Consider the following 44,376-nt stretch of genomic DNA (forward strand, 5'->3'; position numbering starts at 1 on the left):
CCCGGTCGAGCCGCGCGCGCACTTCGACGGTGCCGCGCGCAGGGCCCGGATAGGCGTGTTCAACGGAGTTGTTGACCGCCTCGCTGACCGCGAGAACGAGGTCGCTCGCCTCGTCTTCGCCGAAACCGCTTTCCTGCAGCCATTCGCGCAACTGGTGCCGCACAGGCGCCACCTCGCGTGCGTCTGCCGGGAACCGGAGGGCAAGGAAGTCCTCGTGCACCAGCACAGCGCTCCTCCCCGTCGGTTGCCTCTGCCAGGTGACTTCCCGCGTCACCAGGCCATTACACGTGTGAAATGAGATCGATTCGGGTACGGCAATGACATGCCGGCCCACAGCAGAACGGACTACGAGGTGGGTGTGACGCAATTGTCAGGGGTCGAACTGCGAATGGCCGCGGATCCCATGCAGCTGTCCATCGTGCGCGCGGTCGCAGCGGACATCGCGATGCGGCAGGACTTCGACCTCGACTCCATCGAGGACCTGAAGCTCGCCGTCGACGAAACGTGCTCGACGCTGATCACGCTGGCGGCTCAGGACGCTGTGCTCAGTTGTCATTTCGCCGTGGACGGTGCGGGCGCGGTCCACGTCTCGGCGAAGGCGTCCGCCAAAGTCGCCGCGGGGCCCGACGAGGGCAGCTTCGGCTGGCGCGTGCTGACCGCACTCGTCGACTCGGTGCAGACCAGAGTCGAGGAGACCGAAGGGTTCGTGGTCCACATCGACCTCGTGAAGTCTTCCGCAGGGGCGGTGGATGCGTGACCGGGTCGGAGGAGTCGACCACGACGACCAGGTCCGGCGGTGACTACGACCACCTGGCTCCGCTGTTCGCCGAGCTCGCGGTCACACCCGACGGACCACAACGGGAGTCGTTGCGGGACCGGCTCGTCACCGAGCACCTCCCGGTCGCCCAGCACATCGCACGCCGGTTCGGCCACCGCGGCGAGCCGCACGAGGACCTCGTGCAGGTCGCGACGGTCGGCCTGATCAACGCCGTCGACCGCTTCGACCCCGACCGCGGCAGCGACTTCCTGTCCTTCGCGGTGCCGACGATCATGGGTGAGGTGCGGAAGTACTTCCGCGACTCCAGCTGGTCGGTGCGGATGCCCAGACGGCTCAAAGAGCTGCATCTGGCGATCAACGCGGGCACCTCGCGGCTGTCGCAGTCCCTCGGGCGGGCACCGACACCGTCGGAGCTGGCAGAGCACCTCGGCCTCAGCCGCGACGAGGTCCACGAAGGACTCGCGGCCGGAAACGCTTACCAGAGCGCGTCTTTGGACGACATGCTGATGTCGGAGGACTCGTCGATCTCACTGGGCAGCACCATCGGCGAGGAAGATCCGGAGATCGCGATGATCGAGCAGCGGGAGGCGCTGCACCCGTTGCTGCAGAAGCTGCCGGAGCGGGAGCGCAAGATCGTGATCATGCGGTTCTTCGGCAACATGACGCAGACGCAGATCGCGCAGAAGGTCGGGATCTCGCAGATGCACGTCTCGCGGTTGCTCGCGAAGACGTTGCGGCAACTGCGAGACGTGCTCGAGGAGTAGAGGGCCTGGAGGCCACGCTACGAGGCCACGCGGACACGGCGCCGGGTAGCGGCGATGATCTGGCGCCGTTCGTCCTCGCCCATGCCGCCCCACACGCCGTACGGCTCCTGAGCCTCCAGGGCGTGCTCGCGGCACTGCGCCAGCACCGGACAGTGCGCGCAGATCGCCTTCGCCTTCTCCTCCCGCGCGGCCCTGGCGTAACCGCGCTCGTTGTCCGGGTGGAAGAAGACAGCGCTGTTCTGGCCGCGGCACAGCCCTTCCATCTGCCAGTCCCACACGTCGGTGACCGGCTTGGGAAGACGGGTCGTGCAGGTCATCGCGACTCCCTTGCTGGGCGGAAGAGTTGCGATCACTGCGTACCCGTGGTCTGACCAGGGGTAAACCTGTTACAGCTTTTCAGGTGCGCCGATGCCCAGCAGGGACAGACCCAGCGTGAGCACCCGCGACGTGAGCGTGAGCAGGTGCAGGCGCGAGTCCTGCAGCTCCTGGGTCTCCGCGGTCGCCACCGGGCACTGGTTGTAGAACGTGGAGAACGCCGTGGCCGTCTCGAACAGGTAGGTCGTGAGCTTGTGCGGGGCGAGCTCGTCGATGGCCGCCTGGATCGCCGTGGGCAGTTGGAGCAGCTTCAGCGCGAGATCGCGCTCGGCCTGCTCCTGCAGCACCAGAGGCGCGTCCGCCGGTGCCTCGCGGCCGACCTTGCGGCAGATCGAGAGGATCCGGGCGTTCGCGTACTGGATGTAGACGGACGTGTCGCCGGTGGTGGCGAGCATCTTCTCCCAGGTGAAGACGTAGTCCTTCTCGCGGTCGTTGGAGAGGTCCGCGTACTTCACCGCGCCGAGGCCGATCGTGCGGGCGAGCGCGTCCTTCTCCGCACCCTCCACTTCGGACGTTTCGGGCATCACCTTGTAGGAGTTCTCGACCGCCTCGTTGAGCAGCTCGATGAGCTTGATCGTGCCGCCCGTGCGGGTGCGGATCGTCTTGCCGTCCGCGCCGAGGATCGTGCCGAACCCCGTGTGCACCGCGGTGTGGGCGTCGTCGAGCCAGCCCGCCTGCTTCGCCGTGGCGAAGATCATCTGGAAGTGCTGGGCCTGCGGCGAGCCGACCACGTAGATCAGCTGGTCCACCTTGCGTTCGCGCACCCAGTAGCGGGCGGTGGCGAAGTCCGTGGTGGCGTAGCCGTAGCCGCCGTCGCTCTTGCGGATGATCAGCGGCAGCCGGTCGCCCTCGCGGTTGGTGAAGCCGGGCGGGAACACGCAGAGCGCACCGTCGCTGGTCTCGACGAGGCCCTTCTGCTGCAGCTCGATGATCGTGTCGGCGAGGTAGGGGTTGTAGAAGCTCTCGCCGTAGTTGTCCTCCGCGGACAGACCGATACCGAGCAGCTCGTAGACCTGGTTGAAGTGCCGCTGCGACTCGGCCACCAGCTCGTGCCACAACGCCAGCGTGTGCTCGTCGCCACCCTGCAGCAGCACGACCCGCCGGCGCGCGCGGTCGGCGAAACCCGGTTCGTTGTCGAACTTCTGCCTGGCCTGCTGGTAGAAGGCGTTGAGGTCGCTGATCTCGTGGTCGGCGCCGTGGCCCTCGTCGGTCAGGTGCTCGATGAGCATGCCGAACGGCGTGCCCCAGTCACCGAGGTGGTTGTGCGGGATGACCTCGTGGCCCGCGAACGTCAGCAGGCGGCAGAACGCGTCCCCGATGATCGTCGAGCGCAGGTGCCCGACGTGCATCTCCTTGGCGACGTTCGGGCTGCTGTAGTCGATCGCGATGCGCCGCGGCTCGTCCGTCGTCGGCACACCGAGGCGATCGTCGCCGAGCAGGCCGGCGGTCTGCGCTTCGAGCCACTCGCGGCGCAGCCTGAGGTTGATGAAGCCGGGACCCGCGATCTCCGGCGTCTCGATCGCGTCGGCCGCGTCGAGGTGCTCGACGATCAGCGTGGCGACCTCGCGCGGGTTCTTGCCGACCTTCTTGGCGAGGCTCATCGCCACGTTGCACTGGTAGTCGGCACCGTCTCGGTTGGACGGTCGGATCAGCGCTTCCTCGGCGGTGATGTCCACGTCCAGTGCGGCGCGCAACGCCCGCGCGACCCGCTGGCCCAGTTCGAGCCCGACATCCCCACGCAGCACTGAACCCACCTCTCGACCACGGCTTGTTCAGTTCAGTATTTCACCACGGCAAAACCATTACCCACGGCGCCTGCAATCGAACAGATGTTCTACACTGGCAAGGTGAAGATCGTTGTTCAGGTCCGCCTGCTGCCCTCAGCCGAGCAGGCAGCGGCGCTGGCGACGACTCTGCGCGTGTGCAACGCAGCGGCGAACGAGGTGTCGCGGGTGGCGTTCGAGCAGAACGTGTTCTCCCGCAACGACTTGCAGAAACCGGTCTACAGCGAGGTGCGGTCGTCGGGTCTGGGAGCCCAGGCCGCGGTGCGGACGGTGAAGAAGGTCGTCGACGCCTACACCGCACTGCGAGCTCACATCCGTTCGGGAATCTTGGTCGGCGCACGACGTGCCAAGGCCGAGGGTAAGCCGATCAGATTTCGTGACGAGGCGGCTCAGCCGTTCGACGACCGAATGCTCTCGTGGCAACACGCCGCCAAGACGGTGTCGATCTGGACCTCGGTGGGCCGCTTGAAGGGAATGCGGTTCACCGGGCACCCCGACCAGCTGAGAACCCTCGCCTCATCCCGCCAGGGCGAAACCAACCTGGTGGTGCGTGACGGCAAGTGGCTGTTGATCGCCGTCTGCGACCTGCCCGAGCCAGCAGTGTTCGAGCCGGTCGACTGGCTCGGCGTTGACCGCGGCATCGTCAACGTCGCCACCACGTCGGACGGAACGAATTTCCAGGGTCGCCGTTTGCGGCGCTATCGACGGTGGCAGCTGAGGAAACGCGCCGAGCTGCAAGCGAAGCGGACCAAGTCCGCGACCCGTCGTCTCCGTCGGCGTGCTCGACGGGAGCATCGCCATGTCACGCATGTCAACCACACCATTGCCAAGGAACTGGTGGCTGTCGCACAACGCACCGGCCGCGGTATCGCTCTGGAAGATCTGAGCGGCATCCGTGACCGGGTACGGCCTCGCCGCGACCAGCGAGCCACCCACTCCTCTTGGCCGTTTCACCAACTCGGCACCTTCGTCGAGTACAAGGCGAAACGGGCGGGAGTTCCAGTGATCACTGTGGACGCCCGCCACACTTCACAGATGTGCCCGCGATGCGGGCACACGGCGCGCAACAACAGGTCCGATCGCGACCACTTCTGCTGTCGTCGGTGCGGCCTCGCTGGGCCTGCCGATCACGTCGCCGGGGTCAACGTGCGCAACCGTGCACGCTCGGCGTGGGTACTCGTCAACGTGCCCGAACCCGCCTCCTGACGACGGCAGGTTGATGCGGCCCGCACGCCACAGCCACTGGCGAACGGAGAACGCGACCTCTGCTCGTTCAGAGCAGGGGAGTTGACCAACGTCCAAGCAGTAATGCACCGCCGCCCACGAGCGCCGCGACGCTGACCACACCGAACAGCGTCACCCAGCCGAGCGCGGGCACGCCGGTGAGCCAGGCGAGCTGGTCGGCGTCACTGCGCGGGGCCTGACGGCGCCACCGCTTGACCTGCAGCTCCCACACCGGGCGCACGCCGCCGAGCAGCAGGAACCACGCGAACACGTACGCGGCGGTGTCCCTGACCTCTGGCGAGGCGTAGAAGGAGACGAAGAGGAACACCCCGCCGGTCACGATGATCGACAGCACGCCGAAGACGTTGCGAATCATGATCAGCATGGCGGCGAGGAACACGATGCTGATCCACAGCATCAGCTGGATCTGCTCGTTGGTGATGAGCACCGCGGCACCGAACCCGAGCAACGACGGCGCGATGTAACCGGCCAGCGCGGTGAGCACCATGCCGGGCCCGCGAGGCTTGCCGCGCGAGACGGTGAGGCCACTGGTGTCGGAGTGCAGCTTGATGCCGCTGAGGCGCCGCCCGGTGAGGACCGCGACCAGGGCGTGGCCGCCCTCGTGGGCGATGGTGATGACGTTGCGGGTGAGCCGCCAGATCCCGTGCAGCGCGACGGCCAGGAACGCGGCCAGCGCGGTGCCCCACGTGATCAGCACTTCGTCGGTCAGCAACTCGGAAGGCATCGCGACATCGAAACAGACGCGCTGTTAGAGCCGCATGTGGGCTCCAACAGCGCGTCGGTTCCGGGCAGGGGGACCCGTCCGGGGGTCCTCAGTGCTTGATCTTGTCCTTGTTCACCCGTTCGGTCTTCGGGTCGATCACGGCCTGCTCCTTGGTGATGGGCTCCTGCTCCCTCGGGCTGACCGTCGGGTCCATCTCCTCGATGCGGTGCTCCCTGGTCTGCTCGTCGGACTCCCGGAACGCGGCCGAACGCTGCTGCGGCAGCTCCGGCTCCTCCTCCTCGATCACCTTGCGGCGCGCGGGCAGCACCGCGAGCAGCAGACCGAAGAGCGCGATGCCGAAGTACAACCAGTTGTCGTTCGTGTTGAGCGCCAACGGGTTGCCGAACTCGGACACCGGGTTGCGAGCCAGGACACCGGTGATCATCAGGCTCCACACGAAGATCGCGGCGCCGCCGGCGAACAGCAGCCATCCGTACAGCCGGGCGAGGCCCGACCCCAGAGCCATGAGCAGACCGAGCACGCCGGCGGCCACGAGCACCAGGTTGTGCAGCGGGTTCACCGAGAACCCGAGCATGAACGACTGGGCGGCCCAGTCGCCGACCCCTGTGCGGGTGAAGCCCACGACGCCGAACACGATGAACGCGATACCGGCCAGCGCGGCCAGCAACTGCACCGGTTGCAGACCGGCGACCTTGACTGTGACGCGGTGGGTCATGACGCCCTCCAGGCTCCGTACTTGTCGCCCGGCGGACTACCCAGCGCCGACCTCCGTCAAACCGTTCACGGACACGTCGGGCATGCCGTTGCGCGGCACGACGACGTTGCGCTTGCCGATGTGCACCACGCGCGCTCTCGACGGGTTGACGAGGACCGTGATCTCGGCGTTCTGCTCGTTGTACGCGCGGACCTCGACCTGTGTGCCCCGTGCGGCGGCGTTGCGCAGAGCGGCGGCGAGCGTGTCCAGGTTCCACGGCTTGACGAGCCGGAACTGGAACTCGTCCACGTTCAGCACGGCCCAGAGCTCGGTGTCGGTGGGTGGATCGGTCGGGTTCATCAGGTAAATCCCCCTCGTTGGTGGGCTCCGGGACGCCGCGCCCACCGCTCGGCGCCCCGGAATTCTGTTACGGCAGCTGGGTCACGACGTACGAGACCCGGTAGAACGCGTTTGCTCCCGCGACGTCGCGCTGCACCGCGGCGGCACGGCACGGCACGCGGAACGATCCGATGACGGTGTCGATGGTGGGGTCGTCCTCGACGACGGACACCGCCACGAAGCCTCCCGGCGCGATGAACTCCGTGATCTGGTCGGCGTTCCCGAGCTCGGTGGCCTCTCTCGTCTGACCTTCGGTGAAGGTGCGGGTCCCGGTTCTCTCGTCACCGACCCGCAGGTAGATCTCGTCCGTGGGCGTCTCCTGCAGGTCCAGTGCCCGCACCTCGGTGATGCGCAGCTCGCACCCACCGGCCATGGCGGCCTGTGCGTGCGAGGTGCCCGCGGTGGCGGCGGCGATTCCGCCCGCAAGAGACATCACGGCCGCGACGCGCTTGAGGTTCATCCGGTTCTCCTTCAGGAAGGTTTCTGTTACCCCTCAAGGAAAACGCAGGAGCACCCACGTGCACATCGGTCGCAATACCTAGGTTTGGTCGCGTGCGATCCGCGCCGCCTCCGACCTGTTGCCGGCGCCGAGCTTCGCCAGGACGTGCGACACGTGCAGCCCCACCGTGCGCACGCTCAGCACCAGCTCCTGGGCGATCTCCTTGTTGGTGCGGCCCCAGCCCAGCAGCTCCAGCACCTCGCGCTCGCGTGGTGTCAGCGTGCCGAGCTGCGGCTTGTCCTCGTGCAGCAACGGAATGCGCTGCCTGCGCGCCTGCCGGTCGACCGCCTTGACCAACGGCAGCGCCCCGAGACGTTGCGCGGCGCGGTCGGCGTGGCGCAACGCTTCCGGTTCACCGCAACGAGTTCGCGCGTACGCGGCCTGGTACGGCATCTTCAGCCGGTCCCACTGGACGGCGATGCCGGCCCAGCTGTCCTGACCGGCCTCCGCGAACGCGACCCTGCGCCACACCTCGTCTTCCGGACCGCACGGCACGGGAAGCCGTGACAGCAGCTCCTGTTCCGTCGCTTCCGGATCATCGAGCTTGGTCACCCTGCCGCCTGCGGCCTGGAGATCGCGCGCAGCGCCCAGACCTTCCGCGCACAGCCGAAGGATCTCGCCGTGCGTCAACGCTTCCGGCGGGTCCGCGACGGTCTCGCGGCACAGTTCGACAGCGGCCCGGTACTGGCCTTTCGCCCTGGCCGCAACGGCTCTGGTGTACGCGCATTGGGCAGCGAACAGGGCGTCCGGCCCGTCGACGGCCTTCTCTGCCTCCTCGATGAGGTCATCGGGGTCCTGTCCGCGCAACGCGGTGGCTTCCGCTTTGCACAGCAGGATCCTCGCGGCCTTGTTGCCGGGGATGGTGTCGGGGACCTCCAGCGAGTCCAGCTCCTTCCACCGTCCGAGAGCGAGCAGGCTGGTCGCGAGGTTGTAGCGGATGACGGCGCTGAAGGTCGGCGCGAGCCCTTGAATCCTGAGGCGTGTCAACGCTTCCTTGCCGATGCGCGCACTGCGTTCGTGCTGACCGGAGCTGCCGAGCACATAGGTCAGGTTCCCGACCGCCCTGCTGAGCTCACGGATGCAGCCACTGCGATGCGCTGCCGTGCGCGCGTCTTCCAGGGTGGCGATGCCGCGCTCCACGTCACCGAGGAACGCCTCGCACACACCCCGCACGCTCAACGCGTAGGCACGAACGGCGTCGTCGTCCGTGTCGATCGACTCGAGCTGGTGCACGGCCTGTGCGTGCTCGCCCTCCGACATGAGCCAGCTGGCCTCGGCGACGGCGACGCGCTGAACCATCGGCCCGCGCGCCAGTCCCTTGGCCTCCACCAGGGTTTCGAAGGCCGCGGCCCGATCGCCCAGCACGAACTGACAGTCCCACAACAGGTACAGCAGCTCGCACCGGTCGTCGGAGGTCGCGAGTGCCTTGCGCAGCTCCAAAGCCGCGTCCTGCGGCCGGCCCGCCCACCGCAACGCCTTCGCTCGCTCAAGCGCTTCCCGCACGTTCCCTTAGGAGGCGCGCAGGAGAAGTCAGATACAGCCGGTCAGATTCGGCCCTTGCGTCCGATCCCCGCGTACGCCCCCGGAACCACGCACGGCGCCTCGATCGACAGCCCCTCCATCAGCTGCTCGACCGGAGCCGGATGCGACACCACGAGAAACCCGCCTGCGGGCAACGCGTGCCGGTACCGGCGCACCACGCGACCCTGCCCGGTGGTGTCGTCGACATAGCGCAACACATCGACCATCAGCACCGCGTACGGCTCACGCAGGTCGAGGTGGGACAGCACTCCCGGATGCCTCAGCACCTGCTCCGGCCGGCGCAGGTCCGCCTCCACCGCGCACGTGCGAGGCTCGCCGCGCAGCAGCCCGCGCGCGAACGCCACGGTCACCGGGTCCGAGTCCACGTACACGACGCGGGCGTCGGGCAACGTCTGGTGGGTCGCACCGCACGTCGGGATGCCCGAGCCGAGGTCGAGGAACTGGCGGACGCCCGCCGCCCAGCAGTGGCGGACGGCATGGCGCAGGAACGACCGGTGCGCGCGAGTCACGAGCGGCAGCTCGGGGTCGATCCGAACCGCCTGCTTGGCGAACGCCCGGTCGGCGGCGTAGTTGTGCGCGCCGCCCAGGTAGAAGTCGTGGATCCGCGCGGCGTTCGGCCGACGTACGTCGACCTCGTAGCGTGCGAAGGCGGGGACCGCAGCCATTCGCAGAGCGTAACTGGCGCCTAGACCATTCGGGCGAAGTTTTGGGAAGATTCTTTGGGTCCGTCTGAGATGGACCGTGGTGCGGGAGGGCCCGGTCCACCCCACTGAGACCGGGCCACGTAGCGCGTACGGGGATCGAACCCGTGTTTCCGGATTGAGAATCCGACGTCCTGACCACTGGACGAACACGCCAGGAACGAGCATTGATACACAAATGCTCGCAGAGATAGAAGAAAATGAACTAGCTGGTCACAGCTTTGAGGGCGCTCCGGCCCATTCCTCTGCGGTAATCATGGAACAATGATGACCGAGTGCACCGCCCGGCCGCAAAGGAATTAATCGAGCCACGTCAGCGCGAGCCACAGCGAGGCCCGCGCGTCAGCCTCACCAAGATCACGACCGAGCAGTCGCTCGACGTGTGAGATTCGGTGCCGAACGCTGTTGCGGTGCACGCCGAGCAGCGCCGCAGTCCGGTCCCAGCTGCCGTGCTGCCCCAGCCAGACCCGCAGCGTCTCGATCAGCTCAGGGCGTCCGAGCAGTCCCGCCAGCTCACGGCGGGCGAACTCCCTGGCCGCCACGGGGTCCACAAGAGAGGACAAATCGGACGCCGGGAACGCGGGAGAGCCGGTGGCTTTGGCTCGCGCCAGCAACGCCGTTGCTTCCGCCGCCGCACGGCCGACCGCAAGGCCGGGCGCGGAGTCGGGTGACGTGCCGGATGCGGAGACGAGCTCGGGCTCCATGAACGGCGACGACACCCCGACCGGCCCCGACACCTCGAACACAGCCGGCACCAGCGCCAGAAACCCGTTCCCTGCCTGCGAAACCAGCGGCCCGTACCGCTGGGCCAACACGTCGTAGTCCGCCGGCGACTCCCCCGCCACCACCCGGTAGGGCCCCGGCCCCAGCACGTTCGCCACTCCTGCCACCTGCGACCGCAGCAGGGCCGAGGCCGCGAGCCGGGCGATCTGACCGCGTTCGCTCTCCACGTCCCGGCGCAGCAACCCGAGCAACGCCAGCGCGACCGCGACCACCGCCCGTTCGGAAGGGGACAACGGAGCCGATCGGCGCACCACGAGGACCGCGGACTCGACCGGGTCGAGCGTCACGTGCTCTTCACCCACCTGGGCCGAAGCCGAACGAGGTCCCGACCCTGACGCGACACGTCCCACGAGAGAGGCAACGTCGTCAGGTGCGGACGCGGGGTCGACGAGGTCTGCGCGGCAGTTCAGCACCACGGCCAGCGTCGTCAGCACCGACTCGACCGGACGGACGCGGGTGGCGGCACGGGTCAGGGCGCGCTGACTGTCCGCGAGCATCCGCTGCTCCCGCACGGCGATCTCCGCCAGCAGCGCGCCGAGGGCCTGGGACACCGCGAGGAACGGCGTCGACGGCGGCACCTCCAGCAGTGGCATCTCCTGCGCCTCACAGGCTTCCACCAGCGAGGACGGCACCGTCGGGAACTCCGGCTCCACCCCGAACCCGATCGCGGAGACACCGGACGAGACGAGTCCCGCGACGTACGCGGGCACGTCGGACGGGAACCGCACACCGGCCGTGAGCAGCAGCTCCTCGCCGACCAGGTACGGCGTCGGGTCCTCGAGCTCGGACACGTGCGCCCAGCGGATCGGCCGGTCCAGCGCGTCGGCTCCACACAGGACGGTCAGCCCGAGATCGACTCGGGCGACAAGATCCTTCAGCGGGACGGTTTGCACAACCATGGCGAGCCAATTGTGCAGAACGACCACTTACCAGCGCCAGTGCGCGTTCCTACTGTGACCTGCAACCCAAGGAGGTCCGACAGTGGCTCTCGACTACGCGGTGATCGCCGCCTACGTGCTCGGCATGCTCGGCATGGGCTGGTGGGGCATGCGCCGCGCCACCAGCAAGAGCGAGTACCTGGTCGCAGGACGCAGGCTCGGTTTCGGCATGTACTCCGGCACCATGTCCGCCGTCGTGCTCGGCGGCGCGTCGACCATCGGCGGTGTCGGGCTCGGCTACAAGTTCGGCATCTCCGGCGCCTGGATGGTGTTCGCCATCGGCCTCGGCATCCTGCTGCTCAGCGCGCTGTTCGCGCGCCGGATCGTCAGGTTGAAGGTCTACACCGTCTCGCAGATGCTCGATCTTCGTTACGGCGGCAACTCGTCGATCGTGTCGGGCGCCGTGATGTGGGCGTACACGCTGATGCTGACGGTCACGTCCACGATCGCCTACTCCACGATCTTCAACGTCCTCTTCGGACTGCCCAAGACCGTCGGCGTGATCATCGGCGGCAGCATCGTGGTGCTGTACAGCGTTCTCGGCGGCATGTGGTCGATCACGCTGACCGACATCGTGCAGTTCGTCATCAAGACGATCGGCATCCTGTTCCTGCTGCTGCCGATCTCGTTGGTCGCGGCCGGTGGCTTCGACGGCATCCAGCAGCGGCTCAACGACCCGGCGATGTTCGACGTCAGCAACATCGGCGTCAGCACGATCATCACGTTCCTGCTGATCTACGTGTTCGGTCTGCTGATCGGCCAGGACATCTGGCAGCGCGTGTTCACCGCGAAGTCGCCCCGCGTGGCCACCTGGGGCGGCATCACGTCCGGGCTCTACTGCCTGGTGTACGCGGTCGCGGGTGCGTTGATCGGCACGGCGGGCAAGGCGCTGTACCCGAACATCGCCAACAAGGACGAGGCGTTCGCGACGATGGTCGAGAACCTGCTGCCGACCGGTGTGCGCGGGCTCGTCCTCGCCGCCGCGCTCGCAGCCATGATGTCGACGTCGTCCGGTGCGTTGATCGCGTGCTCGACCGTGGCCGCCAATGACATCTGGCGGCGCAAGACCGACGTCCACTCCAACCGGATGTTCACGCTGGTGCTGGGCGTGATCGCGATCGGCATCGCGGTGGCGCTGAACGACGTCGTGGCCGCGCTGACGGTCGCCTACAACATCCTCGTCGGCGGCCTGCTGGTCGCGATCATCGGCGGTCTGGTGTGGAAGCGCGGCACTCGCGTCGGAGCGATGGCGTCCATGGCGGTCGGCGCGCTGACGGCGATCGCGTTCATGGTGATCGACGGCGTGCTGGCCGACTCTCCCATCTACTACAGCCTCAGCGCTTCCCTGGTGACGTACGTCGTGGTCAGCCTGGCCACCCCGGCTACGGATGCGGCGGTGCTCGCGAACTGGGAGCGTCGGGTGGCAGGCGAGGCGACCGAAGCAGATGAAGATGAGGAACTGGTGAACGCATGATCGGCCCTGTCGACTCCTCGCAGGTCCCGCGCTACGCGGGGCCTGCGACCTTCGCCCGGCTGCCGCGCCTGGACCAGGTGGCGCACGCGGACGTCGCGGTGGTGGGAGTCCCGTTCGACACCGGTGTCTCATACCGGCCGGGCGCGCGGTTCGCGCCCTCGGCCGTGCGGGAGGCGTCCCGGCTGTTGCGTCCCTACAACCCCAGTCTGGACGTGTCGCCGTTCGAACGCGTCCAGGTCGCTGACGGCGGGGACATCGCGGTCAACCCGTTCCACATCGGTTCCGCGATCGAGACGATCGAGCAGGCCGCGTCCGATCTGCAGCGGGAAGGCACCCGGCTGGTGACGATCGGCGGTGACCACACGATCGCGCTGCCGTTGCTGCGGGCGGTGTCGCGGATCCACGGGCCGGTGGCGTTGTTGCACTTCGACGCGCACCTCGACACGTGGGACACCTACTTCGGTGAGCCGTACACGCACGGGACTCCGTTCCGGCGCGCGGTCGAGGAAGGGATCCTCGACACCGAGGCGATCTCGCACGTCGGCACGCGGGGTCCTTTGTACGGCAAGAAGGATCTCGAGGACGACCGGCGGCTCGGGTTCGGCGTCGTGACGTCGTCCGACGTGATGCGGCGGGGTGTCGACGAGACCGTGGACGCGTTGCGGCAGCGGATCGGATCGCGGCCGTTGTACGTGTCGATCGACATCGACGTGCTGGATCCGGCGCACGCTCCTGGCACCGGGACGCCCGAGGCCGGTGGGATGACCTCGCGTGAGCTGCTGGAGATCGTGCGGGGACTGCGGGGACTGAACCTGGTCGGCGCGGACGTCGTCGAGGTGGCGCCTGCGTACGACCACGCGGACATCACTTCGGTGGCAGCATCGCATGTCGCGTATGACCTGGTGAGTCTGCTGGCCCTGAAGGAGGGCGTGTGAGCGAGCGCAACGGCGGCGATGTCGTTGTCGAGACCTTGGAGGCGCTCGGCGCGGGCACCGTGTTCGGCATCCCCGGTCAGCACGCGTTGGGGCTCTTCGACGCGCTGCGGCGGTCGGATTTGAGGTACGTGGGTTCGCGGACCGAGGTCAACGCCGCGTTCGCCGCTGACGGCCACGCGCGGATCACCGGTTCCGTGACGCCGCTGCTCGTGTCGACCGGTCCCGGTGCCCTGCAGACCTTGGCCGGGCTGCAGGAGTCGGCCTCCGCTTCGGCGCCGGTGCTGGGGATCTCGTCGCAGATTCCGTCGGCAGGGCTTGGTGGCGTGCGGGGTGGATACCTGCACGAGCTGACCGATCAGCTGGCTTCGTTCCGCGACGTGGTGAAGCACGCGCGCGTCGTGCGGCACGCCTCGCAGATACCGTCGGCTTTGGCCGAGGCGTGGGAGATCGCGCTGACCGCGCCGTTCGGGCCGGTGTGGGTGGAGATCCCGCAGGACGTGCTGCTCGGACCGGCCTCTGTTCCGCCGGTGGCTTCGGTGTCGTGGTCGGCGCGTGAGCTCCATCCGCGGCAGGAGCTGGTTTCCGAGGCCGTCCGGTTGCTGGACGGCGCCTCACGGCCGGTGATCCTGGCCGGTGGTGGTGCTGCTCGGGCTTCGGGCGAACTGCTGGAACTGGCGGAGAAGCTGCGTGCGCCGGTCGTGACGACGTTCGGAGGCAAGGGCAACTTCCCTTGGGAGCACCCGCTTTCCGCGCAGTCGTGGCTGGAGGACTGGCACACCACGTCGTTCCTGGCTGACGCCGACGTGCTGGTTGTGGTCGGCTCGGGACTGGGTGAGCTGTCCAGCAACTACCGGACGTTCCTGCCGGGTGGTTCGGTGATCCAGATCGAGGCGGATCTCGGCAAGCTGGAGTCGAACTACCCCGCTCTGGGGATCCACGCCGACGCCAGGCACGCCTTGCGCGCCTTGGTTTCCGGCGTGACGGCCCGGCCGGCGGACGGCGTTGCGGAGGAGCGGGTTCGCGACCTGCTCGACCGGGTCCGTGCGCGACTGCGGGAGCAGGAGCTCGATCTGGAGTGGCAGGTTCTCGGTGCGCTGCGGTCGGCGGTTCCCGATGGCACGCCCACCTGCTGGGACATGACGATCCTGGCCTACTGGGCCTGGTCGGCGTGGGATCCGCGTGGTGGCGCGCACGTTCTCCGCCCAGGTGCCGGCGGTCTCGGCTACGGCTTCCCCGCCGTGCTGGGCGTCGCCGCGGCCCACGACGGACCGGTGCTCGCGGTGTCCGGTGACGGCGGCGCGATGTACGGCATCTCGGAGCTGGCCACGGCCGCCCAGCACGGCTCGCGGGTCGTCTGGCTGATCGTCGACGACGGCGGCTACGGCATCCTGCGCGAGTACATGACCGACGCGTTCGGCCAGGCCACCGCCACCGAGCTGGCCAGGCCCGACTTCGTGGCGCTCGCCGAGGCGTTCGGGGTGCCCGCCACCCGCAGCACGCCCGAGTCGCTGCGCGAAGATCTCGCCAAGGCGTTCGCCGGGGACGGCCCGCACGTGGTGGTGCTGCCCGCGGTGTTGCGCATGTTCGCCCCCACGCACCTGGAGCACACGTGATCGTCGCGAACTTCATCAACGGCACTTCAGCTTCCGCCGACGAGACGTCGCCGCTCATCGATCCCACGACCGGTGAGGAGTTCGGGCGTGCCGCTATCTCCCGTGCCACCGAGGTCGACGCGGCGGTGCGCGCGGCGGAAGCGGCCTTCCCCGCGTGGTCGCGCACGACTCCCGGCGAGCGGCAGCTGGCGTTGCTGAAGCTCGCGGATCTGCTGGAGGCCAACGCTTCCGCGGTCGCGGACGCGGAGATCCGCGAGACCGGCAAGATCCGTTCGGTGGTGCTCGACGAGGAAATCCCGCAGTGCGTGGACCAGATCCGGTTCTTCGCCGGCGCCGCCCGCGCCCTGGGCACCGCCGCGGCCGGCGAGTACATCGCGGGCGCCACCTCGTACCAGCGCCGCGAGCCGGTGGGTGTGATCGCCCAGATCACGCCGTGGAACTACCCGCTGATGATGGCGGTGTGGAAGATCGCCCCGGCGCTGGCAGCGGGCAACACCGTGGTGCTCAAGCCCGCCGACACCACGCCGTCCTCCGCCGTGCTGCTGGCCTCCCTGGCCGCTCAGGTGCTGCCGGCTGGGGTGTTCAACGTCGTGCTGGGCGACCGTGACACCGGCCGCCTGCTCGTCGAGCACCCGGTCCCCGCCATGGTCTCGCTGACCGGCTCCACCCGTGCCGGCATCGAGGTCGCCCGCAGCGCCGCCGCGACCGTGAAGCGCACGCACCTCGAACTCGGCGGCAACGCACCGGTCCTGGTGTTCGACGACGTCGACGTGGCCGCGGCGGCGGAAGGCGTCGTGGGTGCCGCTTTCTACAACGCCGGCCAGGACTGCACGGCCGCCACCCGCGTGCTCGTGCACTCGGCCGTGCACGACGAGTTCGTCGCGGCACTGACGAAAACGGCGTCCGCCCAGGTGCCCGGCACGGACTTCGGCCCGTTGAACAGCCAGGCCCAGCTCGACCGCGTGCTCGGCCTGCTCTCCCGGTCCGGTGCCACGGTCCACTGTGGAGGAAAGCGGCACGGTTCCACCGGCTTCTTCCTGGAGCCCACCGTGATCTCCGGCCTCGACCAGTCCGACGAGCTCGTCCAGGAGGAAGCCTTCGCACCGGTGATCACCGTGCAGTCGTTCGCTTCCGACAACGAGGCCATCGCGCTGGCCAACGGCGTGCCGCAGGGACTCGCGTCCTCGATCTGGACCCGTGACACGGGCCGGGCCGCGTCGCTGACGGCGCGACTCGACTTCGGCATCGTGTGGGTCAACACGCACGGTCTCGTCGCGTCCGAGATGCCGCACGGCGGTTTCGGCGCCTCTGGCTACGGCAAGGACCTGTCGATGCACGGCCTGGAGGACTACACGCGCGTCAAGCACGTGATGATCGCTCACTGACGCTTGACCTCCAGTTAAGTGGAGTTCGTAGCGTCGGCGGCATGTTCGCGATTCGGCAGTACGAGTTCGGCCCGGCGGAGAACCTGCGCTTCGAAGAGGTTCCCGACCCGGAGCCCACGACCGGTCAGGTCCGTGTCACCGTGGCCGCCGCCGGCGTCCACCTCGTCGACACCACGATCCGCAAGGGCGGGTTCGGGCCCGTCGACTTCCCGATGACGCCGGGACGCGAGGTCGCCGGTGTCGTCACGGCACTCGGCGACGACGTCGAGCCGGAGTGGCTGGGCCGGCGGGTCGTCGCGCACCTCGGCCAGGCGAACGGCGGCTACTCCGAGCTCGCCGTCGCCAACGTCAGCGCACTGCACGCGCTGCCGGACGACGTGTCGTTCGAGGCGGCGGTCGCCATGATCGGCACCGGTCGCACGGTGGTCGCTGTCCTCGACGCCGCGAAGCTCACCAAGGACGACGTCGTGCTCGTGACCTCGGCGGCAGGTGGCATGGGGGCACTGTTCGTGCAGGAGGCGCGCAACGTCGGCGCACGGGTCGTCGGTCTCGCGAGCGGCGAGAAGCTCGACTACGTCATGGACAACGGCGCCGACGCCGCCATCGACTACACCCGGCCGGACTGGGCGGACGGCATCAAGGACATGACGGTGGTGCTCGACGCCGTCGGTGGCGAGGTCGGCGCCCGGGCGTTGAAGACGCTGGGGCCGGGTGGGCGGCAGATCATCTACGGCTGGGCGTCCGGGGCGATGACGCCGATCAGCACGGAAGCGTTGTTCGCCAACAGCCTCACCGCGACCGTCGCGCTCGGGCCCGGCCTGATGCGGCGCGGGCTGCGAGCCCTGGAGGACGAGTCGATGGCGGGACTGGCGAGCGGGCGGTTCGTGCCGCTGATCAACCCGCCGTTCGCGCTCAAGGACGCCGCGAAGGCCCACGAGGCGCTGGAATCCCGTGCCACGGTGGGCAAAGTGGTGCTCAAGCCGTGAAGAAAGGGCCGCCTCCGGTAGCGGAAGCGGCCCCTTCACCCCTCGGTCACGCCTGGACCGGCACCTCGACGAACTTCTTGCCCGCGAAGTTCTCGACCACCACTGACTTGACGTCCTTGGGGTCGACCAGCGCGGAACCGTCCAGGTTCGTGCCCTCGGCGGCGCCCTTCTTGGACACCACCCAGGAACCCGCCTCCTGACGGCTGCCGTCCTTCGCCACGACGAAGATCCGGCACTTCTCGCCTTCGGGAATGCCGCTGATCGCCATGTTCGTCCGCACCCAGCCCGCGGCGGGGACGACCTTCACGGTCATCGACGCCTTGGTCACCGGGTCGGTGAACGTGGCGAGCTTGGTGCCCGCCGGGTCCGGTGCGACCGTCGTCGGTGTGGGAAGGGCCGTTGTCGCATCTGGCGACGTGACCTTGCCGACGAAGACACCGGCGCCGAGCACGACAGCGGCCACCACGGCCGCCGCGGCACCAAGCGTGAACTGGCGACGTCGAGCGACGCCGCCGCGTTCGCTGCGCACCTGGCGCAAGGTGCGCTGCAACAACAAATCGCCGCCCTCTGGCGGTCCGTCCAGCATTGCTTCCGGCGGCACCTCGCCGAGGAAGGCCTCCATCGCACGAAGGTCCTCGAGCTCACGCGCGCAGTCAGGGCAGGACGCCAAGTGCTCGTCCATCTCGCGCACCTCCTGCGCGTCCAGTGCTCCAAGAACATAGGCACCGAGCAGCTGCGGATCGTGCTGCGTGGTCATCCGGCCACCCCCTTCAGTGCGACCTGTTGACCGACGAACGTCTCCCTCAGGGCTCGCAACGCGTAATACGATCTTGATTTCACCGTGCCCGGTGGTACTCCGAGCGCTTCCGCCGCCTCCGTCACACTGCGGCCGCGGAAGTAGATCTCCATGAGCACGTCGCGGTGGTCCGAAGACAACCTGTCGAGTGCCTCCAGCACCACCACCGAGTCGACCACCTGGTCAGCGTGGTCACGCGCGATCGGTGGCGTCGCCGGTGACTCGGCGACCTCCTGAGGGCGCGCGGCCTTGGCCCGCACCCTGTCGGTGACGATGTTGCGCGCCACGGTCAACAACCAGCCGCGCACCGATCCCTTGCCGTTCACGAGGGCGTCGGGATGGCGCCACGCTCGGACGAGGGTCTCCTGGACCACGTCCTCGGCAGCCGCCCGATCACCGGTCAGCCGCGTCGCGTACGCCAGCAGTGCCCGACCGTGCTCCTCGTAGAGCGACCGGATCAGTGCCTCGTCGGCCGCGGTCTCCCGTTTGCGGGAGAACAAAGCCGCCATCCACCCACTCCTCCCCGCCCGCGAACACCTCTTGCGGGCGTCCTGTTGAAGACCTCAGCCGACACACGAGCAAAAACGGGCTTCGGTTCAACGAGGTTTCGACAAAAAGAATGAGGTGGATGCTAGCGGGACCCGTTGAGGTGCCCGACGAGCTCGGCCATCAACGTCTCCGGCATGACGTTGATGAACATCGCGTGGTCGGTCGCCGGGTCGCGCAGCTCCTCGGGGAAGCTGTCGATCGCGAACGGGCGACCGGCGGGAATGTCGTAGCCGACGGTGATGTGCAGGCGCGGGATCGGGAACGTCCGCGGCGGGCACGCGCCGCCCACCAGCGGGAAGACCACGTGGGTGCGGTGTGACGAGCTGTCGGTGTTGTTGCCGTCCCAGCAGCTGCCGAAGTCGTAGCTGCGCAACGTGGTCGCGCTCCCACACAACGGGTACTTCGTCGTGTAACGGCCTGGCTGGTTCGCGCAGCCCCACCTGGCCCGGACGTTCGGGCCGTAGTTGCTGGTGAACGCCATCGGGTCGCCGGTGATCATGCGCAGAAACCGCGGCATCGGCAGCACGTTGCTCACGGCGCTGCCCTCGTACCGGATCTCCACGCTCTTCGGCTTCAGCACCTCGCCGGTGTTTCCGTGCAGCCCGCCGCCGTCAGCGTGCGCGTCGTGGCCGGTGCCGTCGGTCAGGCGCAGCACCGGCCAGTAGTAGGTGGAGAGATCACCCTTCTCGCACGTGCTGGACGCGGCCGCTAGAGAGGCGTTCGTCGACGTCGCATCAGCCGACTTGTTGCCCACGTACTCGTGCGTGTGATGAGCACCGAACGGGATGCCCGGCGAGACAACGGGGTTGTCCGCGTTGAGGTGCCTCTCCTCGTTGGTGCCGCACCGGATGACGACGTTCGGCGTCTCCGGCTCGTTCAGCACCTGGTCGAGCTCGCTGACGTACTGGTCCGGTTTCCCGCTGGACGTGCCGCAGAGCAGGACCGCGGAGGCCCCGATGACGAGGACCGCGACCGCCGCGACTGCGAGGGTCATCGGTTTGTTCGGGGCCACGGCTACAGCTTGCCAAGCGGGCCAAGCGGACGACAGGCCGCTGTCTCAGTTCGAACGTTCAAACGTTCACCGTTGCCCCACGAGCTTCGCGTAGGAACCGCGCAGGTGTTCCTCTGCCGCCTTCCCGGCCTGCTCGGCGTCACCGGAGCGCAGGACCGCGGCCAGGTTCGCGTGGTCGGGCACGACGAGATCCCGGTAGGTGGCGTCACCGACGACCCGCGCCAGCAGGAACAGGTGAATCTGGCTGCGGATCGCCTGCCAGGCCTCCATCAGCCGCAGATGGCCGGTCGCCGCGTACACGGCGTCGTGGAACTTCATGTCCAACGCGACCCGTTCGGCGTCCGTGCGCGCGTGCCGCATCTCCTCGACGATGGCATCAAGACTGTCGAACGACGTGCCCTTCGCTGCCGCCGTCCGCATCGCGAGGACGTCCAACGCCGCCCTCAACGTGTACAGCTCGTCGATGTCCTCCGGCGCGAGCGCGCGCACCCACGTGCCGCGATGCAACTCGGATACGACGAGTCCCTCGCGCTCGAGCAGCACGAGCCCTTCACGCACCGATCCACGGCTGACACCGAGCTGAGCAGCCAGTTCGACCTCTTTGAGGGCGGTGCCGGCGGCCAGCTCACCGCTCAGGATCGCGTCTCTGATCCGGTCGGCGGCCTCGCCTGCGACGCCTTGGCGGGAGACAGGCGTGGACATGTCCGAATGTTGACATCCGGACAAAGGCGTTCGCAACTTCTTGATGGGTGGAGCTTTCAGTTGATGAAAGCTCCCCTCATCAAAACGCTAGCTCGCGGTGACCAGGGGCTGGCGGTCGTGGTTCACGACGCTGACGCCTGCTACGTCAGCCGCGCGGACCATCGCAGACCCCGCCAGAGTCACCTCACCTTCGTGCGCCCTCCACGAGCCGGCGGTGAAGGTCCTCCCGTCACTCGTGTGCACGACCAGCCAGCAGGCTTCCCCGTCCTGCACGCCGTCGACGGTGGCGACCAGCCTCAGGCCGCCCTCGGTGTCGGTGACCTTCACGGCCATGTGCGCGCCCGTCGGCGAGGTCCCCTGCAGGAGCGCGTCGACGTCGTCCGTGCCGCTGACCCCCATGCCCTGGCCCATCCAGACGCCCCCAGCGAGCACTCCGGCGACCATGAGGGTCGATGTCATGGCCGTGATGCGCCCTCGGCGTCGCACGGCCTGATGTCTCTCTTCACGGACGGTGCCCAGCGTGCGCTGCAGCAGGTGGTCCGCATTGTGCGGAGGGCCGTTCAGCGCGGCCTCCGGTGGCAGTTCTTCCATCAGCATGTGTCGATCTCGTTCAACTCGTTGGTGCCCAGGACGTTCGGTGCCATGCGCTGGCGGACGCGGCAATGGACACGGTTACGCGGAACGATGCAGTCATTTTTCCCTTCTTCAGTCCCGCGCACTTGCGGTGACCGACACCTTCAAAACGAGCCCGCGAGAGAGTTGGTTCAACTCAGATACACCGACGTTGCGCAGCCCACAGAAGACTGTTGACCTGGGCCTCCAGCAGCTCTTAAAGTCTCGTATATGATGTATGACCGGGTTGAAGCGCCTCCCGCGTCTCGCACGGACTTCGTTCTGGAATCGATCAAAGAAGCGATTCTCAACGGAAAGCTGAAGCCCGGTCAGGCGCTCGTGGAAACAGATCTCGCGGCCACGCTCAACGTCTCGAAGACGCCGGTGCGCGAGGCGCTCAAGACGCTCGCCGGGTCGGGGCTCGTCGTGATGAGCCCGTACAAGGGCGCCGCGGTCCGCACGGTCGACGCCGAGATGGCCGGCTCCGTCTACGACGTGCGCGTGCTGATGGAGCCCGAGGCGCTGCGCCGCTCGATCCTGCTCGGTGCCTCCTTCGACGAGGCCGCTTTGGCGTTGGGCGACGCGGGCGACCTCGCGCGCCGTTCCCTCGCCAACCGCCGCTTCCACCGCGCGCTGTACGCCGCGTGCGGCAACCCGTTGATGATCCAGATCCTAGACGGCCTGCGCGACCAGGCCGCGCTGATCACCGTCGCCGGGTGGGGCATCTGCCCGACGTGGGACGACGAGGCAGCCGAGCACCGCGCGATCCTCGCCGCCGCCGTGCAGGGCAAGGGAGACCTTGCCTTCGAGCTCCTCCGCCGCCACATCCAGACCTTCGCCGACCGAGTTGTTGAGGAGCTTCCCGATGGCGTTCGATGACCTCTCCGAGCCGCTCGCGTCGGTCGTGGCGATCACCGTCACGCCGTTCGACGCCGACGGCGCGATCGACGAGAAGAACTACGCCGCGATCGTCGACCGGATGGTGGAGGGCGGCGTCTCCGTCGTGACTCCGAACGGCAACACCAGCGAGTTCTACACGCTGTCCGCTGCCGAGACCGAGCGCGCGCTGCAGATCACGGTCGACGTGGCCGGCGGCCGTGCCGCGATCGTCGCCGGGGTCGGGCACGACCTCGGGACTGCCGTTGCGGCTGCGCGGTTCGCTGACCGGGCCGGCGCCAACGGGATCATGATCCACCAGCCGGTGCACCCGTACGTGTCGCTGGACGGGTGGGTGGACTACCACCGGACGATCGCTTCCGCGGTTCCTGAGCTGAGCGTGATCCTCTACGTGCGGAACCCTCGGATCGGGGGCGCGCAGATCGCCTCCCTGGTGGACGACTGCCCGAACGTCGTGGGCGTCAAGTACGCGGTGCCCGATCCGGTCCGGTTCGCTTCCGTCGCACGCGATGCCGGGCTGGACAGGGTGACGTGGGTCGCGGGCCTTGCCGAGCTGTCGGCGCCGGGCTACTTCGCTGTGGGGGCAACGGGTTTCACGTCCGGGCTGGCGAACGTGGCACCCGAGCTGTCGGTGCAGTTCTTCCGTTGCCTTCAGGCCGGTGAGTTCGGCGCGGCGATGGAGATCTGGGACTTCGTCCGCGGGTTCGAGGAGCTGCGGGCGTTGAACGAGTCCGCCAACAACGTGTCCGTGGTGAAGGAAGCGTTGGCGCAGCTGGGGTTGTGCCGCCGGGACGTGCGGCCGCCTGCTTCGCTGTTGTCCGAGGCCGACCGCTCGGCCGTTGGTGTGCTGCTGAACTCTTGGGGCTTGCTGTGACGTTCGCCCAAAAGAATCTGCGCAGCGCGGAGTGGTTCGACGGCGAGGGGCTGCGAGCGTTCTCGCACAACGCCCGCATGCGCCAGCTCGGCATGAACCCGTCCGAGCACCTCGGCAAGCCCGTGATCGCCATCCTGAACACGTGGAGTGGCATCAACCCGTGCCACATGCACTTGCGTGAACGGGCCAAGCAGGTCGAGCGCGGTGTCTGGGAGGCAGGCGGCTATCCGCTGGAGTTCCCGGTTTCGACGCTGTCGGAGACGTACCAGAAGCCGACACCCATGCTGTACCGGAACATGCTGTCGATGGAGACCGAGGAGATTCTCCGGTCGTATCCCGTCGACGGCGCGGTGCTGATGGGCGGGTGCGACAAGACCACGCCCGCTTTGCTGATGGGTGCCGCTTCTGCCGGTCTGCCCACGGTTTTCGTGCCGGCAGGGCCGATGCTGCGGGGCAACTGGCGTGGCGAGAAGCTCGCGTCCGGCACGGACATGTGGCGGTTCTGGGACGAGAAGCGTGCAGGGACGATCTCCTCGGCCGACTGGGCGGAGATCCAGTCAGGACTGGCTCGCTCCCCCGGCACGTGCATGACCATGGGCACGGCCTCGACGATGACGGCCGCCGCCGAGGCGCTCGGGCTCACTTTGCCTGGGGCATCGTCGATTCCGGCCGTGGACTCGGCGCACTACCGCATGGCGGCCGCCTCGGGCATGCGGGTCGTCGAGATGGTGCGCGAAGGGTTGACCATCAGCGATGTGCTGTCCGCGGAAGCTTACGAGGACGCGATTCGGACTGTACTGGCGTTGGGCGGCTCGACGAACTCCTACATCCATCTGATCGCGATGGCCGGTCGGTCGCAGATCTCGTTGACGCTGGACGACTTCGACCGGCTGTCGCGCGAGGTTCCGGTGCTGGCGTCCGTTCAGCCCGCCGGCTCGTACCTCATGGAGGACTTCTACTACGCGGGCGGGCTGCGCGGGTTGCTGTCGCGGCTGCGGGACTCGTTGCACCTCAAGCGAACCACGGTGACCGGACGGACGTTCGGCGACGATCTCGACGGTGCGGAGGTGTACGACTCCTCGGTGATCCGGTGGCTGGACGACCCGATCTCGCCCGAGGGCGGACTGGCCGTGCTGCGCGGCAATCTGGCTCCTGACGGTGCGGTGATCAAGTACGTGGCGGCTGATCCCGCGTTGTGGAAGCACACCGGGCCCGCCGTGGTTTTCCACGGCTACAAGGACTTGCAGGCACGGATCAACTCACCGGATCTCGAGGTGACCCGCGACTCGGTGATCGTGCTCGCTGGTGGCGGCCCCAAAGGCGGGCCCGGCATGCCGGAATACGGGATGCTGCCGATCCCGGACAGGCTTCTGCGCGAGGGCGTCCGGGACATGGTGCGCGTGTCTGACGCGCGGATGAGCGGAACTTCTTACGGCGCATGCGTTCTGCACGTGGCACCGGAGGCGCACGTTGGCGGGCCGCTGGCGCTGGTGCAGGACGGCGACCTCGTGACGCTGGACGTCGAGGCGCGCGTGTTGCGCGTGGAGATCTCCGACGAGGATATGGAGCGGCGCCGCGCCGCGTGGACCGCGCCGCCGCCGAAGTTCGAACGCGGGTACGGCGCTCTGTACTACGAGCACATCACGCAGGCCAACGAGGGCTGCGACTTCGAGTTCCTGTCACGCCCCGGTACGAACCCGGAGCCCAACGCCCACTAGCTCTTGGACTCGACCTTGCCGAGTTCCGTGGTGGCAAACCACTTCTGGGCCTCCTGCCAGTCATCGGTCTTGTACAGCTGACTGCGCAGGTAGGCGTCGTGAGCTTCTGGACGGCCTCGACCCGTTCGGTGCTCTCGTCCGTGGTCTCGGCGACGTCGTATCCGGACACGCCACCGAGCCCGTGCTCGCCGCCGAACAGCGTGAGCAGGTCCTTCTGGCCGGGCGCGAGGTGGAACGGATCCATGTGCCACTCCGGCCCGTTCACCGTGAGGTGTTCCGAGGCGTCCTTGTCCCCTGCCACGACGAGCGCGGGCGTCACCATCTCGGTGAAGTCCGCGGTCAGCATGAACGAGTAGTTGTCGCGCACGATCTCCGTGAGCCCATCACCCCGACCGGTGGATCCGAGCAGCACGCCCGCCTTGATCCGCGGCTCGACGAGGCTGACGCCCTCGGCCTTCATGCCCAGGAGCAGGCTCGCGGTGTGGCCGCCCATCGAGTGCCCTGCCACCGCGATCTTGGTGCGGTCCAGGCGGTTCTGCAGCTGCGGCACGGCCTTCTCGATCTCGTCGAGCCGGTCGAGGACGTGCGACATGTCCTCGGCGCGCTCCTTCCAGAACATCGGCGCACCAGGGGTGTCGCCGGGCAGGTTCAGTGTTCGGGAGCTCAGATGGGTCGGCTGGAGGACGACGAAGCCCTGCTCGGCCCAGTGGTTCGCAAGCGGGGCGTAGCCGTTCAGCGAGGAGAGGTGGTTCGAGTAGCCCTGCCCGTGGGACAGCAGGATGATCGGCAGCTCGTTGCCCTCGGCCCGATCAGAAACTGGTGCGGAGACCTTCAGCTGCAGGTCAACGGGCCTGCCGGGGATTTTGAGCACGACAGGGCTCACCGTGAAGACGGTCATGACGTTCCCTTCGAGTACAGTTCGCTCAAGCGGAGCGACGTTCCGGAACGATACGGAGCACTGTTCCGTTTTGTCAACGACCGTGTCCGGGAGGAGTGCCGTGCCACCACGCAAGCGGGCCGACGCCGTGCGCAACGAGCAGACGCTGCTCGCGGCCGCGGCCGAGGTGTTCGTCAGGTCCGGTGTCGACGCGCCGATCCGCGAGATCGCGGCCGAGGCGGGCGTCGGCATGGGCACGATCTACCGCCACTTCCCCACCCGCGCGGATCTCGTCGTCGCCGTCTACCGGCATCAGGTCGAGGCGTGCGCGGAGGCGGGGCCGTCGTTGCTGTCCACTTCGGACTCTGCGTTCGCCGCACTGCGGTCGTGGGTCGACCTGTTCGTGGACTTTCTGGTGACAAAGCACGGACTGGCTAACGCGATGCAGTCGGACAGCAGCGGCTTCGAGTCGTTGCACGCGTACTTCCTCGACCGGCTGGGACCGGTGTGCGAGCAACTCCTCGAAGCCGCCGCGAAGGCCGGCGAGATCCGGGACGACGTGCGGCCGTACGAGCTGATGCGCGGGATCGGCAACCTGTGCATCGGACGGGATGACGATCCGCGCTACGACCCGCGTCGGTTGATCGAGCTACTCCTCGACGGACTCTCCCGCTAGTGCCGTGGCCGTCAGCCTTTGCCCCGTATTCGGCGGTCAGACGGGTGCATCGCGGTGCCGGCCCTGCGCCCTCATCCTGGTTGGCTGTGGGTGTGGGGCCGGTGCCGTGAGGCGCCCTGCTGAGCGTCGAAGACGCGGCGAAGGTTGGCGGTCACGGCACTAACAACAGCTTCGCCGCCACCGTCGCCCCGTCCGCGCGAACCGTGCCCGCCACTTCGGCCGCACGAGCGCGGGTCTCGGGCGCCAGCGCGGTCTTGAGCGCGGTCGACAGGGACTCGAACGTCGGCGTCGGACCGTCGTGCGCCGCACCGATGCCCAGCTCAGCCACCCGGCGCGCCCAGAACGGCTGGTCCACGAACTGAGGCACCACCACCTGAGGCGCACCGGCACGGGCCGCGGTCGTCGTCGTGCCGCCGCCACCGTGGTGCACGACGGCGGCGACCCGGCGGAACAACGCCTGGTGGTTGACCTCGCCGACGACGAAACAGTCGTCGCTGTCGTCGATCTGGGCCAGGTCGGCCCAGCCGCGGGCCATGAGGACGCGGCGGCCGTGCACGCGGACCGCATCGATGGCGATCTGGCCGACGTCCTTCGCGTTCTTCATGGGCATGCTGCCGAAGCCGACGTACACCGGCGGCTCGCCAGCGTCGAGGAACGCCACCAGTTCGGGCGCGAGCGGCCGGACGTCGGGCAGGATCCAAGCGCCGGTCTGCACGGTCTCCAGATTCGTCAGCTCCTCCTGCGGCCAGAGCACCGGATCCGCCGCCAGCAACGGACTGTCGCCGTAAGCGTGGTCGCGAACGTTGCCCACCGGCGGCATGCCGATCGCCGCCCGGTGGGTGTTGAGCGCCGCGCCCCACAGGGCGTTCACGTTCTCCGCGTCCAGGTCCCACAGCACCCGGTTGTCGGTCACGTCGGCCGGGTAGAGCTTGCCCGGTCGCTGCGTCGGCGGGCGATGCGGCGACGGCAGCTCGATCCCGTGGAACGTCACGTACCTGTACGAGATGCCCAGGCTTTCAGCCACCGACGGCCCACCCGCGGGCACCAGGCCACCGGCCACCAGCAGGTCGCAACCCCGCGCCGCGGCGGCGATCGGACCGAACCACTCGTCGACCAGCGCGGCAGCGACACTCGGCGGATCCGCCGGCCGCGGACCCGTCACCAGCTCGCGCACCGACCGTCCGAACGGGACGAACGGCACGCCGTGCTCGCCCAGCCTCTTCACGAACTCCTCGTCCGGCGGTGCGCACACCAGCGCCTCCGCGCCGAGTGCCCGCAACGCCACCGCGAGCGCGATCAGCGGTTCGACATCCCCGCGCGATCCATATCCAGCCACCAACACACGCACTTCGCGACTCCCCCGGTTTTTCGCCGTTTCCGGCTACGGCCGGGGATTCTGCGGCATGAACAGGGTCTTGCCGCAAGGCCCCCTGTGCGCTATATGTTGAAGTGGGAAGTTGATCGGCTACTCCCCTGCGGGCTCCGGCTCCGCCTTCTTGCGCTTTTTGCGCAGCCAGTGGATGAACGTCCAGATCGCACCGGCGACCACCGGCACGGTCAGCCCCGTGAGCGCGCCGTAGTCCTTGACGAACTTCCCGAAGCTGAAGGGGAAGTTGACCTCGACCTCGACTTCGCGCGCATAGGTCCGGTAGTGGATCGGGACGCCGCCGGCGTCCCTGGCGACGTACAGGACGAAGTCGAGACGGAGCTTGCCGCTCTTCTGCGGCCGCACGTCCCACGCCCATTCGGCGAACCCGCCTTCCGCGAGCTCGCGCTTGCCGTCGTCGCCACCGACGCGAGTGATCAGGAAGTCCGGGCCGCTCAGATCGGCGGTGAGCGAGCTGCCCACCGGCGCGGGGTGAACGGTGACCGACCCGGTGCCGGGCAGGCCGGAGGTCCACTCGGGTGGCGCGTCCTTGCCGGCCACCCGTACTGACACGCGCTGGACGTCGTTAACGCGCATGGGAGACGGAGCGCGATAGACCACCTGCCCGTCACGGAGGCGGAACGTGGTCGTGGTGGGCGTCGCGTCACTGGCCCGGCTGGTCGTCGGGCCAGTGGTGGTCGTGCCGCCCGGCTTCAGGGTCGGGAGCGGAGGGGCCGATTCGGTCCCGGAGGTCAGGGGCACCGAGGTCACGGGCGCCGAGCTGGGGTCCGGCCGGTCCTCGCTGAGCACGAGCACGGCCGCGCCGGCCACGACCAGCAGCGCCACCAGCAAGCCGGTCACGACCAGCAGGCGCCGCCAGGTCATCGCGGGTCACCTCCCACCGGTCCCCTCTCTGAGGTCGATCGTGCCGAGGTCCCCGTTACGCGGGAAGCCCCCGGACGAGGGTCCGAGGGCTTCCGTTCTACCGCTACCGCTTCTAGTTCAGCGCCACCTTCAACAGCTTGGTGTTGCTGTTCCCCGCCGTGGAGTCCTTGTCACCGTTGGAGGTGGTGACCCACAGCGAGCCGTCCGGAGCGGGCTCCGGCGTCCGCAGACGGCCGTAGGTGCCCTGGAAGTGCGACGTGGTCGTGCCGAGCGACGAGCCGTTGATCGGCATGCGGTACAGCCGCTCGCCGCGCAGGGCGGCGAGGAACAGCACGTCGTTCACGATCGCCAGACCCGACGGTGAGGCGGAGCTGACCGGGAAGGTCTTCTTCGGCGCGATGAAGCCGCTGCAGTTGCCCGTCGTGCCCTCGCAGCTGGACCAGCCGTAGTTGCCGCCCTTCTGCAGCAGGTTGATCTCGTCCATGGTGCCGTCGCCGAGTTCGGCCTGCCACATGCGGCCCTGCGAGTCCACGGCGAGGCCCTGGACGTTGCGGTGGCCGTAGGTCCAGACGTACCGCGCGTTGCCGCCCTCGCTGAAGAACGGGTTGTCCGACGGCGGGGTGCCGTCCGGGTTCAGGCGCAGGACCTTGCCGCCCAGCGACTGCTTGTTCTGGGCGTTGGGCTTGTTCTGGCCGTCACCGGTTCCCGCGTAGAGCTTGCCGTCCGCGCCGAAGCGCAAGCGGCCGCCGTTGTGGAACTTGTTGCGCGGGATGCCGGTCAGCAGCGTCTGGAAGCCGGTCAGCGAGTTGCCCTCGATCTTCGCCCGCACGATCCGGTTGTCGCCGGAAGCCGTGTGGTAGATGTAGATCAGGCCGTCCGCCGCGAACGTCGGCGAGAGCTCGATGCCGAGCAGGCCGCCCTCACCGTTCGTGCCGGACACACCGGGAACCTTGCCCAGCGTGGTCTTCTGGCCGGACGGCGTGATCTTCACGATGTCCTGCGCGTCGCGGCGCGAGTAGACGCCGGAGCCGTCCGGCAGGAACGCGAGGCCCCACGGCACGTCGTTGTCGGTCGCGATCTGCGTGACGGCGCCGACCTGGTCGCCGCCGGAGCGGGTCTTCACGGTCACGGCGTTGGACGCGGGGCCGGCGTTGCCGACGGCGTCGAAAGCCTTGACGGTGAAGGTGTACTCGGTGTTCGCGCTGCGGCCGCCGATCGTGGCGGACGTGCCGGTCGCGTCACCGACCTTCGTCGATCCTGTGTAGACCTCGTAGCGGGTCACGCCGATGTTGTCGGTCGCCGCGTCCCACGCCAGTGAGACCGAGTTCGCCGTGACACCGGTCGACCGCAGGTTCTTCGGCGCGGTCGGCGGGATCGGGTCGTCCTGTGCGGGCGGGGTCTTGAACTCCGCCGTGTTGGACGCCTGCGAGACGTTGCTCGCCGCATCACGCGCGTTGACGTAGAAGCCGTAGTTCACGTTCGGCTTCAGGCCGGTCATGACGGTCGTGAGCTCGGCGCCCGAGACCGTCTTCTGGAACTGGCCGAGGTTGTAGATGTCGTACGCGGTGACGGCGACGTTGTCGGTCGCGGCCTTCCACGTCAGCTTCGCCGAGTCGGACTTGATCTCCGAGGCAACGAGGTCGGACGGCGGTGACGGCGGCTCGGTGTCCACCGGGCCGGAGTTGCCGAAGACCTGGAACTCCTGCAGGGAGTAGCCGTACGACGTGCCGGTGCGGCAGCGCGTGGTGCCGTAGACGCGGACATAACGGCCCCGCCCGGCGACCGTCAGGTCCTCGACACCTCCCTTGCCGTCGGCGGTGGTGTGGATGGGCGTCCAGGTCGAGTCGTTCTCAGAGGTCTCGACCCGGTACGCCTTGGCGCACGAGAGGTCCCACTGCAGCCGGACCCGGCTGATGTTCGCGGACGCGCCGAGGTCGACGCGGATCCAGGCCGGATCGGTGTTCGACTTGCTGGCCCAGCGCGTCGCCGAGTTGCCGTCGACTGCGTTCTTGGGCGCGTAGTTCGCACCACCGGACGCCGACTCGGTCGTCGGCTTTCCTTGGGACAGCAGGACATCAGCTGCGACCGCCGCGGGTGCGGCGGAGACGAGCGAGGTCACCGCCACTGCGAGCGCAGTGGCCAGGATGCCGGTTCTAGCCGGCAACCGCCGTGAACGGGGTGCCACAGGAGCCTCCCACTTTCGTTGGGAACGGGTGTGCGGCGGCGGGGCATTGCGTTCGAACGGCGGCGGGTGTACGAGTGTTACAGAAAAACCGTAAACGTTTTCGAGCGCCAGGTCCAGAGTCAGTTAGGGAGCCACGAGATGCGCTGGACAAGGAAGTTACAGCTCGTCATCCCCGCCCTGTTGGTCGTCACGGCGTGTGGTGCGCCTGAGGCCCCGCAGGCGCAGAACGCACCCACGACAATCCCGGACAAGCCGTCGAAACCGGTCGAGCTCAACGTCCTCGACGTGGCCGGCAACCTGCAGCTCACGCAAGCCATGATCGACGAGTTCGTCAAGGCCAGCCCCGACTTCGTCAGCAAGGTCAACTACACCAAGGCGACCGCACCGGACATGCCGGGCAAGCTCAAGGCCGAGCAGAATTCCGGTACCTCGCAGACCCATCTGGTTCTTACCGGAACCGACGGTCTGTCGTCAGTCATCGAGCAGAAGCTCGTCTACGAACTGCTCCCCGGATTTTCGGCGAAGCTGCCGGACCTCGAGAAGACCTACCTCCCGCCCGCGTGGGAAATGCAGAAGCTCGCGCAGGGCCAAGGCGTCGCCGTCACCTACTACCCCGCGGGCCCGCTGCTCGAGTACGACCCGGCGAAGGTGCCCACTCCTCCGACGTCTCCTGCCGAACTGCTGGAGTGGGCGAAGGCGCACCCCGGCAAGTTCCAGTACGCGCGCCCCGCGAACTCCGGTCCAGGCAGGACGTTCCTGATGGGACTGCCGTACCTGCTCGGCGACTCCGACCCCAAGGACCCGGAGAAGGGCTGGGAGAAGACCTGGGCGTACCTCAAGGAACTGGGGCAGTACGTCGACAACTACCCCGGCGGCACGACCGACGTCATGAAGAACCTGGCGAACGGCACGTCGTGGATGGTCGCCTCCACCACGGGCTGGGACATCAACCCGCGCGTGCTCGGCTCGGTGCCGGAAGGCATGAAGATCGCGACCTTCAAGGGCTTCCACTGGGTCACCGACGCCCACTACGCGGTGGTGCCGAAGGGCGTGTCGAGCGACGTGCTGGCGGCGAACCTGGCGCTGATCAAGTTCATGCTGGATCCCAAGCAGCAGGCCAAGGCCTACGACAAGGGCTACTTCTACCCCGGTCCCGCGGTCAAGGACGTGACGCTGAAGATGGCGCCGCAGGAGTCCCAGGACGCGATCGCGAAGTTCGGGCGCGCCGAGTACGACAAGCTGATCGAGGAGAACCCCAAGGAGACGTCACTGCCGGCGGCACAGCAGGTGAAGGCGTTCCAGCGCTGGGATCGAGAGATCGGCAAGAAGTGACGGGACAGCGATTTGCCGAGCTGCACCTCGACCACGTGCAGCGTGCGTTCGGGGACACCGTTGCCCTCAAGGGCATGGACCTGACGATCAAGGGCGGCGAGTTCGTCGCCCTCCTCGGCCCGTCCGGGTGCGGGAAGTCGACCGCGCTCAACTGCCTGGCCGGTCTGCTGCCGCTCACGGGCGGGCGGATCACGCTGGACGGCAAGCGCATCGACGACCAGCCGCCGGAGAAGCGCGGGTTCGGGATGGTGTTCCAGAACTACGCGCTGTTCCCGCACATGTCGGTGCGGCGCAACATCGGGTTCGGGCTGTCCATGCGCAAGACGCCCAAGGCCGAGCTCAATCGTCGCGTCGACGAGGCGGTCCGGCTCGTCCAGCTCGAAGAACACCAGCACAAGTTCCCGGCCCAGCTCTCCGGTGGCCAGCAGCAACGCGTGGCCATCGCGCGAGCGATCGTCCTGGAACCACCGCTGGTGCTCATGGACGAACCACTGTCCAACCTGGACGCTGCGCTGCGTTTGGAGATGCGCACCGAGATCCGCCGGCTGCACCAGTCGCTGGGCCTCACCACCGTCTACGTGACGCACGATCAGGAGGAGGCGCTGGCCCTCGCCGACCGTCTCGTGGTGCTGCGGCTGGGCGAGGTGCAGCAGGTCGGCTCGCCGGAGGAGGTCTACGCGCATCCGGTGAACCGGTACGTCGCCGGATTCATGGGCTACCGCAACATGATCCCGGTGACCGTGACGAGCCAGGAAGGCGAGAACACGACCGTCCACACCGAAGGCGGCATCAAACTCGTTGGCGTCAAACGGGAAGAGCTCTCGGACAAGGCCGTCGCGGCAATCCGGCCCGAGGATTTCACCGTTGTCACCGAGGCCGGGGACAACACGCTCGACGCCACCGTCGAGATCGTCGAGTACCACGGGCGTGAGCAGGCGGTCGAGGCGCGGCTCAAGAACGGCGAACGGCTCCACGTCCGCACCAACTCACGCCTGGCTCCCGGCGACGCGATCAAGCTGAAGGTGCCGGTCGAACGCGTGCTGGTGTTCGCATGACGGCCCTCCTATCGCCGCGCGACCGGGAATCACCATCGCCGCGCGACCGGAAATCACTGGAGCGGGCGTCGCTGAAGCACCGGCTGGCAGAGAAGGGCGTCGACCGCGTCCTGTGGCTGCTGGTGCCGGGCGCGGTGTTCGTCGTGCTGCTGTTCGTCTACCCGTTCCTGTACGGGCTGCAACTGTCGTTCCAGCCGAAGGGCGGCGGCAGCCCGTTCCAGAACTACATCACGTTCTTCTCCGACTCCTATCTGGCGGAGACCGTCTGGATCACACTGCGGCTCGGGCTGCCGGCGGCGTTGTTCAACGTGCTGGCGTCCATCCCGATCGCGTTCCGGATGCGCGGCCGGTTCCGTGGCAAGAGAGCGCTCACCACCTTGCTGGTCGTGCCGATCACGCTCGGCACCGTGCTGACGGCGGAGGGACTGCTCGCGTTCTTCGGGCCGACGGGATGGTTCAACCGCATCTGGATGGCGCTCGGAGCGGACGAACCGGCGAAGCTCACCCACAACTACTGGGGCGTGCTGTTCAGCCTGATCATCACCGGGTTCCCGTTCGCGTTTCTGCTGACGTTGTCGTACCTGTCGGGCATCGACCCGACGCTGGAACAGGCGGCGGCCACGCTCGGAGCCTCGAAACGGCAGCGTTTCCGGACGATCACCATGCCGCTGCTGGCACCGGGCCTCGCGGTCACGTTCTGTCTTTCGTTCGTGCTCGCGTTCTCGGTGTTCCCGTCGGCGGTCATGGTCGGCAACCCGGCCGGGGAGACGCACGTGATGTCGATCGCCGCGTACGAGACGGCGTTGCGGGACAACGACTTCGCGATGGGCTCGGCGATCGCGATGCTGATGGCGCTGGTGATGCTGATCGTGATCGGCGTGGTGCTGATCTGGCGGGCGACGCTCTACCGCGGCGCGACGGGAGGCAAGGGATGAACCGCGTACTGAGTGCACGTCCCGTCGTGTGGCTGACGTGGGGCGCGTTGATCTTCTTCATGCTCAACCTGGTCGGCATCGTCGGCGCCGTCGTCACCAACTCGTTCGCCGAGTCCTGGTTCGGCACGTGGCTGCCGGACGGCTACACGGGCAAGTGGTACGGCGAGGCGTGGCGCGACTACCGGCTGCTGGACGTGCTGGTCGTGACGTTCCAGGTCGCGATCGCGGTCGTCGTCATCTCCGTCCTCATTGGAGTTCCTACGGCCTACGCACTGGCACGCCGCAACTTCCCTGGAAAGAAGCTGCTCAACGTGCTGTTCCTGCTGCCGATCCTGATGCCGCCGATGACGTACGGCATCCCGCTCGCGACGGTGCTGTACAAGTTCCATCTGGCGGGGAGCATGTTCGGCGTGATCGCCGCGAACCTCGTGCCCGCCGTGCCGTTCGTCGTGCTGACGATGACGCCGTTCATCGAGCAGATCGACACGAAGATCGAGTCGGCGGCGAGGATGTGCGGGGCGAACACGGTCGCCATCTTCACCCGCGTGCTGGCGCCGTTGCTGGTACCGGGCATCCTGGCGGCGTCGATTCTCGTGCTCGTGCGGACGGTGGGCATGTTCGAGCTGACGTTCCTCACCGCGGGACCGACCAGTCAGACCCTGGTCGTGTCGCTGTACGAGGCGATGTCGTCGGCGGGCATCCGGCCGCAGCAGATGGTCGACTCGATGGCGGTCATCTACACGGGGTCGATGCTCGTCCTCCTGGTGATCGCGCTTAGGTTTGTGAACCCGACACAGCTCGTCACCAGACTCAAAGAACCTTCCTGACGCCTGACCCGTCATGATTGTTTCAACCGGCAGTTGAGGGTGAGGTACAAGTGGCAGTCACCATCCGCGACGTGGCACGCAGGGCGCACGTATCGGTCGCCACCGTTTCGCGTGCGCTGACATCCCCGGAGCTGGTGCGCCCGGAGACCAGATCACGGGTGCTGGCTGCCGCCTCCGACCTCGGCTACCAGCCCAACAGGGCCGCTCGAGGTCTCATCACCGGCAAGACCGGCAACATCGGCATCGTCGTGCCCGACCTCGACAACCCGTTCTTCACGGGCGTGCTCAAGGCCGTGCAGGCACGGGCGATGCAGGCCGACTACGCGGTGTTCGTGGCGGACAGCGACGAGGACCCGGTGGCCGAGGCGAAGCTCGTGCACGCGATGGCCAAGCAGGTCGACGGCGTCGTGCTGTGTGCGCCTGGTCTGGAGGACTCGCAGGTCTACGAGGTGGCGGGCGCGACGTCGCTGGTGCTGCTGAACCGGCGCCTGCCCGGCGTGCCCGCCGCGTTGATGGACTCGGCTGGCGGAATGCACGCGATCATCGACCACCTCGTCGCATTGGGACACCGGCGGATCGCTTACCTGAACGGGCCTCGCACCTCATGGTCCAACCAGGAGCGTCGCCGCGGTCTCATGTCAGCGGTTGCCCAGCACGGCGTGGACCTGGTGGATCTCGGACCGTTCGCACCGCGCTACGAAGGTGGCCTGCAGGCGGCTGATCTGGCCGTGGCGGCCGATACGACCGCCATCGTCGCGTACAACGACATCATGGCGCTCGGCGTGCTGGCGCGGCTCAGGGATCGGGGAATCTCGGTTCCCGGCGACGTGTCCGTGACCGGGTTCGACGATCTCACGTACGCAGCGCTGTGCTCGCCCGCGTTGACAACGGTGGCAATGCCGGTGGCGCAGGCAGGACGCACCGCGGTGAACCTGTTGCTCGACTGGCTGGACTCGGACAACACCGAGGTGCCGCAGATCGTGGCGGAGACACAGCTCATCGTGCGGGGAACCACCACACCGCCAAGGCGATAGACGCAAGGCGGCCCCGGCAAGGGCGTCTGGGGGGGAGTACGCCGTGAAGCCGGGGCCGCGAAGCGGCTGGCCCGAGGGGGGAGGGGGCCGTGCACCGCTTGGTGTTCCACTCTGCCCTGAGCGGACCGAATCCGCCAGGGTGGATGTACCTGTTTTTGGATTTCTCGTACGTACGGGTTACTCGTAGAGCCCTTCGTACAACTCAGCGTGAAGACGGTGGATCACGTTGCGCTTCACCTTCAACGTCGGTGTGAGCTCACCTTCCTCCTGGGACAGATCCCTGGTGAGCAGCACGAACTTCTTCACCTGGGAAACACTGGCGAAGTGCGAGTTCGCTTCGTCAACAACTCCCTGCACCAGGGCTCGCACTTCTGGGTGACCCACCAAAGATTCGAGGTCGGAGGGCAATCCACGAGCGGTCGCCCACGGCACGATCTCGTCCGCGTCGAGTGTGAGCAGCGCCACACAGTAGGGCTTGCGGTCTCCGAACAGGACCGCGTGTGAGATCCAGCGGGACTGACGCAGCGCGTTCTCGACGTTCGCCGGCGCGATGTTCTTGCCGCCCGCGGTGATGATGATGTCCTTTTTGCGCCCCGTGATCGTGACGAAGCCGTCCGCGTCGATCTCGCCGAGGTCGCCGGTGTGCAGCCAGCCGTCCTGGATCGTCGCGGCCGTCGCCTCGTCGTTGCGCCAGTAGCCCGCGAAGACGTGCGGCCCGCGCATGAGCAGCTCGCCGTCCTCCGCCACCGCCATCTCCAGCCCCGCCACACCGGACGCGCCGACCGAGCCGAGCTTGAAGCGGCTGAGCGTGTTGATGGTGCCGACCGCGGTGGACTCGGTCATGCCGTAGCCCTCCAGCACGGGCACGCCGGCTGCGTGGAAGAACTGCAGCACCTCACGGGAGATCGGCGCGGCACCGGACAACGCCTGCACGAGCCGGCCGCCGAACACCGCGCGCACCTTGGCGAACAACGCGTCGACCTGTTCGAACGCCGCCGCCATCTCCTGCGGCACCGGTTCGCCCACGGCACGCCTGCGCCGAACCTCGAGACCGAGTGTCACGGCCTGAGCGAGCTGCTCCGCCGGCACCGCGGACGTGACGAACGTGTAGATCTTTTCGAAGATGCGCGGCACGGAAGGCAGGAAGGTCGGCCGGACCTCGGCCAGCTCCGGCACGATCGCCGCCATGTCACCGCCGAAGTACGCCAAAGCGCCACCGCGGTACATGGTGCCGAACATGACGATCTGCGCGAAGACGTGCGCCAGCGGCAGGAACAGGTAGACGGTGCCGGTCATCGCGTCGATGCGGGCCTCTTCCGCGACACGGCACAACGCGACCCAGTTCGCGTTCGTCAGGATGCAGCCCTTGGGCGGGCCGGTGGTGCCCGAGGTGTAGATGATCAGGCTCGGGTCCTCCGGCCTGATCGCGGCACGACGGGAGTCCAGCTCGGCGGCCAGGGGTGAGGTGCGGCCGGTGTCCTGCAGCTCGGCCACCGTCGGGCGGTCACCGGCGGGCTCGATCGTGAAAACCGTTCGCAGCTCTGGGAGTTCGGAGCGGACCACGTCGACCTTGACGCACTGGGACTCGTCCTCGGCCACCACGATCGCCGCGCCGGAGTCGCCGACCACCCAGGCGATCTCCTCCGACGTGCTCGACGGGTAGATCGGCACGACGATGCCGCCCGCCGCGAGCACAGCCAGTTCGACCGCGGTCCACTCAGGACGAGTGTTCGCGAGTACGCAGACCCTGTCACCCGCCCGCAGTCCTGCGTGGACGAACCCCGACGCGAGGTCCAGCACCAGCTCGGAGACCTCGGCGTAGGTCTGCTCACGCCACTCGCCGTGCTCCTTGAACCGCCACGCCACCGCGTCGCCGTACGCCTGCTCCGCGAGGAACGGCAGGTCGGCTATCCGGCGGACGGCTTGCACCGCGCTCGGGCTGGTGACTCCGGCGGTCATGGCGGCTCCTAATTGGACTTCAGGGGGCGCTTCAGGGGGATCTTCAGGCGGGCACGACCTGCACGCGGGTGCCGTTGAGGACGGCGGTGCCCGAGAGCGGGTCGATGCGGAGGTCGTCGGTGAGGAGGTTGACGTTCACGCCGGCGTGCTCACGGGCGACGGTGAGCTGGGTGCCCGGCAGGTCGTGACCCCAGCCGTGCGGCATCGAGACGACGCCGGGCGCGATGTCGTCGGTAACCTCGACCTGCACCTCGATCTTGCCGACGCGCGAGGTGACCTGGGCGGTCGCGCCGTCGACGAGGCCGATCCGCTGGGCGTCACCGGTGTTGACGAGCAGCGTGCACAACGGCTTGCCCTTGACCAGCGCGGGCACGTTGTGCATCCAGGAGTTGTTGGTGCGCAAGTGCCTGCGGCCGACGAGCACCATCTCCGTCTCAGGATTCTCCAACGCCGTGAGCACGCGCGGGAAGTCGTCCATGATCGGCTGCGGGGTCAGTTCGATCTTCCCGGACGGCGTGCGCAGGATCTCCGGCAGTCGTGAGGTGAGCGGGCCGAGGTCGATGCCGTGCGGGTTGTCGAGCAACTGCCGCAACGAGACCCCGTACGCGCCGGTGCGGAGTTTCAGGTCCAGCAAACGTTCCTCGCGCGTGTCGCCTTCGGGTTCGAAGTCGGCGCCGAGCTTCTGCTTCAGGTCGGCCAGCTGGAACGCCGCCAGCGCGTCGAGATCGGCCGCAGGGCCCATGCCGCCGAAGATCGTGGCGAGCCGGAAGAAGATGTCCGTCTCGTCGACCCTGCCTTCCTCCAACGGAATCGCCGCGCGCGAGTACTTCACGACGTTGCGCACGGAGTTGTTGAGGAACGCGATGTCGTAGTGGTCGCGGCGGGACGGCGGCGGCGTCGGCAGGATGACGTCGGCGTGCCTGGTCGTCTCGTTGAGGTACGGGTCGACGCTGACCATGAAGTCCAACCCGGCCAGCGCGTCGTTCACGCGGGTGGAGTTCGGCAACGACAGCGCGGGGTTGCCGCCGATCGTGAACAGCGCCCGCACCTGGCCCTCGCCCGGCGTCTCGATCTCGTCGACCATCGTGACGGCCGGGTACTCCCCCATCACCTCGGGGTGTCCCTTGACCCGGCTGTGCCAGCGGCCGATGCCGAAACCCTTGCCGCGGCCGGGACCGCGCCTGCTGTGCGCGGGCAACGGCCACATCACGCCGCCTGGCCGGTCCAGGTTGCCGGTGAGGATGTTGAGCGTGTCGACCGCCCACGACGCGACCGTGCCGAACTCCACGGTCGTCGTGCCGATGCGGCCGTAGACGGCGGCACGTTCCGCACTCGCCAGCTGCTGTGCCAGCGCACGGATCGTCGACGCGTCGACACCGGTCCGTCCAGCGACGGCGTCCGGGCTGAACGCCTGGACGTGCTCGCGGATCACCGTGTGGTCGGTGACGTGCTCGGCGAGGTCCTTGAGGTCGACCAGGTCCTGCGCGAACAGCTCGTGGATCAGCGCGAGCAGCAGGAACACGTCCGTGCCCGGCCGGATCACGACGTGCTGATCGGCGGCTTGGGCCGTACGGCTGCGGCGCGGATCGACGACGACGAAGGAACCGCCGCGCTTCTGCAGGTCCTTGAACCGGCCAGGCGCGTCCGGGACCGTCCACAGGCTGCCGTTGGACGAGAACGGGTCCGCGCCCAGCACCAGCATGAAGTCGGTGCGGTCGATGTCGGGAACGGGGATCGAGAAGATGCTGCCGTACATGTGGCCGACCTGGACGTGCTTGGGCATCTGGTCGACCGTGCTGGCGGTGAAGACGTTGCGGCTGCCGAGCGCCTTGCGCAGCGGTCCGGCGTAGAGGCCGCCGGCGAGCGAGTGGACGACGGGGTTGCCGAGGTACATCGCGACCGAGTTGCGGTCGGGGAAGGCCTTCAGCCGTTCGTCGATGTACCGGAACGCCTCGTCCCAGGTGGCCTCCTGGAACTCGCCGTCACGCTTGATCAGCGGCGTCCTGAGCCGGTCGGGATCGGCGTCGAGCGTGCCGAGCGAGGCGCCCTTGGGGCAGATGAAGCCCCTGCTGAACTCGTCCTCGCGGTCGCCGCGCACCTTCGTGATGCGGTCGCCCTCGACCGTCAGCTCGAGCCCGCACGTCGCTTCGCAGAGCGGGCAGGTCGTGAACACGGTCCTCATGCGTCCCCTTAAGCCGGCTTGTTACTAACGGGTACTAGTCGTCTGCCATCGGGCGCAATCGCCCAGCCGAGGTCAACCCGAACAGCTCACTGACAGCCCTCGCGATCATGTCGGGTCGTTCGAGGGTGTGCTCGAAGCGGAACCCGATGACCGCACGTGACCCTCCGAGCAGACCGGTGAGTTTGATGGATTCGTCCTGGTCAGCGCCGTAACAGACGATCCGGCCGAACGGCGCGATGGCGTCCAGCGAGGCCTTGAGAGTGCCGCCCGGATCGAGCACGACATCGACCTGTTTGCCCTCGTTCGCCTGGATCAAACGTTCGGCGAGCCCGTCTTGGCCCGTTTCCACGGCGACGTCGGCGCCGAGCTTCAGCGCCTTGCGCCTGCGGGCTTGGCTGGAGTCGGTCGCGATGACCCGGCCTGCGGCGAAACTGCGGGCCAGCTGGACCGCGATCGCGCCGACGTCGCTCGCGGCGTTGTGCACGACGATCGACTCGTCCGGCCGGAGGTGCGCGCACGTGCGGAGGAGGTGCCAGGCCGTCGTGCCCGCTCTGGCCAGCGTCAGCGCCTGGGCGTCGGTGACACCCGCGGAGACCGGGAGGTGAAGACGGCCGGCGACCACCACCACGCGCCGTCCGCCGTCCTCCACCCGGACCTCGTCGACCGCCTCGGCTGTGCGCATGTAGCCCATCACACTTCTCCTGCCTGACGGGCTGTAGTGCGGCTTCCACAACAGCTAAGAATCAGCGCTGCTCAGCGACCTGTAGTAGACGAACGCGAGCTTCGCGAGCGAGGTGATTTCCGGCGAACCGGTCTTCTCGACGTACGACAGCGCCAGATCGACGCGACGGTGGATCTCGGCCTCCGCCCACTCCCGTGCGCCGGTCCTGGCGACCAGGGCTTTCGCACGACGGGTCTGCGGTTCGTCCAGTGCGGCGCCCTGCGCGTACAGCCCGGCGAGCTCCGCTCCCGCGTCGGTCCCTGACCGCAGGGCGCGGATGATCGGCAACGTCTTCTTGAGACGGGCGAGGTCGGAGCAGGTGGGCTTGCCGGTCGCGCGTTCGTCGCCCCAGATGCCGAGCAGGTCGTTGGCGAGCTGGAAGGCGATGCCGATCTCGACGCCGAAGTCGTCGAACGCCCTGACCACGTCGTCCTCCGCGCCCGCGTTGAGGGCCGTGAGGGCGCACGCGCAGCCGAGGAGAACGCCGGTCTTGCCCGCGGACATCTCGACGCACTCGTCGAGGCTGACGTCGGACCGTTGCTCGAACTCGACGTCCATGCTCTGGCCCTCGCACAGGTCGCTCACGCACCGCGCCAGACGATCGACGCCCTTGAGACCGGCGAGCGTCTCAAGACCGAGCGCGCACAGCGCGTTGCCCACGAGCAGTGCTTCCGTTGTGCCGTAAACGGTCCACAGCGCGGGCCGGCCGTGCCGCTCGGCGTCCTGGTCGTGCACGTCGTCGTGGATCAGCGTGAAGTTGTGGACCAGCTCGACGGCCGCCGCGACGGTGAGGGCGGTGTCATCGGCGCTGCCGACAGCACGAGCGGTCGCCAGCACGAGCGCGGGGCGCACGGCCTTGCCGGTGCCGCTGTCAGGATCGTCCCAGCCGAAGTGGTGGATGGCGCGCTGCCGCAGCCTGGTGGGCAGCGTGCCGACGCGGCGCCTCAGCACTGGTTCGACGGCGCGGCGGGCGTCGTCGAGCACGTGGTGCCTGGTCATGGTCATCCGGCGAACCTACCTACGGAGTGAGTCCAGGCGTGTACGCCCTGTCCCGAGGTCTGGCGATCGCGTGTGCACGGGTGCAGCATGTGCCGGTGAACGCCGCACTCCGCACCACCGTCACGATCGCCGCAGTAGCGCTCGCGTACTACGCGACCGCTCAGGTCGGCCTGGTCCTGGCCCTCGTGAAGGATCAGGTCACTCCGCTGTGGCTGCCGACGGGGATCTCCGTGGCGGCACTGCTGATGTCCGGCCGGAACATCTGGCCAGGCATCGCGCTCGGCGCGTTCGCCGTGAACATCACGCTCAGCGCTCCGTTCGGTTCTGCCGTGCTGATCACGGTCGGCAACACCGCGGCGCCGCTGGCCGCCTGGTACCTGCTGAACCGGTTCGGGTTCCGCCCGGCACTGGACCGGTTGAAGGACGCGCTGCTGCTGGTCTTCGCCGGCGCGCTCGGCGCGATGCTGATCAGCGCGGTGATCGGTGCGGCGGCGTTGAAGATCGGTGGTGTGATCCCGTGGCGCGACGTCCCGGCCGTGGTGTCGGTGTGGTGGACCGGCGACGCGATGGGCGTGCTGGTGTTCACGCCGTTGCTGCTCACGTTGCCCAAGCACTGGCACGCGCCGCCACGCAGGCTGGTGGAGGCGGGCGCGCTGCTGATCGTCACCGCGGTGCTCGCGTCGTTCGTGACGGTGTCGGAGTCACGACTGCTGTTCCTGGTGTTCCCGATGCTGATCTGGGCGGCGCTGCGGTTCCAGCACGCCATAGCCGCACCGTGCGCCGTGATCATCTCCGTGGCCGCCGTGATGTCCGCGGCCAGCGGGCACTTCGTGGCGAGCGACCTGCTGACCACGATGATCGTGCTGCAGGCGTTCAACGGGTCGGTGGCGCTGACCGGGCTGATCCTGAGCGCCATCACGAGCGAGCGGAACCAGGCCCGCCAAGCCATCGAGCGCGCGTGCGAGCAGCTGGCCGAGACCGTCGCGCGGTACAAGGAAGAGGGCGTGCGCAACCGGCTCGGCAGGGTCGTGCCGCCCGGTTCCCCCGCTTCCTAACGCTGCTGCATGGCGTCCAGCACGCGGGCGAGCTCCAGCCGTGACGAGACGTGCAGCTTCGCGTAGATCCGCGACAGGTAGACCTCGATCGTCCGGGGGCTGTAGTGCAGCGCGGCCGCGATGTCGCGGTTGCGCATTCCCTGCTGCACCAGCCGGGCCACGTTCTCCTCGGCCTCGCTGAGCAGCCCCGGTGCCTTCGACCGCGCCCGCGGCACCTTGGCGCCCAGCACCCGCAGCCGATTGCCCGCCTGGCGCCGCAACCCGTGCGCACCAAGCCGCTGGAACGCGGTGTAGGCCTCGACGAGAACCGGCACCTCGTCGTCGGACGCCTCGCCCAGCGCGAGCTGCGCGCGGGCCTTCTCGAACTCCAGGCCGCCCAGCGCAGCCTCGGACACCGCCTCCCGCAAGAGGTCCTGGTCGCGTCGCGCCACGCCGGTCACGCGACGGACCGTCGTGCGCGACCAGGGCGAGACCCGCGTGGAGGACACGTCGGACAACCGGGCCAACGCGTCCAGGGCGTCGGTCGTGCGGCCGCGTTCCAGGTCGAGTTCGATCATTCGGGCGACCAGCACGCACGAGTAGGCGGCCTCCAGCTGTGAGCCGACGTTGGCCTTGAGCAACGCGTACGCCTCATCAACCTCGCCACGCGCGATCAAGTACTCGGCCAGTGCGATCGCGTGGAGCTTCGAGATGTTCACCGACTGCGGCGCGGGCAGGGCGGCCAGCCGTGCCGCCACGTCCAGCTCGCCACGCCAGGTGCGGATGGACAGTTCGATCGCGTGCAGGACGCCGAGGGCCTGGTCCGCCTGGGTGGCCTCGACGTCGGGGAGCCAGCGGCCGATGCCGTCCAGCGCCGCGTCCCAGCGGCCGCCCAGCCAGTCCAGCGCCACCCGTGACGCGGCGCGTTCGGCGCGGAAGCCGTGTGAACCCACCTGATCGACGAGTTCCTCTGCCCTCCGCACCCGCCACGACGCGTCGTGCACCAGGCCTGCAAGCGCCGTGATCGACGCGCAGACGGACAGGGCCTGCAGTTCGAGCATCGGCTGCCCGTCGCTGCAGGACAGGGCGCGGTTGGCGAACTCGACAGTGCGATCGTGCTGGAACAGCAACGAGGTCAGCATCGCCAGGTGCTCGAAGACGATCACGCCCTCCGCCGGTGAGCTGATCGGCAGGGCCTCGATGCGGGCGACCTCCGACACGGCGTCGTCGTGGCGATCGTTGTAGACGAGGAGCACGGCGCGTTGGGCTTCCAAAGAAGCGGGCACCGAGCCGCGCGCGACCTCGGCGTCTGCCAGTTCCATGGCTTCCGCGGTGCGGCCGACGGAGAACAACGACGAGATGACCGCCGTGGCGACGCGGGCGCGTTCCGGGCCGGCGTCGAGGAACTCGAGGGCGGCCAGTCCCGGTTCGACGGCCAGGGCCGGTCGGGAAGCACGGGCCAGCACACGGCATTGCAGCGCGAGCAGCTCGGCGCGCTCGGGTGCGTTGCGCGGCAACAACTGCAGGGCG

General features: G+C 68.1%; 42 protein-coding genes and 1 tRNA gene. 18 read left to right on the forward strand and 25 right to left on the reverse strand.

The window, feature by feature from the left end:
• The coding region (locus FXN61_RS52205) for an ATP-binding protein (protein WP_167974828.1) at positions 1-226 on the reverse strand (226 nt) is incomplete at its 3' end.
• 162 nt (positions 227-388) lie between these two features.
• Between FXN61_RS52205 and FXN61_RS16385 the strand changes: the two genes are divergently transcribed.
• Positions 389-757 carry an ATP-binding protein gene (locus FXN61_RS16385; RefSeq protein ID WP_246291647.1) on the forward strand — a complete coding sequence of 123 codons (369 nt, stop codon included), beginning with the start codon at positions 389-391 and terminating at the stop codon, positions 755-757.
• Entirely contained in the window at positions 754-1,542 is a 789-nt protein-coding gene (locus FXN61_RS16390; RefSeq protein WP_167974832.1) for a SigB/SigF/SigG family RNA polymerase sigma factor, read from the forward strand. The genes FXN61_RS16385 and FXN61_RS16390 overlap by 4 nt, the downstream gene beginning before the upstream one ends.
• Positions 1,543-1,559: 17 nt before the next feature.
• Here FXN61_RS16390 and FXN61_RS16395 read toward each other — a convergent pair whose 3' ends face one another.
• Together FXN61_RS16395 and argS are read right to left on the reverse strand one after the other, a co-directional pair.
• Positions 1,560-1,859 carry a WhiB family transcriptional regulator gene (locus FXN61_RS16395; RefSeq protein WP_112274647.1) on the reverse strand — a complete coding sequence of 100 codons (300 nt, stop codon included), beginning with the start codon at positions 1,857-1,859 and terminating at the stop codon, positions 1,560-1,562.
• Between the two features lie 69 nt (positions 1,860-1,928).
• Complete coding sequence (gene argS, locus FXN61_RS16400; RefSeq protein ID WP_167974834.1) at positions 1,929-3,662, reverse strand: arginine--tRNA ligase; 1,734 nt, start codon at positions 3,660-3,662, stop codon at positions 1,929-1,931.
• 102 nt (positions 3,663-3,764) lie between these two features.
• Here argS and FXN61_RS16405 point away from each other — a divergent pair, with 102 nt between their 5' ends.
• Positions 3,765-4,907 (forward strand): RNA-guided endonuclease InsQ/TnpB family protein, encoded by a 1,143-nt coding sequence (locus tag FXN61_RS16405; RefSeq protein WP_223165465.1) that lies wholly within the window; start codon positions 3,765-3,767, stop codon positions 4,905-4,907.
• Positions 4,908-4,974: 67 nt separating this feature from the next.
• Here the strand turns inward: FXN61_RS16405 and FXN61_RS16410 are convergent, their stop codons facing one another.
• The 8 genes from FXN61_RS16410 to FXN61_RS16445 form a co-directional block, all read right to left on the reverse strand.
• Positions 4,975-5,670: a M50 family metallopeptidase gene (locus FXN61_RS16410; protein ID WP_167974838.1), complete on the reverse strand. Its 696-nt coding sequence runs from the start codon at positions 5,668-5,670 to the stop codon at positions 4,975-4,977.
• Between the two features lie 88 nt (positions 5,671-5,758).
• Positions 5,759-6,385: a DUF4383 domain-containing protein gene (locus FXN61_RS16415; protein ID WP_167974840.1), complete on the reverse strand. Its 627-nt coding sequence runs from the start codon at positions 6,383-6,385 to the stop codon at positions 5,759-5,761.
• A gap of 36 nt (positions 6,386-6,421) precedes the next feature.
• A complete protein-coding gene (locus tag FXN61_RS16420; protein WP_167974842.1) occupies positions 6,422-6,724 on the reverse strand; it encodes a hypothetical protein in 303 nt (100 codons plus the stop codon).
• 67 nt (positions 6,725-6,791) lie between these two features.
• The gene (locus FXN61_RS16425; protein ID WP_167974844.1) at positions 6,792-7,223 is read right to left on the reverse strand and encodes a hypothetical protein; all 432 of its coding nucleotides are present in this window, start codon (positions 7,221-7,223) and stop codon (positions 6,792-6,794) included.
• A gap of 78 nt (positions 7,224-7,301) precedes the next feature.
• A complete protein-coding gene (locus tag FXN61_RS55385; RefSeq protein WP_167974846.1) occupies positions 7,302-8,765 on the reverse strand; it encodes a LuxR C-terminal-related transcriptional regulator in 1,464 nt (487 codons plus the stop codon).
• Between the two features lie 41 nt (positions 8,766-8,806).
• Positions 8,807-9,469 carry an SAM-dependent methyltransferase gene (locus FXN61_RS16435; protein ID WP_167974848.1) on the reverse strand — a complete coding sequence of 221 codons (663 nt, stop codon included), beginning with the start codon at positions 9,467-9,469 and terminating at the stop codon, positions 8,807-8,809.
• Positions 9,470-9,589: 120 nt separating this feature from the next.
• Positions 9,590-9,661: transfer RNA gene (locus tag FXN61_RS16440), tRNA-Glu, on the reverse strand.
• 143 nt (positions 9,662-9,804) lie between these two features.
• A complete protein-coding gene (locus tag FXN61_RS16445; protein ID WP_167974850.1) occupies positions 9,805-11,187 on the reverse strand; it encodes a PucR family transcriptional regulator in 1,383 nt (460 codons plus the stop codon).
• 82 nt (positions 11,188-11,269) lie between these two features.
• Between FXN61_RS16445 and FXN61_RS16450 the strand changes: the two genes are divergently transcribed.
• From FXN61_RS16450 to FXN61_RS16470, 5 genes are read left to right on the forward strand one after another with little or no spacing between them, the layout of a single operon-like run.
• A complete protein-coding gene (locus FXN61_RS16450; protein ID WP_167974852.1) occupies positions 11,270-12,700 on the forward strand; it encodes a sodium:solute symporter family protein in 1,431 nt (476 codons plus the stop codon).
• The gene (speB, locus tag FXN61_RS16455) at positions 12,697-13,635 is read left to right on the forward strand and encodes an agmatinase (protein ID WP_167974854.1); all 939 of its coding nucleotides are present in this window, start codon (positions 12,697-12,699) and stop codon (positions 13,633-13,635) included. The genes FXN61_RS16450 and speB overlap by 4 nt, the downstream gene beginning before the upstream one ends.
• Complete coding sequence (locus tag FXN61_RS16460) at positions 13,632-15,248, forward strand: thiamine pyrophosphate-binding protein (protein WP_167974856.1); 1,617 nt, start codon at positions 13,632-13,634, stop codon at positions 15,246-15,248. Before speB ends, FXN61_RS16460 begins: the two co-directional genes overlap by 4 nt.
• On the forward strand, positions 15,245-16,633 hold the full coding sequence (locus FXN61_RS16465; protein WP_167974858.1) for an aminobutyraldehyde dehydrogenase: 1,389 nt from the start codon (positions 15,245-15,247) through the stop codon (positions 16,631-16,633). The genes FXN61_RS16460 and FXN61_RS16465 overlap by 4 nt, the downstream gene beginning before the upstream one ends.
• A gap of 41 nt (positions 16,634-16,674) precedes the next feature.
• The gene (locus FXN61_RS16470) at positions 16,675-17,619 is read left to right on the forward strand and encodes a zinc-binding dehydrogenase (RefSeq protein ID WP_167974860.1); all 945 of its coding nucleotides are present in this window, start codon (positions 16,675-16,677) and stop codon (positions 17,617-17,619) included.
• Between the two features lie 46 nt (positions 17,620-17,665).
• Here the strand turns inward: FXN61_RS16470 and FXN61_RS16475 are convergent, their stop codons facing one another.
• From FXN61_RS16475 to FXN61_RS16495, 5 genes are all read right to left on the reverse strand, one after another.
• Positions 17,666-18,376 (reverse strand): anti-sigma factor family protein, encoded by a 711-nt coding sequence (locus tag FXN61_RS16475; protein ID WP_167974862.1) that lies wholly within the window; start codon positions 18,374-18,376, stop codon positions 17,666-17,668.
• A complete protein-coding gene (locus FXN61_RS16480) occupies positions 18,373-18,924 on the reverse strand; it encodes a sigma-70 family RNA polymerase sigma factor (RefSeq protein WP_167974864.1) in 552 nt (183 codons plus the stop codon). The genes FXN61_RS16475 and FXN61_RS16480 overlap by 4 nt, the downstream gene beginning before the upstream one ends.
• A 122-nt stretch (positions 18,925-19,046) precedes the next feature.
• The gene (locus FXN61_RS16485; protein WP_167974866.1) at positions 19,047-19,958 is read right to left on the reverse strand and encodes a DUF1996 domain-containing protein; all 912 of its coding nucleotides are present in this window, start codon (positions 19,956-19,958) and stop codon (positions 19,047-19,049) included.
• A gap of 84 nt (positions 19,959-20,042) precedes the next feature.
• The gene (locus FXN61_RS16490; protein WP_167974868.1) at positions 20,043-20,678 is read right to left on the reverse strand and encodes a GntR family transcriptional regulator; all 636 of its coding nucleotides are present in this window, start codon (positions 20,676-20,678) and stop codon (positions 20,043-20,045) included.
• A gap of 87 nt (positions 20,679-20,765) precedes the next feature.
• Positions 20,766-21,275, reverse strand: a complete 510-nt coding sequence (locus FXN61_RS16495; protein WP_167974870.1) for an anti-sigma factor — start codon at positions 21,273-21,275, stop codon at positions 20,766-20,768.
• Between the two features lie 246 nt (positions 21,276-21,521).
• On the opposite strand from FXN61_RS16495, the gene FXN61_RS16500 reads away from it, so the two are divergent.
• Genes FXN61_RS16500 through araD form a run of 3 tightly spaced genes read left to right on the forward strand, consistent with a single transcriptional unit; the run spans position 21,522 to position 24,779 of the window.
• Entirely contained in the window at positions 21,522-22,169 is a 648-nt protein-coding gene (locus FXN61_RS16500) for a GntR family transcriptional regulator (RefSeq protein ID WP_246291648.1), read from the forward strand.
• Positions 22,156-23,061 (forward strand): dihydrodipicolinate synthase family protein, encoded by a 906-nt coding sequence (locus FXN61_RS16505; RefSeq protein WP_167974872.1) that lies wholly within the window; start codon positions 22,156-22,158, stop codon positions 23,059-23,061. Before FXN61_RS16500 ends, FXN61_RS16505 begins: the two co-directional genes overlap by 14 nt.
• The gene (gene araD / locus FXN61_RS16510) at positions 23,058-24,779 is read left to right on the forward strand and encodes an L-arabinonate dehydratase (protein WP_167974874.1); all 1,722 of its coding nucleotides are present in this window, start codon (positions 23,058-23,060) and stop codon (positions 24,777-24,779) included. Before FXN61_RS16505 ends, araD begins: the two co-directional genes overlap by 4 nt.
• On the opposite strand, the gene FXN61_RS16515 is transcribed toward araD, so the two are convergent.
• Positions 24,703-25,677, reverse strand: coding sequence for an alpha/beta hydrolase family protein (locus FXN61_RS16515; protein ID WP_246291649.1), 975 nt, complete (start codon positions 25,675-25,677; stop codon positions 24,703-24,705). The genes araD and FXN61_RS16515 overlap by 77 nt on opposite strands.
• 100 nt (positions 25,678-25,777) lie before the next feature.
• On the opposite strand from FXN61_RS16515, the gene FXN61_RS16520 reads away from it, so the two are divergent.
• Positions 25,778-26,332, forward strand: coding sequence for a TetR/AcrR family transcriptional regulator (locus tag FXN61_RS16520; protein ID WP_312877786.1), 555 nt, complete (start codon positions 25,778-25,780; stop codon positions 26,330-26,332).
• A gap of 151 nt (positions 26,333-26,483) precedes the next feature.
• On the opposite strand, the gene FXN61_RS16525 is transcribed toward FXN61_RS16520, so the two are convergent.
• The 3 genes from FXN61_RS16525 to FXN61_RS16535 form a co-directional block, all read right to left on the reverse strand.
• On the reverse strand, positions 26,484-27,680 hold the full coding sequence (locus FXN61_RS16525) for a glycosyltransferase (protein ID WP_167974878.1): 1,197 nt from the start codon (positions 27,678-27,680) through the stop codon (positions 26,484-26,486).
• Positions 27,681-27,797: 117 nt separating this feature from the next.
• A complete protein-coding gene (locus tag FXN61_RS16530) occupies positions 27,798-28,583 on the reverse strand; it encodes a hypothetical protein (RefSeq protein ID WP_167974880.1) in 786 nt (261 codons plus the stop codon).
• A 112-nt stretch (positions 28,584-28,695) separates the two neighbouring features.
• Entirely contained in the window at positions 28,696-30,768 is a 2,073-nt protein-coding gene (locus FXN61_RS16535; protein ID WP_312877787.1) for a PQQ-dependent sugar dehydrogenase, read from the reverse strand.
• 138 nt (positions 30,769-30,906) lie between these two features.
• On the opposite strand from FXN61_RS16535, the gene FXN61_RS16540 reads away from it, so the two are divergent.
• The 5 genes from FXN61_RS16540 to FXN61_RS16560 are packed head-to-tail and all read left to right on the forward strand — an operon-like array spanning position 30,907 to position 35,951.
• Positions 30,907-32,100 carry an extracellular solute-binding protein gene (locus FXN61_RS16540; protein WP_167974882.1) on the forward strand — a complete coding sequence of 398 codons (1,194 nt, stop codon included), beginning with the start codon at positions 30,907-30,909 and terminating at the stop codon, positions 32,098-32,100.
• Positions 32,097-33,155 (forward strand): ABC transporter ATP-binding protein, encoded by a 1,059-nt coding sequence (locus FXN61_RS16545; RefSeq protein ID WP_312877788.1) that lies wholly within the window; start codon positions 32,097-32,099, stop codon positions 33,153-33,155. The genes FXN61_RS16540 and FXN61_RS16545 overlap by 4 nt, the downstream gene beginning before the upstream one ends.
• Entirely contained in the window at positions 33,152-34,090 is a 939-nt protein-coding gene (locus FXN61_RS16550) for an ABC transporter permease (RefSeq protein ID WP_167974884.1), read from the forward strand. Before FXN61_RS16545 ends, FXN61_RS16550 begins: the two co-directional genes overlap by 4 nt.
• A complete protein-coding gene (locus tag FXN61_RS16555; protein ID WP_167974886.1) occupies positions 34,087-34,917 on the forward strand; it encodes an ABC transporter permease in 831 nt (276 codons plus the stop codon). The genes FXN61_RS16550 and FXN61_RS16555 overlap by 4 nt, the downstream gene beginning before the upstream one ends.
• Before the next feature lie 50 nt (positions 34,918-34,967).
• The gene (locus FXN61_RS16560) at positions 34,968-35,951 is read left to right on the forward strand and encodes a LacI family DNA-binding transcriptional regulator (RefSeq protein WP_167974888.1); all 984 of its coding nucleotides are present in this window, start codon (positions 34,968-34,970) and stop codon (positions 35,949-35,951) included.
• A 177-nt stretch (positions 35,952-36,128) separates the two neighbouring features.
• Here the strand turns inward: FXN61_RS16560 and FXN61_RS16565 are convergent, their stop codons facing one another.
• Genes FXN61_RS16565 through FXN61_RS16580 form a run of 4 tightly spaced genes read right to left on the reverse strand, consistent with a single transcriptional unit; the run spans position 36,129 to position 41,818 of the window.
• Positions 36,129-37,910: an AMP-dependent synthetase/ligase gene (locus FXN61_RS16565; RefSeq protein WP_167974890.1), complete on the reverse strand. Its 1,782-nt coding sequence runs from the start codon at positions 37,908-37,910 to the stop codon at positions 36,129-36,131.
• A gap of 43 nt (positions 37,911-37,953) precedes the next feature.
• Complete coding sequence (locus FXN61_RS16570; protein WP_167974892.1) at positions 37,954-40,092, reverse strand: molybdopterin oxidoreductase family protein; 2,139 nt, start codon at positions 40,090-40,092, stop codon at positions 37,954-37,956.
• A 34-nt stretch (positions 40,093-40,126) separates the two neighbouring features.
• Positions 40,127-40,774 carry a quinone oxidoreductase family protein gene (locus tag FXN61_RS16575; RefSeq protein ID WP_167974894.1) on the reverse strand — a complete coding sequence of 216 codons (648 nt, stop codon included), beginning with the start codon at positions 40,772-40,774 and terminating at the stop codon, positions 40,127-40,129.
• A 54-nt stretch (positions 40,775-40,828) separates the two neighbouring features.
• Positions 40,829-41,818, reverse strand: coding sequence for a polyprenyl synthetase family protein (locus tag FXN61_RS16580; protein ID WP_167974896.1), 990 nt, complete (start codon positions 41,816-41,818; stop codon positions 40,829-40,831).
• An 89-nt stretch (positions 41,819-41,907) separates the two neighbouring features.
• Between FXN61_RS16580 and FXN61_RS16585 the strand changes: the two genes are divergently transcribed.
• A complete protein-coding gene (locus FXN61_RS16585) occupies positions 41,908-42,867 on the forward strand; it encodes an MASE1 domain-containing protein (protein WP_223165466.1) in 960 nt (319 codons plus the stop codon).
• On the opposite strand, the gene FXN61_RS16590 is transcribed toward FXN61_RS16585, so the two are convergent.
• Positions 42,864-44,376 (reverse strand): helix-turn-helix transcriptional regulator (locus FXN61_RS16590; protein ID WP_223165467.1); only part of this gene is annotated, 1,513 nt, incomplete at its 5' end. The two genes, FXN61_RS16585 and FXN61_RS16590, sit on opposite strands and share 4 nt — an antisense overlap.

The organism is Lentzea indica (assembly GCF_012184385.1).
In the GTDB taxonomy this organism is placed as follows: domain Bacteria; phylum Actinomycetota; class Actinomycetes; order Mycobacteriales; family Pseudonocardiaceae; genus Lentzea; species Lentzea indica.

Coding starts and splice junctions, on each gene's coding strand:
- FXN61_RS16385 (WP_246291647.1), top strand. CDS start 389: ATGGCCGCGGATCCCATGCAGCTGTCCATCGTGCGCGCGGTCGCAGCG.
- FXN61_RS16395 (WP_112274647.1), bottom strand. CDS start 1,859: ATGACCTGCACGACCCGTCTTCCCAAGCCGGTCACCGACGTGTGGGAC.
- FXN61_RS16410 (WP_167974838.1), bottom strand. CDS start 5,670: ATGCCTTCCGAGTTGCTGACCGACGAAGTGCTGATCACGTGGGGCACC.
- FXN61_RS16415 (WP_167974840.1), bottom strand. CDS start 6,385: ATGACCCACCGCGTCACAGTCAAGGTCGCCGGTCTGCAACCGGTGCAG.
- FXN61_RS16420 (WP_167974842.1), bottom strand. CDS start 6,724: ATGAACCCGACCGATCCACCCACCGACACCGAGCTCTGGGCCGTGCTG.
- FXN61_RS16425 (WP_167974844.1), bottom strand. CDS start 7,223: ATGAACCTCAAGCGCGTCGCGGCCGTGATGTCTCTTGCGGGCGGAATC.
- FXN61_RS16435 (WP_167974848.1), bottom strand. CDS start 9,469: ATGGCTGCGGTCCCCGCCTTCGCACGCTACGAGGTCGACGTACGTCGG.
- FXN61_RS16445 (WP_167974850.1), bottom strand. CDS start 11,187: ATGGTTGTGCAAACCGTCCCGCTGAAGGATCTTGTCGCCCGAGTCGAT.
- speB (WP_167974854.1), top strand. CDS start 12,697: ATGATCGGCCCTGTCGACTCCTCGCAGGTCCCGCGCTACGCGGGGCCT.
- FXN61_RS16470 (WP_167974860.1), top strand. CDS start 16,675: ATGTTCGCGATTCGGCAGTACGAGTTCGGCCCGGCGGAGAACCTGCGC.
- FXN61_RS16475 (WP_167974862.1), bottom strand. CDS start 18,376: ATGACCACGCAGCACGATCCGCAGCTGCTCGGTGCCTATGTTCTTGGA.
- FXN61_RS16480 (WP_167974864.1), bottom strand. CDS start 18,924: ATGGCGGCTTTGTTCTCCCGCAAACGGGAGACCGCGGCCGACGAGGCA.
- FXN61_RS16485 (WP_167974866.1), bottom strand. CDS start 19,958: ATGACCCTCGCAGTCGCGGCGGTCGCGGTCCTCGTCATCGGGGCCTCC.
- FXN61_RS16490 (WP_167974868.1), bottom strand. CDS start 20,678: ATGTCCACGCCTGTCTCCCGCCAAGGCGTCGCAGGCGAGGCCGCCGAC.
- FXN61_RS16495 (WP_167974870.1), bottom strand. CDS start 21,275: ATGCTGATGGAAGAACTGCCACCGGAGGCCGCGCTGAACGGCCCTCCG.
- FXN61_RS16500 (WP_246291648.1), top strand. CDS start 21,522: ATGATGTATGACCGGGTTGAAGCGCCTCCCGCGTCTCGCACGGACTTC.
- FXN61_RS16505 (WP_167974872.1), top strand. CDS start 22,156: ATGGCGTTCGATGACCTCTCCGAGCCGCTCGCGTCGGTCGTGGCGATC.
- FXN61_RS16515 (WP_246291649.1), bottom strand. CDS start 25,677: ATGACCGTCTTCACGGTGAGCCCTGTCGTGCTCAAAATCCCCGGCAGG.
- FXN61_RS16530 (WP_167974880.1), bottom strand. CDS start 28,583: ATGACCTGGCGGCGCCTGCTGGTCGTGACCGGCTTGCTGGTGGCGCTG.
- FXN61_RS16540 (WP_167974882.1), top strand. CDS start 30,907: ATGCGCTGGACAAGGAAGTTACAGCTCGTCATCCCCGCCCTGTTGGTC.
- FXN61_RS16550 (WP_167974884.1), top strand. CDS start 33,152: ATGACGGCCCTCCTATCGCCGCGCGACCGGGAATCACCATCGCCGCGC.
- FXN61_RS16555 (WP_167974886.1), top strand. CDS start 34,087: ATGAACCGCGTACTGAGTGCACGTCCCGTCGTGTGGCTGACGTGGGGC.
- FXN61_RS16565 (WP_167974890.1), bottom strand. CDS start 37,910: ATGACCGCCGGAGTCACCAGCCCGAGCGCGGTGCAAGCCGTCCGCCGG.
- FXN61_RS16570 (WP_167974892.1), bottom strand. CDS start 40,092: ATGAGGACCGTGTTCACGACCTGCCCGCTCTGCGAAGCGACGTGCGGG.
- FXN61_RS16575 (WP_167974894.1), bottom strand. CDS start 40,774: ATGCGCACAGCCGAGGCGGTCGACGAGGTCCGGGTGGAGGACGGCGGA.
- FXN61_RS16580 (WP_167974896.1), bottom strand. CDS start 41,818: ATGACCATGACCAGGCACCACGTGCTCGACGACGCCCGCCGCGCCGTC.